Annotated in this window: 55 protein-coding genes and 2 pseudogenes (1 of these 57 only partly in view); 24 read left to right on the top strand and 33 right to left on the bottom strand. The window is 66.3% G+C overall.

Annotated elements, in window-relative coordinates:
- The 5 genes in view from JZ791_RS20540 to JZ791_RS20520 are tightly spaced (at most 54 nt apart) and all read right to left on the bottom strand, a layout consistent with a single transcriptional unit that may run on beyond the window.
- A protein-coding gene (locus JZ791_RS20540) for an acyl-CoA synthetase (RefSeq protein ID WP_216896780.1) crosses the window boundary here: on the bottom strand, positions 1–554 show its 5' end (the start). Its footprint begins 847 nt before the window's first position; the window shows 554 of its 1,401 coding nt (coding positions 1–554); the start codon lies at positions 552–554; its stop codon lies off the left edge, out of view.
- Between the two features lie 38 nt (positions 555–592).
- Positions 593–1,459, bottom strand: coding sequence for a fumarylacetoacetate hydrolase family protein (locus JZ791_RS20535; RefSeq protein ID WP_216896779.1), 867 nt, complete (start codon positions 1,457–1,459; stop codon positions 593–595).
- Positions 1,460–1,513: 54 nt separating this feature from the next.
- On the bottom strand, positions 1,514–2,767 hold the full coding sequence (locus JZ791_RS20530) for a DUF3500 domain-containing protein (RefSeq protein ID WP_216896778.1): 1,254 nt from the start codon (positions 2,765–2,767) through the stop codon (positions 1,514–1,516).
- 1 nt (position 2,768) lies between these two features.
- Positions 2,769–3,602, bottom strand: a complete 834-nt coding sequence (locus JZ791_RS20525; RefSeq protein ID WP_216896777.1) for an alpha/beta fold hydrolase — start codon at positions 3,600–3,602, stop codon at positions 2,769–2,771.
- Positions 3,599–5,191: a bifunctional 3-(3-hydroxy-phenyl)propionate/3-hydroxycinnamic acid hydroxylase gene (locus tag JZ791_RS20520; RefSeq protein WP_216896776.1), complete on the bottom strand. Its 1,593-nt coding sequence runs from the start codon at positions 5,189–5,191 to the stop codon at positions 3,599–3,601. Before JZ791_RS20520 ends, JZ791_RS20525 begins: the two co-directional genes overlap by 4 nt.
- Positions 5,192–5,561: 370 nt before the next feature.
- On the opposite strand from JZ791_RS20520, the gene JZ791_RS20515 reads away from it, so the two are divergent.
- Both JZ791_RS20515 and JZ791_RS20510 read left to right on the top strand, forming a co-directional pair.
- The gene (locus JZ791_RS20515) at positions 5,562–6,263 is read left to right on the top strand and encodes a GntR family transcriptional regulator (protein ID WP_216896775.1); all 702 of its coding nucleotides are present in this window, start codon (positions 5,562–5,564) and stop codon (positions 6,261–6,263) included.
- Positions 6,264–6,537: 274 nt separating this feature from the next.
- Positions 6,538–6,852: a glycoside hydrolase family 3 C-terminal domain-containing protein gene (locus JZ791_RS20510; protein ID WP_216896789.1), complete on the top strand. Its 315-nt coding sequence runs from the start codon at positions 6,538–6,540 to the stop codon at positions 6,850–6,852.
- A 102-nt stretch (positions 6,853–6,954) separates the two neighbouring features.
- On the opposite strand, the gene JZ791_RS20505 is transcribed toward JZ791_RS20510, so the two are convergent.
- Positions 6,955–7,536 carry a TetR/AcrR family transcriptional regulator gene (locus JZ791_RS20505; protein ID WP_216896774.1) on the bottom strand — a complete coding sequence of 194 codons (582 nt, stop codon included), beginning with the start codon at positions 7,534–7,536 and terminating at the stop codon, positions 6,955–6,957.
- A gap of 131 nt (positions 7,537–7,667) precedes the next feature.
- Here JZ791_RS20505 and JZ791_RS20500 point away from each other — a divergent pair, with 131 nt between their 5' ends.
- Positions 7,668–8,360 carry an HXXEE domain-containing protein gene (locus JZ791_RS20500; protein ID WP_216896773.1) on the top strand — a complete coding sequence of 231 codons (693 nt, stop codon included), beginning with the start codon at positions 7,668–7,670 and terminating at the stop codon, positions 8,358–8,360.
- Positions 8,361–8,877: 517 nt separating this feature from the next.
- Here the strand turns inward: JZ791_RS20500 and JZ791_RS20495 are convergent.
- The 16 genes and pseudogenes from JZ791_RS20495 to JZ791_RS20420 all read right to left on the bottom strand — a co-directional run bounded on the left by JZ791_RS20495 (position 8,878) and on the right by JZ791_RS20420 (position 26,206).
- Entirely contained in the window at positions 8,878–9,393 is a 516-nt protein-coding gene (locus JZ791_RS20495; protein ID WP_216896772.1) for a nitroreductase family protein, read from the bottom strand.
- Between the two features lie 160 nt (positions 9,394–9,553).
- Entirely contained in the window at positions 9,554–11,134 is a 1,581-nt protein-coding gene (locus JZ791_RS20490) for an FAD-dependent monooxygenase (RefSeq protein WP_216896771.1), read from the bottom strand.
- A gap of 233 nt (positions 11,135–11,367) precedes the next feature.
- A complete protein-coding gene (locus JZ791_RS20485; RefSeq protein WP_216896770.1) occupies positions 11,368–12,210 on the bottom strand; it encodes a TetR/AcrR family transcriptional regulator in 843 nt (280 codons plus the stop codon).
- Positions 12,211–12,809: 599 nt separating this feature from the next.
- Positions 12,810–15,110, bottom strand: coding sequence for a CaiB/BaiF CoA transferase family protein (locus JZ791_RS20480; protein ID WP_216896769.1), 2,301 nt, complete (start codon positions 15,108–15,110; stop codon positions 12,810–12,812).
- Positions 15,107–15,346 (bottom strand): annotated as a pseudogene (locus tag JZ791_RS47215) (hypothetical protein); the annotation flags it as partial. The pseudogene JZ791_RS47215 and the gene JZ791_RS20480, both read right to left, overlap by 4 nt.
- Positions 15,347–15,557: 211 nt before the next feature.
- The gene (locus JZ791_RS20470) at positions 15,558–16,295 is read right to left on the bottom strand and encodes a dienelactone hydrolase family protein (RefSeq protein ID WP_216896767.1); all 738 of its coding nucleotides are present in this window, start codon (positions 16,293–16,295) and stop codon (positions 15,558–15,560) included.
- Positions 16,292–17,515 carry an acyl-CoA dehydrogenase family protein gene (locus JZ791_RS20465; RefSeq protein WP_216896766.1) on the bottom strand — a complete coding sequence of 408 codons (1,224 nt, stop codon included), beginning with the start codon at positions 17,513–17,515 and terminating at the stop codon, positions 16,292–16,294. The genes JZ791_RS20470 and JZ791_RS20465 overlap by 4 nt, the downstream gene beginning before the upstream one ends.
- A 270-nt stretch (positions 17,516–17,785) precedes the next feature.
- The gene (locus tag JZ791_RS20460) at positions 17,786–18,490 is read right to left on the bottom strand and encodes a GntR family transcriptional regulator (RefSeq protein ID WP_216896765.1); all 705 of its coding nucleotides are present in this window, start codon (positions 18,488–18,490) and stop codon (positions 17,786–17,788) included.
- Between the two features lie 83 nt (positions 18,491–18,573).
- Positions 18,574–19,302, bottom strand: coding sequence for a GntR family transcriptional regulator (locus JZ791_RS20455; protein ID WP_216896764.1), 729 nt, complete (start codon positions 19,300–19,302; stop codon positions 18,574–18,576).
- 170 nt (positions 19,303–19,472) lie between these two features.
- The gene (locus tag JZ791_RS20450; protein WP_216896763.1) at positions 19,473–20,615 is read right to left on the bottom strand and encodes a serine hydrolase domain-containing protein; all 1,143 of its coding nucleotides are present in this window, start codon (positions 20,613–20,615) and stop codon (positions 19,473–19,475) included.
- Positions 20,616–20,653: 38 nt separating this feature from the next.
- Positions 20,654–20,875, bottom strand: a complete 222-nt coding sequence (locus JZ791_RS20445; RefSeq protein WP_308163006.1) for a hypothetical protein — start codon at positions 20,873–20,875, stop codon at positions 20,654–20,656.
- A 71-nt stretch (positions 20,876–20,946) separates the two neighbouring features.
- Positions 20,947–21,393, bottom strand: a complete 447-nt coding sequence (locus tag JZ791_RS20440) for a flavin reductase family protein (protein ID WP_254206016.1) — start codon at positions 21,391–21,393, stop codon at positions 20,947–20,949.
- Between the two features lie 73 nt (positions 21,394–21,466).
- Entirely contained in the window at positions 21,467–22,285 is an 819-nt protein-coding gene (locus tag JZ791_RS20435; protein ID WP_216896760.1) for an alpha/beta fold hydrolase, read from the bottom strand.
- A 27-nt stretch (positions 22,286–22,312) separates the two neighbouring features.
- Complete coding sequence (locus JZ791_RS20430; protein ID WP_216896759.1) at positions 22,313–23,425, bottom strand: LLM class flavin-dependent oxidoreductase; 1,113 nt, start codon at positions 23,423–23,425, stop codon at positions 22,313–22,315.
- 205 nt (positions 23,426–23,630) lie between these two features.
- Positions 23,631–24,347, bottom strand: coding sequence for a GntR family transcriptional regulator (locus JZ791_RS20425; protein ID WP_216896758.1), 717 nt, complete (start codon positions 24,345–24,347; stop codon positions 23,631–23,633).
- 278 nt (positions 24,348–24,625) lie between these two features.
- Positions 24,626–26,206, bottom strand: coding sequence for an MDR family MFS transporter (locus JZ791_RS20420; protein ID WP_254206009.1), 1,581 nt, complete (start codon positions 26,204–26,206; stop codon positions 24,626–24,628).
- Positions 26,207–26,308: 102 nt separating this feature from the next.
- Here JZ791_RS20420 and JZ791_RS20415 point away from each other — a divergent pair, with 102 nt between their 5' ends.
- Complete coding sequence (locus JZ791_RS20415) at positions 26,309–26,911, top strand: TetR/AcrR family transcriptional regulator (protein WP_216896757.1); 603 nt, start codon at positions 26,309–26,311, stop codon at positions 26,909–26,911.
- Between the two features lie 448 nt (positions 26,912–27,359).
- Here JZ791_RS20415 and JZ791_RS20410 read toward each other — a convergent pair whose 3' ends face one another.
- Positions 27,360–28,220, bottom strand: a complete 861-nt coding sequence (locus tag JZ791_RS20410) for a TetR/AcrR family transcriptional regulator (protein ID WP_216896756.1) — start codon at positions 28,218–28,220, stop codon at positions 27,360–27,362.
- Between the two features lie 162 nt (positions 28,221–28,382).
- Here JZ791_RS20410 and JZ791_RS20405 point away from each other — a divergent pair, with 162 nt between their 5' ends.
- The 3 genes from JZ791_RS20405 (at position 28,383) to JZ791_RS20395 (ending at position 31,748) form a co-directional block, all read left to right on the top strand.
- Positions 28,383–29,486, top strand: a complete 1,104-nt coding sequence (locus JZ791_RS20405) for an ABC transporter permease (protein WP_216896755.1) — start codon at positions 28,383–28,385, stop codon at positions 29,484–29,486.
- A gap of 123 nt (positions 29,487–29,609) precedes the next feature.
- Complete coding sequence (locus JZ791_RS20400; protein ID WP_216896754.1) at positions 29,610–31,355, top strand: CocE/NonD family hydrolase; 1,746 nt, start codon at positions 29,610–29,612, stop codon at positions 31,353–31,355.
- 132 nt (positions 31,356–31,487) lie between these two features.
- Positions 31,488–31,748, top strand: coding sequence for a hypothetical protein (locus JZ791_RS20395; RefSeq protein WP_216896753.1), 261 nt, complete (start codon positions 31,488–31,490; stop codon positions 31,746–31,748).
- Positions 31,749–31,961: 213 nt separating this feature from the next.
- On the opposite strand, the gene JZ791_RS20390 is transcribed toward JZ791_RS20395, so the two are convergent.
- Complete coding sequence (locus tag JZ791_RS20390) at positions 31,962–32,891, bottom strand: NADP-dependent oxidoreductase (protein WP_216896752.1); 930 nt, start codon at positions 32,889–32,891, stop codon at positions 31,962–31,964.
- 119 nt (positions 32,892–33,010) lie between these two features.
- Here JZ791_RS20390 and JZ791_RS20385 point away from each other — a divergent pair, with 119 nt between their 5' ends.
- Complete coding sequence (locus JZ791_RS20385) at positions 33,011–33,493, top strand: MarR family winged helix-turn-helix transcriptional regulator (RefSeq protein WP_216896751.1); 483 nt, start codon at positions 33,011–33,013, stop codon at positions 33,491–33,493.
- A 946-nt stretch (positions 33,494–34,439) separates the two neighbouring features.
- On the opposite strand, the gene dmpG is transcribed toward JZ791_RS20385, so the two are convergent.
- The 5 genes from dmpG to JZ791_RS20360 are packed head-to-tail and all read right to left on the bottom strand — an operon-like array spanning position 34,440 to position 39,205.
- Positions 34,440–35,471, bottom strand: a complete 1,032-nt coding sequence (dmpG, locus tag JZ791_RS20380; RefSeq protein WP_216896750.1) for a 4-hydroxy-2-oxovalerate aldolase — start codon at positions 35,469–35,471, stop codon at positions 34,440–34,442.
- Positions 35,468–36,439, bottom strand: a complete 972-nt coding sequence (locus JZ791_RS20375; RefSeq protein WP_216896749.1) for an acetaldehyde dehydrogenase (acetylating) — start codon at positions 36,437–36,439, stop codon at positions 35,468–35,470. Before JZ791_RS20375 ends, dmpG begins: the two co-directional genes overlap by 4 nt.
- A complete protein-coding gene (locus JZ791_RS20370) occupies positions 36,436–37,263 on the bottom strand; it encodes a 2-keto-4-pentenoate hydratase (protein WP_308163005.1) in 828 nt (275 codons plus the stop codon). The genes JZ791_RS20375 and JZ791_RS20370 overlap by 4 nt, the downstream gene beginning before the upstream one ends.
- Positions 37,260–38,210, bottom strand: a complete 951-nt coding sequence (locus JZ791_RS20365; RefSeq protein WP_216896748.1) for a 3-carboxyethylcatechol 2,3-dioxygenase — start codon at positions 38,208–38,210, stop codon at positions 37,260–37,262. Before JZ791_RS20365 ends, JZ791_RS20370 begins: the two co-directional genes overlap by 4 nt.
- 11 nt (positions 38,211–38,221) lie before the next feature.
- Positions 38,222–39,205 (bottom strand): zinc-binding dehydrogenase, encoded by a 984-nt coding sequence (locus tag JZ791_RS20360; protein WP_216896747.1) that lies wholly within the window; start codon positions 39,203–39,205, stop codon positions 38,222–38,224.
- 102 nt (positions 39,206–39,307) lie between these two features.
- Here JZ791_RS20360 and JZ791_RS20355 point away from each other — a divergent pair, with 102 nt between their 5' ends.
- From JZ791_RS20355 to JZ791_RS20320, 8 genes are read left to right on the top strand one after another with little or no spacing between them, the layout of a single operon-like run.
- Positions 39,308–40,696 (top strand): aromatic ring-hydroxylating dioxygenase subunit alpha, encoded by a 1,389-nt coding sequence (locus tag JZ791_RS20355; RefSeq protein ID WP_438804545.1) that lies wholly within the window; start codon positions 39,308–39,310, stop codon positions 40,694–40,696.
- Positions 40,693–41,028, top strand: a complete 336-nt coding sequence (locus JZ791_RS20350) for a non-heme iron oxygenase ferredoxin subunit (protein ID WP_216896746.1) — start codon at positions 40,693–40,695, stop codon at positions 41,026–41,028. Before JZ791_RS20355 ends, JZ791_RS20350 begins: the two co-directional genes overlap by 4 nt.
- 11 nt (positions 41,029–41,039) lie before the next feature.
- The gene (locus JZ791_RS20345; RefSeq protein ID WP_216896785.1) at positions 41,040–42,251 is read left to right on the top strand and encodes an NAD(P)/FAD-dependent oxidoreductase; all 1,212 of its coding nucleotides are present in this window, start codon (positions 41,040–41,042) and stop codon (positions 42,249–42,251) included.
- Between the two features lie 44 nt (positions 42,252–42,295).
- Entirely contained in the window at positions 42,296–42,874 is a 579-nt protein-coding gene (locus JZ791_RS20340; RefSeq protein ID WP_216896745.1) for a 3-phenylpropionate/cinnamic acid dioxygenase subunit beta, read from the top strand.
- A gap of 30 nt (positions 42,875–42,904) precedes the next feature.
- Positions 42,905–43,783, top strand: a complete 879-nt coding sequence (locus tag JZ791_RS20335) for an alpha/beta fold hydrolase (RefSeq protein ID WP_216896744.1) — start codon at positions 42,905–42,907, stop codon at positions 43,781–43,783.
- Positions 43,780–44,613 carry an SDR family NAD(P)-dependent oxidoreductase gene (locus tag JZ791_RS20330; protein WP_216896743.1) on the top strand — a complete coding sequence of 278 codons (834 nt, stop codon included), beginning with the start codon at positions 43,780–43,782 and terminating at the stop codon, positions 44,611–44,613. Before JZ791_RS20335 ends, JZ791_RS20330 begins: the two co-directional genes overlap by 4 nt.
- Positions 44,614–44,628: 15 nt before the next feature.
- Positions 44,629–46,221, top strand: coding sequence for an acyl-CoA synthetase (locus JZ791_RS20325; RefSeq protein WP_216896742.1), 1,593 nt, complete (start codon positions 44,629–44,631; stop codon positions 46,219–46,221).
- Positions 46,214–46,675: a hypothetical protein gene (locus JZ791_RS20320; RefSeq protein ID WP_216896741.1), complete on the top strand. Its 462-nt coding sequence runs from the start codon at positions 46,214–46,216 to the stop codon at positions 46,673–46,675. Before JZ791_RS20325 ends, JZ791_RS20320 begins: the two co-directional genes overlap by 8 nt.
- A 96-nt stretch (positions 46,676–46,771) precedes the next feature.
- Here the strand turns inward: JZ791_RS20320 and JZ791_RS20315 are convergent, their stop codons facing one another.
- Positions 46,772–47,605, bottom strand: a complete 834-nt coding sequence (locus tag JZ791_RS20315) for an IclR family transcriptional regulator (protein ID WP_216896740.1) — start codon at positions 47,603–47,605, stop codon at positions 46,772–46,774.
- 212 nt (positions 47,606–47,817) lie between these two features.
- On the opposite strand from JZ791_RS20315, the gene JZ791_RS20310 reads away from it, so the two are divergent.
- Entirely contained in the window at positions 47,818–48,444 is a 627-nt protein-coding gene (locus tag JZ791_RS20310) for a helix-turn-helix domain-containing protein (RefSeq protein WP_308163004.1), read from the top strand.
- A gap of 96 nt (positions 48,445–48,540) precedes the next feature.
- Here JZ791_RS20310 and JZ791_RS45170 read toward each other — a convergent pair.
- The 3 genes and pseudogenes from JZ791_RS45170 to JZ791_RS20300 form a co-directional block, all read right to left on the bottom strand.
- A pseudogene (locus tag JZ791_RS45170) lies at positions 48,541–48,736 on the bottom strand (IS3 family transposase); the annotation flags it as partial.
- 40 nt (positions 48,737–48,776) lie between these two features.
- On the bottom strand, positions 48,777–48,866 hold the full coding sequence (locus JZ791_RS46830) for an NUDIX hydrolase (protein WP_368858333.1): 90 nt from the start codon (positions 48,864–48,866) through the stop codon (positions 48,777–48,779).
- A 343-nt stretch (positions 48,867–49,209) separates the two neighbouring features.
- Positions 49,210–50,280: a GAF domain-containing protein gene (locus tag JZ791_RS20300; protein ID WP_216896738.1), complete on the bottom strand. Its 1,071-nt coding sequence runs from the start codon at positions 50,278–50,280 to the stop codon at positions 49,210–49,212.
- A 294-nt stretch (positions 50,281–50,574) separates the two neighbouring features.
- Here JZ791_RS20300 and JZ791_RS20295 point away from each other — a divergent pair, with 294 nt between their 5' ends.
- The 7 genes from JZ791_RS20295 to JZ791_RS20265 form a co-directional block, all read left to right on the top strand.
- Positions 50,575–51,204: a hypothetical protein gene (locus JZ791_RS20295; protein WP_216896737.1), complete on the top strand. Its 630-nt coding sequence runs from the start codon at positions 50,575–50,577 to the stop codon at positions 51,202–51,204.
- On the top strand, positions 51,201–51,755 hold the full coding sequence (locus tag JZ791_RS20290) for a hypothetical protein (RefSeq protein ID WP_216896736.1): 555 nt from the start codon (positions 51,201–51,203) through the stop codon (positions 51,753–51,755). Before JZ791_RS20295 ends, JZ791_RS20290 begins: the two co-directional genes overlap by 4 nt.
- An 87-nt stretch (positions 51,756–51,842) precedes the next feature.
- On the top strand, positions 51,843–52,367 hold the full coding sequence (locus JZ791_RS20285; RefSeq protein ID WP_216896735.1) for a hypothetical protein: 525 nt from the start codon (positions 51,843–51,845) through the stop codon (positions 52,365–52,367).
- On the top strand, positions 52,318–53,550 hold the full coding sequence (locus tag JZ791_RS20280; RefSeq protein WP_216896734.1) for a DUF6545 domain-containing protein: 1,233 nt from the start codon (positions 52,318–52,320) through the stop codon (positions 53,548–53,550). The genes JZ791_RS20285 and JZ791_RS20280 overlap by 50 nt, the downstream gene beginning before the upstream one ends.
- A 13-nt stretch (positions 53,551–53,563) precedes the next feature.
- Positions 53,564–54,595, top strand: coding sequence for an FAD-dependent oxidoreductase (locus JZ791_RS20275; protein ID WP_216896733.1), 1,032 nt, complete (start codon positions 53,564–53,566; stop codon positions 54,593–54,595).
- Between the two features lie 294 nt (positions 54,596–54,889).
- Complete coding sequence (locus JZ791_RS20270) at positions 54,890–55,165, top strand: hypothetical protein (RefSeq protein ID WP_216896732.1); 276 nt, start codon at positions 54,890–54,892, stop codon at positions 55,163–55,165.
- Positions 55,166–55,722: 557 nt separating this feature from the next.
- The coding region (locus JZ791_RS20265; protein ID WP_216896731.1) for a cutinase family protein at positions 55,723–56,271 on the top strand (549 nt) is incomplete at its 3' end.

The raw sequence follows: 56,271 nt of genomic DNA, 5'->3' as shown, positions 1-56,271 counted from the left end.
CCGAGGACGAGGCCGTGGACGTGGAACAACGGAAGTCCGTGTACCAGAACATCTTCCGGTGTCCATTGCCAGGCTTCGGCCAGTCCGTCCAGGCCGGCGGCGATGGCGCGGCGCGACAGCACCACGCCCTTGGGCGCCCCGGTGGTTCCCGATGTGTAGATGATCAGGGCCGTCGTGGCGGGATCCGGCTCGGGGTACGTGGTGGCGGAGCGGGCCTGCGCGTCGACGGGCACCGTCGGGAGCCGTACGTCGGGATGCTGTGTGCCGAGCCACAATTCGGCTCCCGAGTCGGTGAGGATGTGGCGCCGTTCCGTGGTTCCGGAATCCGGCGGCACGGGAACGACGGGCACTCCGGCGAGCAGGCAGCCGGTCACCGCGATCACGGTCGTGATGTCGGGCACGGCATCCAGTGCGGCGGACCGGCTGCCGGCGACGCGGTCTGCGACGGCGGTCGCGGCGGCGAGCAGGTCCTCGCGGGTCAGCGTCCGGTCGCCGATCGTCACCGCCGGTCCGGCGGGGGAGGTCTGCTCGTGCAGAGATGTCAGCAGTGCCATCGCGGTCGCTTTCTGATACTCGGGGCTGCGTGCGGCGGTCAACGTCCGGCCGAGCCGACGATCGGGGTGCGCAGCGTCCCGAGGTTGTCGATCGTGACTTCGACGACGTCTCCGTCGTGGAGCAGCCATTCCGGATCACGCGCGTATCCGACGCCGGACGGTGTTCCCGTGCACAGGATGTCCCCGGCCCGGAGGGTGAGCGTCTGCGACAGGTGGGCCAGCGTCGCGCCCGCCTCGTGGATCTGCAGACTGGTGTTGCTGTCCTGGACGACCTGGCCGTTGACCAGGGTCCGCAGCCGCAATCCCGCCCGGAGATCGCCGGCTTCGTCCGCGGTCACCAGCGGTCCGATCGGACCCGACCGATCGGCGTTCTTGCCGACAGTGAACTGCGAGGTCAGCTTCTGCGCGATCCGCGCGGTCAGGTCGTTGAACGTCGAATAGCCGAGAATGGCCTCGCGTGCCTCGTCCGCGGTCACCGCACACAGGTCGCGGCCGACCCAGGCGGCGACCTCACCCTCCCAGTCCAGTCCTCGCTCATTGGCCGGGACGGGAGCACTGACGCCGCCCACGGTCAACGATCGCGTCCAGCGCCCGAAGATGGTGGGGTGCTTGGGCAATTCCTGATTGCGGAACGATCCCTCGTCCACATGGTCCTGATAATTCAGCCCGATGCACAGAACCCGGGCATCCGGCAGTGCCGGAGGAACAACGACCACGCGAGGATCGGTGCCCACTGTGACCTCGCGGCCGTCCGGGTTCGCCGTTGCCGCTCGCGGATCGGCCCAGAAGTCACGAAGTTCTGCGATCAGGGTCGCGGTCCCGGTCGTCGGTGTGTCGACCGTCTCGGTCCGTGCGACCCAGACGTCCTTCCCCGGCCGGGAACCGGCAATACCGATCAGTCGCACGAGGTTTCCTTTCGTCTGTACTGGATGTGGTTGTGTGACGGTCGAATCCGGAAATCAAGCGGGCCCGTCGAGTTCGTCGTTCCGCCCGGTGCACAGGCAGGCCAGCGCATGCCCGTAGTCGTTGCCGTTCGGGGTACGAACGAGGGTGTGGATGTGGAAGCGCTCCGGCTTCTCGTTCGCGAGGAAGATGCCGGCGTGATGGTCGAATTCGACCATGATGACCGGGCTCTGGATCCGATAGTAGAACGTGTCCTCATCCCCAGTGCCGCCGATCCAGCACAACCACGTGTCGTCCAGGTGTTGCCGGATCTCGGCCATGCGTGCAGCGCGGGGCCCGTCGGGCTGATAGTCGAGGTGCTGTTCCACCAGGCGCAGGAGCAGGTCCCGCTGCGGTCCGTCGAATTCCGCGACGGAGACTCCCTCGTGCGGGATCACCCGGTTGTCGCGGAACGCGCCACCGAGATGCAGCTCGTCACCGTAATGGATGCGACCAGCGGGTATGGCGCTGTCCCGTTTGTCGTGATAGAGGATCGCCTTCTCGGCCAGCTCCGGCGACAGCGCCCGGATCATCGCGAGCGAGTCGGCCTCTAGGCCGGTGAACACCGTGGTACCGGCATACGGGCCCTCGTCGATCTCGTTCGGCTCCGCGCCGAAGAAAACCGGCGTGAAAACCTGCTGATCACCGATGAACAACGTGTTCAGGGTGAGGTGGTGGCCGTAGAGGTTCCATCCCCAGGGCTGGTCCGGCGCGGGCGTGCCGAAGATGTTGATGTTGTAACTGCCCTCGCAGAGGATCTTCGGCAGCCCGACCAGGTCGCCGAGGAATTTGTTGATCCGCATGAGATCCACCGTCTTGGCATAACCTCGCGGGCTGGTGCTCGCCCGGATCAGGTTCAGCACCAATTCGTTCGTGGCGCCGTCCAGATCCTCCAGCCGCAGTCCGTAGCGCTGGAGATAGAACTCGGGATTCATCCATGCCCGCCACACCCTGCTGTCGAGCGGATGGGATACCGCGAGCCGTTGCGGCTCGTCCAGGTGCTCGAGCAGTTCGGTGACAGCCCGCCGGGCGGCGTCATTGGGTGCGGACTCGTTCGTTCCGAGGCGGAACAAATCGGTCACCAGGGTGCCGTCGTCGGTGATCCCGGTGAAGCGGGTCTGCTCGAACAGGTCGAGCCACTCGTCGATCATCGGGCCGATGACCGGCATGTTCCGATGAGCGTCGGCGTACTCGACCAGATCGAGCTGATCCAGACCGGCCAGCCGTGGATGATCGAGGGGGTACAGGAACTTGCGGAACTCACCTGTCATATCACTGCCCGCCTGCATTTTTCGGGGTGCCCGCCGTCGTCGAGACGAAGCCTTCGACCAGGCGCACGAATTCGTCCGGGACGGTGTTCTGCAGATCGTGCATTCCGCCGGGGATCAGCCGGAATTCCGCCGACGGTATGGCCGCGCGAATGGTGTCTTCTACGCTGGGCAGGAGGATCTCGTCTCCGTCACCGAGGAGGGCGAGGATCGGGGTCGAATTCCAGTCGATCGCCGCGATCGCGGTGTCGGCGAGCATATCCGGCTCGGTCCACCGGAACATCCGCATCCGGTCGGCCATCTGCCGCGCCACGTATTCCTTGGTGGCCCAGGGCTTGTTCGGATGAATGACCGGTTCGGGGTAGGCCACATCGCCGGACTCGTCCGCCCCGGCGGGCGAGTCACCCGGCGGTGGGGGAGGGTTGCGCAGGTCGGCGGGGGATGCGGGTGCCATCGAGCCTTCGAGGACGATCCCCGACACCCGATCCCGCAACTGGGCGGTCAGGTGCAGCGCGTTCGCGCCTCCCATCGACGTTCCGATCACAAAGAACGGCCCGTCGACCAGTTGCGTGGCGGCCTCGGCCAGAATGCGGCCGATCTCGGCCTGCGGCATCGGGCGGCCGACCTCGGGGGCCGAGCCCCAGCCGGGCGGGTTGATCTCGACCACGCGATACCGCTGTGCCAGCCGATCTTTGGCCGTCGACTTCTCGAGTCCCGCCGAACCCGGCAGGGACACGATGACCGTCGCGGCATCGGCGGGCCCGGCCTCGGCGTAATCCAGGGTGAATTCGCCGGACCGGACGGTGCCGGTCCGGAATGCTGCGCCGGGAAGGTTCACAACGCCACCTCTTCCAAATCGGGTCGGTCTGCGGTCGTTTCGACGAGCGACAACTGCCGCCCGAGCTCGGCGACGAGGTCGGCGGTCGCCGCCGCTCCGTCGGCGATACCGAACAGGTACAGGTCCGGACGGCTCAGGTACGCGGTGGCACCGTGTGCGCCGAGGAAATCCCGGTATGTGCCCTCCACGTCCCGGGTCTGTCCGGGGCCATCACCGAGCACGACGACGTGCGCTCCGATCGCTTCCAGCAGCTGCCGGTGAGGTTCTTTGAGCACTTCGTCGAGCGGGACCGTCGTGACGAGCTGGAATCCGAAACCCACGATGTCGTCTAACAGCGCTTCGCGGCTGTCGATCACGACCACACCCTGCGGACTGAGCGACCCCGCGGGTGCCCGCACCGCACCCGACTCGTCGCGCTGGAGGATGCCGTCGGGCAGGGGTGGGATCGGTGGAACGGTGAAGTTGCCGGACCGCATGAAGGCGTCGCGCTGTGCCGCCGCGTCCGGATTCTCTTCGCTGGTCGCCGCCCATGCCGCGAGGGAACCGTGAATGAACGGCAGGACGTGCTTCATCCGTTCTGTCTCGTACGAATCGAGCAGCGATTCGTCCGCGAGGCCGCGCAGTACGAGATCGAATTTCCAGGAGATGTTGGCGCCGTCCCGCATGGCCGAGCACGATCCCTGCGCCATATGGGGTGTCATGGCATGTGCCGCGTCACCGCCGAGGAAGATCCGGCCCTTGCGGAACGATGCGGCGATCTGAGAACGGAACCGGTACAGCACACGCCGGGTGATCCGCACCTTGTTCCGGGGGATCCCGATCCGGTTTTCGAGCCAGGCGTACCCGTGCTCGTGATCGAGCTGCGTCGAGGGATCGACGTTGCCGACGACCTTGACGTCCGTGCGGCAGCGTCGCGCGCCGTTGGGCCCCCAGTAATAGGGTTGCCGGGGATCCATGTGAATCTCGGTCGCGGGTTCGGCGATCGCGGGATCCAGAATGTCGAAATCGGTCAGGAACCACTGATCGTCATGCTGTCGAATGACGTCGACATCGATTCCCAGCGTATTTCGCACGGTGCTGTTGGCGCCGTCCATGCCGACCACATAGCGTGCCGTCACCTGCTGCTCGGTCGCCTCCGACCCGGTGCCGACCGACGTCCGGGCAGTCACCCGGACCGCGTCGCCCAGGTCGTCGACCGAGGTCACGGTCGTGCCCCAGCGAACCTCCACATTCGCGAACGACGCGATGCGCTCGTCCATCGCGGCCTCGATATTGGGCTGATGCAGGCTCAGATGCGAGGGATGCCCGCACAACGTGAAATCCCACTCGTGTCTGACCGCGAGCTTGTCGTCGGCACCGTACATGTAGCCATACGGCTGAGGCAGTGAATCCTCGAGGGCTTTCGACGCATCCGAGGCGTGCTGCAACAGGCGCGCGATCTCGCCGTCTAGCGTGCTCATCCGGGGAAGCCCATACGGTTCGGGGAACTGCTCGAACACCAGCACCCGATGCCCTGCCCGGCCCAGCAGGGAGGCCAGCATTTCACCACCCGGGCCGTAGCCGACCACCACTACATCAACATCTGTCATCGTCGACACCTCCTAGATATATGAAGATATATCACGCTGTGCTGATGGTCACAATCGCCGTTCCGCCCTACGGAACACCTGAGCTGACCAGCTCATTCTTGTCCACTTGGGGAGGCGGCGGTGAAGCGGACAACCGAGCCGCGCCCGGTTCGGTGGGCGTCCCCAGGGTCGGACGGGTGCCGTGACATTCTGCGGAAACCTGCTGCGGACCAGGGCGCCACCCGTTCGAAATCCGGATCCGGGCCCGCGGCGGCCGGATCCGCAATACCTAGGATGTACCGTTGAGTAGGTTCGGTGCCGGTCCCGAGTGCCGACGTACTGCGAAATATTCGGAACCCAGCCCATTCGCCTTGGAGGAAGCGGCCTGCTCATGTCGACCGAGTTCGTGCCCCTGAATCTTCCGGACTTCGCCGATCCGCGTAAGTTGTCCCAGGCCGACCTCGCATACCGGAATCTGCGCTCGGCCATTGTCGGATGGCAGGTGGAGCCCGGTGCGTGGGTTACGGAGGCCGGATTGCAGGAGCTGTCGAATCTCGGCCGTACCCCGACGCGCGAGGCGGCGAACCGGCTGGTGGCGATCAAGATGTTGCACGGCATTCCGCGGAACGGTTATCAGGTGGCGACCGTGACCGTGGACGACGCGGCGAGGCTCTACGATGTGTGGGAAAGTCTGGCGCCGATGGTGGGCCGTGCGCTGGGCGGGCATGTCCACCCGCGTATCGCCGAGCTGGTTCGGGGCCTGGCCGACGATCCCGGGGAGCACGATAATCCGCTCCTGGTGACCGAATTGGTGTTCGACGAGCTCATCCGTGCAACAGGTAACAGATGGCTGGGAACAATTGCCGCACCATTGTTCGGTCATCTTCAACGACTCTGGATTCTGACATTGAGGCTTGCGGACAAAGACTCCATCGCCTCGGCCTGGGCGACGATGCTGCTCTCGTTCGACAGTGAGGAAGCCGTAGCCGAGTCGGCCTTCGTGGATTTCACTCGGCAGAGCCGGGCACTCACACTGGAATCGGTTGGCCAGTACCTCCGTGAGCACGACGAGCTGAACAGCATCTGGCAGTAGTTTGTGCCATCGCGCCGACCAGTCGCCCGGCAGCTGATGCGCGAAACGGCGACGGACCCCGGGACTGCTTTGCCGCCTGATCCGGTGATGTATCACCCCAAGCGCTGAGGCGGTAGCTGTCGTTCCAGGCGCGGAGGGGCTGTCTTCGTGAGGGGTCACGCCCGGTTGGTCGACACCCCCGCGGAGGCCGACGTCGCGGTACTGCGGCTGCAGGCGCCGTTTCGAAGCTCGCGGCGAGGCGGGGTCGTTCGAGTCGTTCTTCCACGTCGGCTCGCTGGAATTTCCCGCCGAGGAGGTCGAGCGGATCCGCACGATCTGCCAGACTGTGCCGACCGTCGTCGATGTCTACCTCGACAGGTCGGCTATCATCACGAGCTTCGCCGAGGCCGCCGATTCGCTCGTGGTCAACTTCGGCGCGTCGGCGGACGCGTTCGTGCAGATACTGTCCGGCGAGGCCGAACCGATAGGCACATTGCCGTTCGACCTGCCATCCTCGATGGCAGCGGTCGAGGCCAGCCGACCGGATGTCCCGTTCGACACCACGGACCCGCTGTTCAGCTTCGGATACGGCCTGCGATGGCAGAGCTAGGTGAACTCGAAGGGCTGCTTTGTGTTTCCGGCTCGCGGCGGCGGGCGCCAACAGCGGCACTGGCACGGACGGGATTACCACACCAAAAGACAGAATCAACCTCTATGCATCACGCATCATCATACGAGAGGCGGTGTCAAGGTATTTTTTTCCGTCGAAATCCGGATTCAACCCGGACTGCACGATGTAGCCGATGCAAATGCCCAGGCAGACGGTCGCCTCGGCTTCAGCCTTGGTATCAGCGTCCGGAATCCCGTTTTGCGTGTACCAGATCCCGATCTGTCTGCGAAAGACGGCGGTGATGCCCGTAGAGATGTTGTCCGCGAGTTCGCCGAGCTCTGGTTCCAGACCTGCTGCGGCCCATAGCTGAATCAGCAACCTCGATCGAGCCTGCCCGTACACGTCGCCGGCGAGGAACTCGCGAACGAGCTGGGCGGGACGATGGCCGGGCCCTGACTCCTCGAGTTCATCCGCCCTGATCGCGAAGAGCTCGAACAGCGCGGAGCTGACGAGACCGGCCTTGCTCCGGAACTGGCTGTAGATCATCCCCGCCGAGGAACCGGATGCCTCGATGACATCGGAAATCGACATCCCTTCGTATCCCCGCTCGGAGAACAGCTCGATCGTCGCTGCGATGATCCGTTCCCGGCGCGCTTGTCTGGTTTGCGCGGTGATCCTCGGCACGGATCAACCCTAATCGGAACGACCGTTCTTGACAGCACGGAGGCAGGCGGCAAAGATGAGAACGATCATTCTGAATAGGTCTGGGATTGTGCGAACGCCCCGATCCGGCCTAACCCAGCGATTGGATGGTGATGCGTTTCATCCTCAAGGCATGGCTGCCGCTTCTCAACGTGGGTGCACTCGGTGCACTCGCCTACCTGCTCGTGCGCTGGAGCGACCTCACCGCCGCCCACAAGTTGTCGTTCGTCGTCACGATTCTGCTCGTGCTGCATATCAACGAGGAGGAATGGGCTCCGGGCGGATTCGCCTACTTATTCAACGTGCTGCTCCACAAGAGCGCGGCCCCCGACCGGTACCCGATGAGCCCGGTGATCGCTATGGTCGTCGACGTCGTGGTCTGGTCGAGCCTCTTCCTTCCGGCCCTGTTCTTCCCTCACGTGATCTGGCTGGGTTTGGCGCCGATGTTCCTCGCGATCCTGGAAAGCGTCACGCACGGCGTGCTCATCGGGATCGTCTTGCAATGGCGTGGCCGGGGCTGGTCCCCATACAACCCGGGACTCGTCACCGCGGTTCTTCTCGCCGCGACCGGCGCCGTCTACATCGTGGTAGCTGTGTCGGACCATCTCATAGGTGGACTGGACTGGTTTTGGGCGGTGCTCTATTTCATCGGCACGGTGTTCGTGGGACTGGTACTACCTGAACAAGGCTTCAGGTCGGTGACCGCGCGGTGGGCATTCACCCCGGAACAGACCTTGGGCTACTACCGGCGCTACACAACAGTGGAAGAGACGTTCGGCGGACTCCAGCCCGCCGGGGCGCAATGAGTAGCCCACAGAACCGAGTGCGGACGGTTGTGTCGTTGATCAGAGCGGCATAACCGCCGGTCAGTGACTCGGTAGGTCTCGTATCTGCTGGTAGTGAATTCGCATTCGTTTCGACGCTACCGAACGGCAGGTCAGCGGCACCGCGTCGGCCGTAGCGCAGGCCTGACTACCTCGATTGCGCAGGAAGGCGTCGGTGCCTGACGATATGTGCTAGCACTTGGTATGCGTGCCGAAGGATGACGATGACGTCTGATTCGTGGGTAGAGGATCTGCCTGGCACCCCGGACTTGGCCGATGAATTTCCCGTGGACAGTGCCGACGCTAAGTTGCTCGGTGCCGGAGCCGTTCGCTGGGCGAACGGCGTCCAGCCATGTACGTACTCCGAAGATGACACGTGGTGGGTGAGGCCTTTTCCCATGCCACCGCCGCGCCGCGAGTGCGGGCGGTGTCTTGTGTGCTGCGCCGGCATACCGTGAATCCGGTCACCGACGCGGGGGGTGCTGGGGTCCGAGTCGGGTCACCATCGGCCGCGGTGCAGCACCTCGGTGAAGGGGCGGCGGTCGGGTTTGCGGATCGGTTGTAGTTTGCGGCCGGCGGGGTAGCCGACGCCCAAGAGGTAGCAGACGCGGTGGTCGTCGGGCACGCCCAGGATGTCACGGGCTTTGTCCTGGTCGCCTACTGCCGAGTGTCCGGTGCCGATTCCGAGGTCGGTCGCCGCGATGGTCATTGCCATCATCGCCTGGCCCAGGTCGAATTGGTCGATCATCGTCTCGCGCTCGTCGCCGCTTTCCGGAACCACGAGTGCGATGGCCGACGGCGCTGTGGCGATGTGCCCTGCGCCGGGCCACACCGTCGACAATTGTTCGAGTTGAGCGCGGTCGGTGACCACGACGAAGTCCCAGTGCTGGTTGTTAGCCGCCGATGGGGCTCGCCAGGCTGCTTCGACGATGCGCTCGAGATCGTCGTCCGATACCGGGTCGGGTCGATAGTGGCGGACATTGCGGCGTGCGCGTATCGCGTCCCAGGTTTGCATCCGAGTCTCCTTTGAGGATTCGAGGTTCAGTCGCTCGTGTTCGGTTTCTCTGCCGAATTACCAGCGGTGCACGATATTTCGGGCCGATCCAGTCATTCCGGTCCAGTCATTGGGCAGTGCCCTTGCCGCACGCTCATGTGCAGATCCTCGTCGGCTCATGCTATGCGACGCCGACGCTGAACCATCGGCGCAGCGCACGGTCGAGGTCGTTGGGATCGGGGGCCGGATGCGAGGAGGCCCACGCGACGTAGCCATCGGGACGGACCAGGACCGCGGTGAGGTCGGCAGGTGCGCTGGTTGTGGCGTGTACGACGTTGATCGCGCTCGTCGCGTTCGCCACCGTACCGGCAATCGCGCCCTCTTCGGTGAAGTCGAGCAAGAGGGGCCGGCCGTCGTGGGTCAGTTGCGCGATGCGCGAGACCCCGGTGGTGGTCGTGGTGATGGCCAGGTCCTGGACCCATTGTCCTACCGCCGGGTGGTCGCCCGGTTCGGTTGGGTATCGAATGTCGCCGAGCGAGACGAATTCGGCGAGGCGTTGTGCCGCCGGTGGCTGGGTGGCGAGATCGCCGACGACCTGGCACAGCGCGGTGACCTCCGGTCCGGGGCGCATCAGCGCGAATTGGGCCCGGCTGACGGTGATCGCGCACTCCGCGGCGATCCGGCGTTCGGTCTCATAGCTGTCCAGCAAGGCGGGAGCGGCGTCGCCTCGCACGACCGCGGCGAGTTTCCATCCCAGGTTGGCCGCGTCCTGTAGTCCGAGGTTGAGCCCGGGACCCCTCATCGGGGATTGCACGTGTGCCGCGTCACCGACCAGCAGCACACGGCCTTGGCGGTATCGGTCGGCGACCAGGCTGTTGATGCCCGCGTAGCGTCGTAGGTCCACGTCGTCATCGGTATTGACAGGCTGCACGGGCAAATCGACACCGAGAACTCGCCCGATACTCTCGCGCAACTCCGAGATGGTCAATGGGTCGCCGAAACCGGGGTGTTCGTGACCCGAGGTGTAGGTGTCATCCGGTGTCGGCGCGAGTTCCAGTGTGCCGACGATCGAGGCGTGGGGAGTGGTGATCACGAGAAACATCCCCGTCTCCGTACGAACGAACGGGACCCGCTGCAGTTGCGAGCCGGGGATCAGCGATTCCCCGGTCGCCTCCTGGTAGCCCTCCGATGGCGTGAGCCCACGCCCTATGCGGAATACGGCATCTCTGGAGGACATTCCGACATAGTCGATGCCCATTAGTTTGCGGGTGACGCCGCGACCGCCGTCGGCGCCCACCAGATATCCGGTCTCCAGCGTGTACCCCCCGTTCGGGCCACCGATCTCGACGGTGACGCCGTCATGTCCCGGGGTGAGCCCGACGAGGCGGTGACCCCACCGCACCTCGATCCCGCGCTCGTTTGCCCGCTCGGCGAGGGCGCTGTTGAGCACCGGTTGCTGCAGGGGCATCAAGTAGTTCTGTGTGGAGTGTGCCGCGCTCACGTCGAAGGCCAATGCCGCGAACGTCGCCATGGGCAGGGGCCGAGGTCCACCGGGCGATCCGCCAAGCTGTTCATAGAGCCCGCGGTGGTCCAGGAGCCGCACCGCCGGGCCGGCCACCCCTTCGGCGCGCGGTTCCGGGTTCGGCCCCGGCAGGGCATCCAGCACGATGATCCGCTGGACCCCCTGGAGGGAAAGCTCACAGGCCAACATCAATCCGGTCGGACCGCCACCGGCGATCACCACGTCCACTTCGCTCACCATCGCTGCTCCTTCGCTGGGATCATCGTCATCAAATTCCTGCCATGTCGCCGGGGCGGACGCTTCGCTGGACGCCACTGAGCTCGCCCTTGGCCTCGTCCTTCGATCATCTTGCGGCGCACCATCGTGTGTGGTTCGGGTGCGGTGTTCGATCGGGCGCCTTTCTTCTCGTGTCGTCGGATGGCACCGCTGCGCGGCGACCGGGAATGTGTTGTGCGACAGCGGCTGACCACTAGCTAGGTGACCGGTGGGGTGGTGGCGACCGCGCGCAGGAAGGTGTCGGTGTAGACGTCGCAGACGGTGCCGACATCCGGCTGATCGGCCGCGGCGGCCTCGGTGACGCTTCCGCGCATCAGCATGTGAAACCCGATGGGCGCCAGCAGTTGCTGAATCAGCAGCGGCACGGGGATGTCCCGGATTCGCCCCGCCTGAATTTGACCGGTCAGCCAATCGCCGACGACCGTCAAGACCCGCGGGGCGGTATAGCTCAACAATGGTTGGGCTGCAACACTGTTCGGCCGGGCGAGAGAATCGGCGAACATTGCCGGAGCGACGCGCGGGTGTCGGCTGAACGATTCGGCCATCAGAGTGTAAAGTCCGTGCACGGTCACCGCGAGGTCACCGCGGGTCTCCGCGAGGAATTCTTCGATGTCCAGCAACGGGCTGTGCCGGTCGTACACCGCGCGCAGCAAACCGTCACGGGAGCCGAAGGCCGTGTAGAGGCTGGGCACCGAACAGTCGGCGCGCGCGGCGATGGCATCCAATGTCGCTGCACCCAAACCATTTTCAGCGATCAGAACCGCCGCGGCATCCAGCGCCCGGGTCCGCACCGGCGCAGCGCCACCGGTGTCGACGCCGCGGGCGCGCACCGCCTCGTCCAAGGCGGCCCGTGAACCCCCGAGTCGACGCAGCAGGGTGCTGCGGGAGATGCCCGCGCGGGCGGCGATCGCGGCGACCGGCACATCGGCGACGTCTTTGCCGAGTTCGGCGGCGGCCCGCAACGCCGCCTGCACCAGCGAGTCGTCGACCACCGGTATTCCAGCGGGAGTCCCTGCGCGTGCAGTGGCCTCCGTGGTCATGGAACCAAGCCTCGACACTGTGACTGAGCCTTTCTGCATAGCTCCACTCCCGCCTGCGGTACTTCAGTTTAAGTCTAATAAAGTACTGTATCAAACGGCGTGCCGGTTCAAGTGCAGGCGGTCAGCGCCGAACTGTGCATCCGCCAACCCCGCGAACGATCCTTGTATGAAATGCATTCAGGGCGCTGGCCGACCATCAGAAATACGGCGACGATGCCCGTACGCGGATGCTGGCGGCTTCCACAACAGCTATCCCCGCACATAGCCCACCGCTCGAGACCCCTTCTTTCAGATCTTCCTCGGCACCGGAGTGAGTTCAAGCCGGTGCCGTGTCAAGAAGCCTTTGGTAGGTAATCGGAGGACACGATCGCACTCGATCTCGCGTCCGGCTCGGCCGAAGCCCATGCCGAGCGGTCCCGGCCTCCCTTCCATCCGATCCCTTCCGCAGCACACGTTTTCGAAGAGCCGGGTGCGAGATCAGGCGGCGACTATGACACCGGGGTCCGGCCCTCGGCCACGGCCTTCTCGACCACGGCGGAGATTTCGGTTGGTTCGGGCATGAAGCTACCTCTCGTAACAAATGAAATTGTTGATCCGCGTCACCGGAACATGCCCACGAACGTGGTGTACTGCGGGAGCCCGTCCCGGGCGACGTCCCGGGCGATGAGATCCGCACTGTCGAAACCGAATTCGTCGAGCACGGCGCGAGTGTCGGAACCGGGTGGACCGACCGGCCGAGTCGGGCGGGGCGGGGTGACGGACAGGCGCTGCGACGGGCCTGCCATGCGTGCCCGGCCGAAGCCGCGGTGTTCGCGCTCGATCGACAGGCCGCGGGCTCGTACGACCTCGTCGTCCATGAGATCCGGCTGATCGGTGAGCACATGGGCGCCGACGCCGGCCGCGTTGAGCAGGTCTACCCAGTCCTGCGCCGGGCGGGTACGGAAGTGCTCGGCCAGTTCGGTTTCCGTGTTTCCGGCGAGTTCCGCGATCGAGTCCAAGCCATCGGGCGCGCACAGGTAGAACCATCTGTCGGCGCCCTGATACAACCGGTCGAAAGGCCCCCAGCCCTTGGCCGTCTGGCCGCTGGGTTCGTCCCAGGTCCGCCCCGCGTGAGCCACCATGTAGGGGATTTGCAGGAAGGTGGCGCTGTGGCACAGGGACGACTGCACGTTCTGTCCGGCGCCGCCGCGGATGCGGTGGTAGAGGGCGAGCATCGTGGCGTAGGCGGCGAGGTTGCCGGAGCCGTAGTCGTTGTAGGGGTACGGGGCCATGACGGGTTCCTCGTCGCCGAGCCGCAGTTGCATTCCGGTCGGGCCCTGCCCGAGTTGTTCGCGGCCGCGCCAGCCGCCGCGGTAGCCCTCGTATCCGAACGCGCTGATGGAGGTGTAGATCAGCTCTGGATTGCGTTCGCGCAGTGTGGCTTCGCCGAGACCGATGCGGTCGGCGACGCCGCGGGTGAAGTTCTGGGTGAATACGTCGATGCCGTCGCTGAGCCGGTTGAACACGGCCATGCCGTCGGGCGTTTTGAGGTCGAGCATGATCGAACGTTTGCCGCTGTTGGTGTACAGGTGCATAGCGAGTTGCCGGTCGATGAAGCTGTGGATCTTGATCACATCGGCGCCGTATTCGGCGAGGATCCGGCTGATCGTGGGCCCGGCGAGGACCTGGGCCACGTCCAGTACCCGGATGCCGGCCAGTGGCGGTACCGGATCCACTGCGGCCGGCGCTGCGGCAGGAGCGGAGATCGGGGTGTCGAGCTCGGTGAGAATTTCCGTGCGGTCGGCGTCGAGCGGCCGCCGCGGGAAGCCCACCGTCGGTGGCGTTCCCGACATGCGGATCGGGAACCCGGCCTGGGCGGTATGCCCGTACTCGGGATCGTCCAACTCTATGACGGCGCCGGAGTCGCGGGCGTGCTCATCGATGGTGAGCCATTCCTCGCTGGTCTGGCACAGCGCGGCCGACGCGCCGCTCTCCTCGTTGATCGCGATTTCCCAGTCCCGGGCCGAGCGGGTGGCGAACAGTTCGCTGTAGCGCTGGAAGGCTCGCTGCTGCAATGCGGGATCGGTGAACATACGACCGGCGTCGGCCATGCCGTCCTCGATGTACTCCGGCGGTAGGAACGTCTCGGCGAACCACCGCAGGTGAGTGTCCTGGAACAGGCACAATTCCAGCCATCGACCGTCGCCGCACCGGTAGCGTGCGAGTTGCGGTGGCGCGCCGACCATCGGCGGAGCGGCCGCGCGCGGCCCGTCCGACTGCATCACGCTGGAGCCGATGAGCTCGAAGCACGCATCGAACAGCGGGACCTCGATGCGCTGTCCAGCGCCGGTCCGCTCGCGGGCGATGAGACCGGCCACTATCGAGTGCGCGGCGATGAACGCGGCATAGGACGAGGCCAGCGGTATCGCGCTGTAGATCGGCTCGCCGCTGCGGTCGCCGATCAGATTCGCGGGCGTGCAGCCGGGATAGAGGTACAGTCCGGCCGCGGCGCTGACCACGCCTTCCCAGGCGGGCAGGTCGTGGCGGGGGTCGTCGGCGCCGAAACCCGGCAGCGAGCAGTAGAGCAGCCGGGGGGTCGCGGCCAGGGCCGAGTGCGCACCGAGGCCCAGGCGGTCCATGACGCCAGGCCGGAAGTTCTCGACGACGATGTCGGCGCGCTCCACCAGCCGGCGCGCGATGTCCCGGTCACCGTCCTCGCGCAGGTCCAGCGCGATACTGCGCTTGCCGCGCTGCAACATCGCGTTCGCCGGGTGCCGCCACCGCGGCCCGGTCGGCGGATCCACCCGCACGACGTCGGCGCCGGCATCGGCCAGCAGGACCGACAGCAGTGGCCCGGCGAGATACTGGCCGAAGTCCACCACGCGCAGCCCGGCGAGGGCGCCTGTTCGCTGTTCTGTCATATCACTGTCCTTTCAGGAAAAGTCGGCACGGCCGGGAGCGTCCGGGCCCGGCGATTCACGGCTCCAGTGGAGAGCGTGTCGTCCAGGGCGTGGCCGAGTCGGTCGCGTTTGGGGGGTAGGTAACGGATCTTGCGCACGAGCCCGATGCCACTGCCCTCGTGCCTGCGCAGGTACACCACGACGCCGCAGCACGCGGCCGCGATCGCTTTCAACGCGGTTTCCAATCGGGCGCCACAGTCGGGGCGTCGGCACCATCGACGGGTTCAGGGACAACGAGAGGAAAGCGCTGACTGTCGTGCCGTGCGGGCGGCCGTCCGCGATTCGCGGTCACGACCGAGGCGGGCGTGCACACCGTCGCCATGGCCTCACAGAAAGCGGTTCGCAGGTCCACCGTAGCCTCCTCAAATTCTGTGAAATATTCGAACCCGACGGTGGAATTTCGATGGATCAGTGCAGCGTGGCGGCGAGAAAACGCAAGGTGCGGTCCGTGGCGTCCTCGGCAGCTGCCGCGACATACCGCGGTGGCATGCCGGGAACGGGCGACTCGATGACGTCGAAAGCGTGCCCGGCCTCCGGATACCGGATCAGTTCCGCGGTGACCGGGGCGTCGGGAAGCTGCGCCTGCCATTCGTCGAGTTCGCCCTCGGTCAACAGTGGATCTTGGTCGCCGTAGAGGCCGAGCCAGGGGGTCCGCAGCGATTTCATCCGATCGGTCAGGGCGGGGATTCGATCGTTGCCGTGGAAGCTCTTGCGCTGAATTCCGTTGCCGTAGAAGGTGATAGCGGCACCGAGTGGCCGTTCCGCTGCGGACAGGTAGGCCGCACGGCCGCCGTAGGAGAATCCGAGAATACCGGTCTTGCCGACGGCGATCCCCGCCGCCCCGAGGAAGCCGAGTGTGCTGTCCACATCGGCCAGGACGTCCTCGTCGCCGGGCAACCACGCGGCGAAGGCGGTGAGATCGCCGGCGAATCGCTGCATCGGGTTGACGTGCTCCACCCCATGACGGTGGAGCAGCATCGGCGCCACCGCCAGGTATCCGTGGTCGGCCAGGCGGGTCAGCCAGCTCGCGATCTGCGGTGAGTAGCCGGGGGCCTGGTGGAGCACGATCATCGCCACTGTCACGGGCCGATCCGGCCGGGCGACCTGCAAGGGCACCGCGTCGTGCTGGATGGATTCGATGCTCATTTCGGCGCCTGTGCGGCGAGAACCATTCCGGCCCACTGCATTTCCGGCGGCGGGTCGAGGAGCTCGTATCCGACTTGGGTCAGGTGGCCGCGGTCGACCAGTTGATGCTGGGTACCCGCGAGCGTGTCGCGCACGGTCCGCTGCAGCGAACCGGCGCGCAGCGCGGCGCCGCCGCCTCGGGTATAGGCCCAGACGGCGATCTTCCGAGCGGTCTCGTGGATATTGACGTTCGCGCCGAACAGCAGGCTGATCTGGCGGCGGGTCGGGCGCTCGCCGACTGCCAGGTTCGCGTCGATGCCGGCCAGGGTCTCGGTGATGAGTGCCCGAGCGGCGCGCGCGGCCAGTTCGTGCTCGGCGTATTCACTGCGAAACACGCGATCTTCCGCGAGGGCGGCGCCACCGGCACGGCTGGAGGGCCGCGCCGCGTGCACAGCGATTTCGCCGAGCAGGCGGCGGGTGATGCCGGAGGCGAAGCCGAGATGCATCAGCTGGATCAGCAGGAAGGCTCCGCCGCTGCTCGCCGGGCCGTGCACGACCGGCTCACCGAACATCGCGATGACACGCTCGGTAGGTACGAATTGGTCGGTGACGGTGAAGTCGACGCTGCCGGTGCCCCGTAAGCCGAGGGTGTCCCAGTTGCCGTGGTGCGTCACCGCGGACGCGGGCACGAGGAAACTCAGCGGTGGCCCCGGGACCGGCTTGTCGCCGTCGTAGACCATGCCGCCGCAGAACACCCAGTCCGCGTGCAGTCCGGCGCTGGAATAGGAGTAGGAACCGGAGAATCGGAAACCGCCCTCGACGGGCACGGCCCGGCCGGTGGGCGCCCCGGACGCCGCGAACACCGGCAGCCCGTTCGCCACCAGCGATTTCGCGACCGTCGGCTGCAGGTAAGCCAGCAGCGGGCCGGCGGCGGCGACGATGGTCGAAATCCAGCCGATGGAACCATCGATGCGACAGATCCGCTCCAAGACGGGGAAGACATCACTCGGAAACATGTCCATGCCGCCCAATTCGGCGCTGACCAGACCCCAGCCGATGCCGGTGCCACGCAACAGTTCCAGCGCCCTGTCCGTCAATTTGCCCGCCTGCTCGCAGGCTTCGGCCTCGGCCGCGAGCTCGTCGGCCACCTCCTCGACGGCGACGAGCAACCGCTCACGGTTGAGGGCCGACCGGTCCGCGCTGGACGATGTCGTGGAGCGGGGTTCTTGGGAAACCGTCATGAAAACCTCGATGGAATGTACTGCGAGTGCAGGTGGGCGGCGGAGACAGTGGGCCGCGACGACTTCTCGAGACTATGATATTTCAGTGACGCGGTCAATAGATTTCACAAGGGCTAGCTGGTGCAGCGTGCAGCCCGCGCAGCGCCGAAGGATCGACGGAGCGTCCGGGCTGTGACCGTGACTTCGACGGGAGCGGTTGGGGCCACCCTCGACCGCGCAGCCGGATCGCGGGCCGGTCGCGAAGTGCGCCGAGCCGGTGTGCGTGAGGTGTCAGGGACGTATCGGGGTGATCTCGCTGGCGGCGACCGAGGGCCAGCGGCTGAATATCCGTAGTGCGTGGCCATGTACCTCGGCAAGTGACTTCCGCACGGTAGCGGCGGCCGCGTCGCCGTCGCGTCGCTCGACCATCGATACCCATTCCCGGTCGACGCCGAGATCCGGTATCGGGCTGGTGGATTGCGCGGTGAGCGCCCAGATACGGGCCATATCGGTCTGCATACGGCCGACGATCGAAATGAGGTAGTCGTTCTGGGTGGCGTTCGCGAGGACACCGAAGGCCGTCTCCGCAGCCTGCACCGCGCGTGGCCGTGAGTCGTCGTCACGCGTGTGCCGCAGTTCCGCCAGTTCCTCGAACGTGTCGATGAGTTGCCGGTGCTGTTCGGCCGTCGCGTCCCGGACGCCGAGGCGGGCGATCTCCGGCCCGACGATCCGCCACAGCGTGAACAGATCATCGACGGACTTCAAGGTCAGCGGTGTGACCTGGTAGCCCTTGCGCGGCAACGTGCGTACGAGCCCCTCCTGGTCGAGCCGGGTCAGCGCGTCCCGGATCGGCGAGATCCCGAAGCCGGTGGTCTCGGCCAGTGCGCGTTCGGTGAGCCGCGCACCCGGTTCGAGCCGGCACGACACGATGTCGGACCGCAACCGTTGATAGGCCGCGTCACCGAGCGAGCGGGGCTCAGCTGAGGGAACTGACACGGAATGCTCACCTTTCCACACTGATGTCCCATCAGTGATATGCCACTGGAGCTAAAGCGTACAGTGCTTGGCCTCCGGGGCCGCTACGGTGTTACTGAGCCAACATCGCCGGTTGTCCGTTCCGGCAGGAAAGAGACGTTGTTCTCGCAGGTCAGCTTCTTGGCGCGGGCGTGGGAGACATCGATGTGCTTCCGTGCCATGGTGGCGATCAGATTTCCGTCGCGCTGCTCGAGAGCCCGATGCCAGATCGAGCGCGGCGCCCGGATCTCGGAGGCGGTCGCGTCGGCGAGCAGCAACGACCAGATGCGCGATATCTCCCCGACGAGGCGGCGGTAGGCCTGCAGCAGCCGATCGTTGGTGGTCGCGACGGCGAGCAGGCCGAACAGGACCTCCGCGTTCCTGGTGAACATCTCGGCGCGCCCGGCCGCGGGCTGGATCTGCAGGATGCGGTCGGTTTCGTGGATCAGCGGGCGGATCTGGTCCAGTTGCCGGCTCGAGGCGTCCCGGATGGCGAGCCGGGCGATCTCCGGACCGAGCAGACCCCAAGTGAAAAACAGGTCGTCGACCGATTTGGCGGTCAGCGGGGCGATCTGATAGCCGCGATGCGGAAGGCGCCGGACCAGCCCTTCGTCGGCGAGGATCGTCAGTGCGTCCCGAATGGGCGGCAGACCGATCCCGAGTTGCACCGCGGCACGCCGTTCGGTGAGCATCTGGCCAGGAACCAGCTCGCAGGTGCGGATCTGTTCTCGTAAGGTGCGGTACGCGATCGCGGACAACGACGATTCCGGCGCGGGCTGGTGCAATCGCGTCATGGTGCAGCCTCTCTGCTGACCGTCGGTCCGTGGCGGTGACCTCGACCCGGCACTGGGCGCTGACTGGCTGTGATAGTAGAGCAGGCCGGGTCATATGTCACTGAGTCGCACCGTGGTGCTCAGTCGGCTCCCGGTCCGGGTCGTCGAGTTGTCGCCCGGATCGGCCCGAGTCAGCCGAGCGCGGCCGTCGCTGCCGCCTCGATCTCTCGCTGCACGCCCGGGTCGGGGACGTAGAAGAACAGCGACCACCCGCCGGAAGGGCTGACCCAGACGCGGCGGGTGCCCACGCCGTCCCAGCCGTACGTGCCCGCGGGAAGGGATTCGCCCGCCGCGACCGGATCCTCGATCACCGCGACCGACAGGCCGAAGCCGATGCCGGGAGCGGGTTCCCGGGCGTTGAGGCCGGGGCACAGTGCGCCGATCCGGTTGGTGGTCATGGTCTCGACGGACTTCTCGGCGAGCAGGCGTCGCCCGTTGTGGACTCCGCCCGCGCGCAGCATTTCGGTGAAGACGAGGTAGTCCGCGCCGGTGCCCCAGAGTCCGGCGCAGGTGCTGAGGAACGTGCGGCCCTGCACGACCACGCTGTCCGACAGCGCCGGTGGCGACAGCGGCATCGCGCCGTCCTGACCGCCCCGGCCGAAACCGAGCGACGCCACCCCGAGCGGCTCGAACAGCCGGGTGCGCAGGAAGGCGTCGAGCTGCTGACCGCAGGCGAGTTCGATGATCCTGGACAGGACGTCGAAGGAGGCGGCGTTGCCGTAGGCCCAGCCGCGGCCGGGCTGGAAGTCACGGACCAGGCCACCCAGCGTGGGTACATATTCGGCGAGGGTCTGTCCCGGCGCTGGAACCACGTACTCGGGGTTCCAGACGAAGATGCTCTGCAGGCCGCCGGTGTGGGTGAGCAGGTCGAACAGGGTCAGTTCTCGTTCGGCGGGGACGATGTCGAATTCGGGGGCGGGGTCCGGCGGCGGGCCGAACGGGACGCCCATCGGGGACGGTGAGCCGGGCCTGAGGACCCGCACGCGGCCCGGGGTCCCGAATTCGGGGATGTAGGTGCTGACGGGGTCGTCCACCGATATTCGGCCTTCTTCGGCCAGCATCAGCAGCGCCGCAGTGCCGATGAGTTTCGAGAGCGATGCGAGCCACAGGATCGTGTCCGGTTGTAACTGGTAGCCGGTTGCGGTGTCGAGTACGCCGTGGGCGCTGTTGTGGACGAGTTCGCCGTGGGCGCGTGCGGCGATCACGGCGCCGGGGATCCGGCCGCCAGCGACCGCCCGATTCGCGAGCGCGGAGATTTCGCTCAGTTCCGGCACGGTGCTACCTCCTCTTCGAGGCTGGGAAGTGTTGTGTGTCAATGATTTTCGACTCGAACGTGGGCGCTTACCCGGCCCGCCTCGTCGAGCCAACCCTTGCTTTCGGCGTAGTCGACCATGCCTGCCAGCTGTGTCCGCCATATCTCGTCGCCGCCGCGACCGGCCAGTTCCGTGAGCCCGGCCGGGTCGAGCCACACGCGCGAAGGCGTGACGACAACAACCGAGAGGCTGGTGAAGTCGTCCTGGTCGCGCAGTTCCACAGTGGGCGGGACCTGGCCGGTATTTATCTGGAGGTACACCTGTCTCCTGTTCGCCACCGGGTTGCCGGTATTCAGCCGAGCGCGGCGTGGGTGCCGAACTCCCGAGAGTGATATGTCAGCGGAGGGGCGCCGGCAGCGTCCGCTGTCAGCACATCGCCCAGGACGACGACATGGTCGCCGCCGTCCACGAGCCGGGCGACCCCGCAGGCGAGAAAGCCTGCGGCGCCGGGGATTCGGGGCACTGTCTCCTCGAGGTCGAACCCGATCCCGGTGAACTTCGCGGTTCCGCCCTTGCGCGCGAAGTTCAGCGCCAGCTCCGACTGGGAACTGCCGAGCACGTTGAGCCCGAACCGGCCGGTCTCCCGGACGATGGCGAGCAGATCCGAACCGCGATCGAGGGAGACCAGCACCATGGGCGGATCCATCGACAGCGAGGCGAAGGCGCTCACCGTCGTCCCGTGCGGCAGCCCGTCGGCCATCGCCGTCACGACGGACACCGGTGTGCACACCGCGGCCATCACCTCGCGGAATCGGTGCGTGAGCGGAGTGCTTGCCGTTGTCACGAATCGCGCCTTTCGACGGTGGGGCATGTCAGGGGTTGATGACGGTGTCCTGCTCGGGCACCAGGAATTGCCAGCCGCGGGCGAGCCAGTCGCCGACGACCTCGGCGTAGGACTCCGGACGATCGCACTGGATGTCGTGGGCGGCGTCGTGTACGAGGATGTACGAGCAGTTGGGCAGGAGCTGTCGCCAGGTGCGGCCGTTGTGCGGCGGGATGACCCCGTCCCGGTCGCCGAAGATCACCAGGGTGCGGGTGCTCAGTTCGGGCAGCCGGTCGGCGAGTTCCTGGTCGTACTCGGGTCGTGAGGCCAGCAGGCGGTGGATCATCGGCCCGGTGTGGCGAGTGAAGTCGGGGTCGGGCATCTGAAACGGGGGCGTCCGTTCGGGGTGCGCCCGGAACAGCGGGAGGATCTCGCTGGGTGGGTTGCTGGGAGACGCGCCGCCCTCGCGGAATGCGGCGGGTGCCTCCAGGACCAGGGAGATGAGGGTTTCGGAGTGGGCCAGAGCCAGGTGGGTGGCCGCCACGCCGCCGAAGGAGATACCGATCAGGTGGTAGCGCTCGAGCCCGATGTTCGCGATGGCCTGTGCGATGGCCTCGGCGAGTTCGGGCATGGTCTGGTGGATGTCGTTGGCCTGGGGCCCGAATCCGGGGATTTCCAGCAGCACGATCCGGTACCGGGTGGCCAGCAGATCCATGGCCGGGGTGTGTTGGAGTCCACCGGCGCCGTGTAGGACGACGACGGGGTCTCCGGTACCGCTTTGCTGGTAACGGACGGTGAAGCCGTCGATCTCGACGGTGTGCTCGGTGAATCCGGCGCCGACGGTCTCCGGCGGGGCGGTGTGGGTCACGGTGTTCTCCGTTCGGATGGTGCGGGGTCAGGCGACGGTGTCGGTGCCGGAATGCAGTGCGGGAAGGATGGTTTCGCCGCTGAGCTTGATCGAGCGCAGCACGTTCTCATGGCTCATCGCGTTGATCAGCCCGGTGTAGACGAATTCCATCCGGCCGATGCCGAGCCGTTGCTCCGCGTACCGGATGCGGTCGAGCACGGTTTGCGGGCTGCCGACGATGGGTTGCGGAATCATCAAGGGCGCCTTGGACATATCCGGCACGACGCCCTTGGGCACCCCGGCCATGGCCGCACCGGCGAGCCCGATGACCGCCGTCAGCTCCGGGTTCCCGAAAACGCCGGTTCCTAGGGGCCAGTTGAGGGCGGTGGTGTCGTTGGCGGCTTGGTCGTCGGATTCGGCGACGTAGCAGAACTGGCGGTAGAGGATGTTGTCGGCGGTGGGTTCCCACCCGGCTTCGGCTGCCGCTTCGCGGTAGGCGGCCACGTTGGCCGTGGCCGCATCGATGGACATGAAGCTGATTCCGAGGTCGCATTTCATGCGTCCGGCGAAGCGGGCGGAGGATGTGCTGTTGCCCGACAGCGTGATTCGTGGATGCGGGCGTTGCAGCGGCGAGGGGAACAGGGAGATGTTGCGGAACCGGTAGTAGCGGCCTTCCCAGCCGAACGGCTCGGGTTCGGTGAAACACCGGAGGATCAGTTCCACCGCTTCCTCGAATTTCTGCCGCGACTCCCACGGATTGGTGCCGTAGGTGAGGTACTCGTTCGCTGTACCGCGCAGCAGCGCGAAGCGCAGCCGCCCGCCGAGCAGGTTGTCCAGGGTCGCGTATTGCTCGGCGATGTTGATCGGGTTGTGCAGCAGTAGATCCGTGCCCAGGATCGCGATCTGCGCCTGGGGGAGCCGTTCGCCCAGGGCCGCGGCGAAAAGGTGTGGCGCGGGGGTCATCTGCGCGGGGGAGTAGTGGTGTTCGGCGAGGTTGAGTGAATCGAATCCGGCCTCGTAGCCGGCTTGGAACTGTTCGAAACCCCGCTCGATCGAGAGCCTGCCTCTGTCGCTTTCGAACAGGCGCGCCGGGAGCGGCCAGCTCTGCGTGGCGGCTGCCGAGGCGTAGTAGTTGACGGGAGTAAAGATCTCGACCTTCATCGGCCGGCCTTTCTGGAACGACGACGGTGTCTTGCATCTCGCTCGCACGCGGGAGCGGGGATCAGTGGCTGGAGTGAGTTCAGGTCAAATGCCTGGCCGCAGATGCGGTATCGCACGGTCATAACTGATATTTCAGAAGATAGCTCTTGGTACATCCGGCGTCAACAGGCAAGGGTGACGTGCTTCGGGATGCCAGGCCGAGCGCTCAGCCCTCCACGGAGCCGGACTGGTCCACGGTGCGCACCGGCCGGACCTCACTGGACAGGACGGACGGCCAGCGGCTCAGAATCCGCAGGATGCGCTCGTGGGTCTGCTCGATGAACGCGTGCGCGAAGTCGGCGGCGGTGCCGCCGTCCCGGTTTCGCAGGATCTCGCCCCACCGGTCCTCTGCGGCAAAGCTCAGGGAATCTTCCAGGTCGTGTGCGTACACCAGCTGCCAGGTGCGTGACATGTGCCCGGAGATCTTGTGGTACAGCACGATCAAGAAGTCGTTGGTGGTGGCATCCGCGAGAACGTCGAAGGTCGCGTTGGCGATCTCGACCCGCCGCAGGGACTCCTCCGCGGTGGTGGGAGCCCGCCGGGTGGGGTCGGAGATCGACGCGAATAATGTCTTGATTCGCACCAGTTGCTCCGGCGTGGCCTGCTGCACCCCGAGGCGCGCGATCTCCGGGCCGACCATCCGCCACAGCGTGAACAGGTCGTCCACCGACTTCAGGCTCAGCGGAGCGACCCGGTACCCCCTGCGCACCGTGGAGATCACCAACCCGTCATGTGCCAACCGGGCCAGTGCCTCCCGGATCGGGGAGATGCCGAACCCGGTGTCGGCGGCCAGTCCCCGCTCGGTCAGACGCTGCCCCGGAGCCAACCGGCAGTCGATGATCTCCGCACGCAGGCGGTGGTAGACCGTCTCGCTCAGAGACATTCCCGCACTGGATCCGTCGGCCACCTGTCACCACCCCGGTCGTCTCGTCACTGCCGGTTACGGTACCGCGCCGCCGGTCGACGAGGGCGGGCCGGAGTCGGTCGCATCGTGAGCGGCTGAGGTCATTCAGCGATTCGTCGAACTGCCGCCACGGTGGCCGTGACCGTGGCGGCAGCCGCCTTCCAGCGAGGAATGACGGGACGGCTCAGCAGGGGAGATCTTCCGGCCGAAAAAAGCTGAATTATATTTTGGTGCAATATGATTCGTTCGGCGAATCGTTATTTTGCGGGTTCGACCTCGGCGGGGGTGGCCGGTGCGGCTTGTGTTCCGGCGGGCTTGGTGCCGCGCATCGGGACGTGGCGGATGAACAGGGCGGCGACGAGGCTGAGTGCGGCGATCGCGGCGCCCCAGATGAACAGGGTGGTGATGCCGCCGGTGACGGCTTGCTGGAACAGGTGCCGGGCGGCTTCGGGCATGGCGCGCAGTGCCTTCGGGGTGACCGATGAAATGGATCTGGTGGTGCCGGTCGAGGAGTGCGGGAGTGAGCTGGTCAGGTGGTGGGTGTAGAGCGCGCCGAGTACCGATACGCCCAGTGAGCTGCCCATGTTGCGCAGGAACGTGGACACTCCGGTGCCGGAGCCCATGTCGCGCGGGTCGAGGCTGTTCTGGGCGATCAGGGTGCTGGTCTGCATGATTCCGCCCATCCCGGCGCCGAGGACCACCATGTACAGGGCGGTCATCGTTTGTGAGGTGCCGACGTCGACGGTGGCGAACAACAGCATGCCGGCGACGAGCAGAACGGAGCCGAGGATCGGGAAGATCCGGTAGCGGCCGGTCTTGCCGATGATCCCGCCGACGGCGAGGCTCACCACCATGACCGCGATCATCATCGGCAGCAGCAGCAGTCCGCTGTTGGTCGCGGATGCGCCTTGAACGAACTGCTGGTACTGCGGCAGGTACCCGATGGCGCCGAACAGCGCGAAGCCGGAGATGAACGCGATGATGCCGGCGAGGGTGAAGTTGCGGCTGGTGAAGACCCGCAGCGGCATGATCGGTTCGGGTCGGCGGCGTTCGACCATGATGAACGCGACCAGGGTGACGAGTGTCAGCGCGGCGAGGCCGAGGATCTGTGGTGAGGTCCAGGCGTACTGGGTGCCGCCCCAGGTGGTGATGAGCACCAGTGCGGTGATCCATACGGCCAGCAGGCCGGTGCCGAGCCAGTCGATGCGTGCGCGGCCCGTGCCCCGGGGCAGTTTCGCGAGGGTGATCCAGCAGACCACCAGGGCGATCGCGCCGAGCGGCAGGTTCACGTAGAACGCCCACCGCCAGGTGAGGTGGTCGGTGATGAATCCGCCGATCAGCGGTCCGCCGATCATGGCGACCGGCATGACCGCCATCATGACGCCCTGGTATTTGCTGCGGTCGCGGGGCGGGATCATCTCGCCGATGATCGCCAGGGCGCCGACGACCAGTCCACCGGAGCCAAGTCCCTGGATCGCGCGGAAGCCGACGAGTTCGGTCATGTTCTGTGACATGCCGCAGAGTGCGGAACCGGCCAGGAACACCGCCACGGAAACGACGAAGGTGATCCGTCGCCCGTAGAGGTCGCCGAGTTTGCCCCAGATCGGTGTGGCGATGGTCATCGCCAGGATGTAGCAGGTGGTGACCCAGGACAGATGTTCGAGGCCGCCGAGCTGACCCACGATGGTCGGCAGCGCGGGCGCCACGATCATGTTGTCGAGCTGGGCGAGCAGCATGGCGATCACCAGACCGCTCATCGTGACGAGGATTTGGCGGTGGCTGAATCCCAGCCCTGCCGTCGCGGGCGCCGGTGCCGCAGGCGCTGCGGTGTGTTCCATCGGAGGACCTTCTTCAACTAACTAGTCGGATGGTTAGGTATCTTCACCATAGAGATTTGACTAACCGGACGTCAAGTTATCTAATGTTGGAGGAGGTAGAGCATGGCGCGGCAACACACGGCCGGTGTCGATCACCGGCGTACCGATACTCGCGAGCGGATCCTGGCGGTCGCGCTGCGAATGTTCTCGACCAGGGGCTACACCGCCACGTCCCTGCAGGAGCTCGCCGACGAACTCGGGGTGACCAAGGCGGCGCTGTACTTCCATTTCAAGAACAAGGAAGACATCCTCGCCGGCATCATGCTCGGCAACCTCGGCAGCCTGAACGCGATGATCGATGAGGCCGCGCAGTATGCCTCGACGCCGACCGGCCGCGAAGAATTCCTGCGCAGGGTCGCCGACCATCTTGCGGCTCAGGGGCCGCACCTGTTCAGGCTGATGCGCGAGAACTTCAGCGGGATCGGCAATCTCGGGTTGGAGGACGAGATCCGGCGAACTCAGCGTCGGCTGCTCGACACGCTCGCGGGCCCGAACCCCACACTGCTGGACAAGGCCCGCGCCCGCACGGCGTTCGCCGGGCTCCAGGCCACCGCGCTGACCGCCGAGTGGGAGGAGGCCGACGAAGACGAGTTGCGTGCGGCCGCGCTCACCGTGGCCTTGGAGGTCCTGCGCGGTGGGAGTGAGACGCGGAATCACCCCGCGTAGTCGACCGAAGTTCGTGTGCGGTAAAGCAGGCGTCTGTGGTCGTGGGGGTCGGCGCGGTCGTCTTCGGGACTTTCGGTAACTCCGCCGCTGTGGATCGCGCTCTCATTCGCCACTTGTTCGGCGTCAAGGGCACTCTGTTCGGGGCTAGCCTGTCCGACCGCACCTCGATTCGCAACGCCTCGTCGCGACCCTCGAGGGCGACCCGGCGGAGGTCGGCGAGGTTTCGACACTACGGCTGTCTTCCGACTGTCCGTCGTCGTGCAGATTGCCACACCAGTCGGGCATGCACACGTTTCGACCGCTGGTGCTGCGCCGGCGGATCGGATCCGCCGACGCAAGTTGCTCATTCAGTTCCGGGCCGAGCCGAACGATCCCAGCGCAGCGCGGGGAGAAAAATTCGGCATCGGCCCGAAGATGGTGCGGGATATGCGCTTCTACTTATTCGTGTTCAAGTCTGTTTCTGGGGATTTGGTTCGACGGCGACGGCGCGCAGGAACGTTTCGGCGAAGAGGTCGCAGGCTTGATCGAGGTCGGGCAGGTCGATGGGGATGGTGTCGTGGTGTTCGGCTGCGGCGGCCGAGACCTGTCGGAACATCAGGTGGAAGGACAGTGGTCCAGCGAATTGGTGGAGCAGCAGCGGTATGGGGAGATCACGGATCCGCCCGGCGTCGATTTCCTCGGTGAGCCAGCGGCCGATGCTACCGAAGAGGCGGGGTGCGTTGTGTCGCACGACGGATCGGATGGCCGGACTGCCGGGACGGGCCAGTGATTCGGCGATCAGGGCGGGAGTGACGCGGGGTTCTCGGCTGAACGCGTGGGCGAGTTGGCGGTAGACGTGTCGTACGGTCGTGGGGAAGTCGGCGTGCTCGGCCCGGTCGGCGGCGAGGACTACTTCGATGTCGAAGATCGGGCTGTACCGCTCGAACACCGCGGCCAGTAGTTCATCTCGGGTGCCGTAGATCGTGAAGAGGCTGTCGACGGAGCAGTTGGCGCGGGACGCGATCGCGTCCAGGGTGGCGAGTCCGATGCCGGTCTCACTGATCAACTCCGCGGCAGCGGCCAAGGCGCGCTCCTTGACCGGTCTGCCGCCGGGATCGATGCCTGCTGACCGCGCGGCCTCATCGAGTGCGCGCCGAGATCCGCCGAGGCGGCGAAGCAGCGTACTGCGGGAAATGCCGGCCTCGGCGGCGATCGCTACGACCGGCACGTCGGCGATCTGTCGGCCGGCCTGGTCGGCGGCCCGCACGGCGGCCTGCACCAGTTCGGCCGGGACCTCGACCTCGGGGCCGGGGCTTGTGGAAGAGCTCATGAAGCCATTCCACTCCCCATCGAATCAGGCGTCGACCGGTCGGTCGTTACCGAGCGACGCATGGAACTTCATTCAAGTTCACATGGCATAATGTATCATTCTTGTCGTCCTCGGCTGTTGTGTTCCGGCTTGTTCCTCTCCGACCTGGAAGGATGATCCGTATTGAGTTCCTCCTCTCATGCAGAACCGCGCCGATCGCCGACCTCGCCGCCACCCACCAAGTGGGTGGCGGTGGCGGGGCTCGGTGTCGTCGGCGCGGTTGTGGTTGCGGTATTGGTATTGGCGTTTCTGTGGCCGACGAAGACTTCGGAGACGAGGAATCTGCCGGTCGGCATCGCCGGCCCGGCGCAATCGGTGGCGACATTGGAGAAGGCGCTCGGGACGGCGTCTCCGAACGTCTTCGATTTCGTCGCCGCCACCGACCGTGCCGATGCGGTTGACCAGATCCGTAGCCGCGACACCTACGGCGCGATCGTGCTGGGCAACACCCCGACCTCGGTCGAGGTGTTGACCGCACCGGCCGGGAGTGCGGCGGCGACTCAGCTGTTGACCACGATCGCTACCCAGTTGCAGGCCCGGTTGACCCAGCAGGTGGCTGCCGCAGGTGGCGACAGCTCGACAGTCAAGGTCCCGGTCACCGCGGTCGTTCCGTTCGCCGAGAGCGACCCGAGCGGGGTTGGACTGGCCGCGACCTCCTTCCCGCTGATGATGGGCGGGATGATCGGCGGCATCCTGACTTCGCTGGCGGTCGTCGGAGTCACCCGCCGATTGGTCACACTGCTCGGCTTCGGTGTCGCGACCGGTCTGATCCTGACCTTGGTCCTGCAGACCTGGTTCGACTACCTGCAAGGAGACTTCTGGCTGAACGTGGCCGGAATGGGACTGTCCGTCGTGGCGACCTCGGCCTTCATCGTCGGCTGTGCATCCCTGGTGGGCCGTGCCGGGGTCGCCATCGGCGCGGTGTTCACGATGCTGATCGGCAACCCGATCTCAGCGTCAGCCACGCCGTGGCAGTTCCTGGCCCACCCCTGGGGGGCGATCGGCCAGTACCTCGTCCCGGGCGCGGGCAACAACCTGATCCGTACGCTCAGCTACTTCCCCGACGCCGACGCCACCCAGCAGTGGCTCACGCTGGTCGGCTGGGTCGCGCTCGGCGTGATCATGGCGCTGATCGGTCACTACCGCAGCCGACCCGAAACGCACGTCACCGACTCGATTTCCGAGACCGTCAACCCCGACGGCCGCTCCGCTGTCGCCGCGTCCTGACCCGGCGGTTCACATCGGCCGCTGATCAGCGGCCGAGAGACGAGCCTGTCCGTGCCCCGAGTATCCGGTGCCGGGCGAGCGTGCTCGAAAGAATCAACACGCATGAAATTCGAGGTAAGTCCAGTGACTGACACTGATCAAGTGTTCGTTCCCGCAACCACGTACGACCTGGCCAAGGCGGAGGGCCGCTTCGCCCGTTTCGATCCGGGGCAGCGCACCTTGCCGGCCGGCTGGCGATACAACGAGGATTACGGCCCGCTCGCTGTCGACATCACGTTCGACAAGGATGTCGCGGTCGAGTTACGCGACGGCACGACGATCTACGTCGATGTGTTCCGTCCGGCGGGCGCGACCGATATCCCGGTGATCGTGGCCTGGAGCCCGTACGGCAAGGATCGCGGCACGTCCCAAGCCATGACGCAGCTGCGTAAGCAACTCGGTATCGACACCCAGCAGCTGTCCGGCTTGATGAAATTCGAGGCTCCCGACCCCGGGTTCTGGTGTGCCCGCGGATATGCCGTATGCAATCCGGACGCTCGCGGTGCCACCAACTCCGAAGGGGACATCCAGTTCTTCGGGACGCAGGAAGGTCGCGACGCCGCTGATCTGGTGGAGTGGCTCGCCGCGCAGGCGTGGTGCAACGGCCGGGTGGGGATGAACGGCAACTCCTACCTCGCGGTCTCGCAGTGGTTCACCGCGGCCGAGCAGCCTGCGCACCTGGCCGCGATCGCACCGTGGGAAGGTTTCTCCGACATATATCGCGACATCCTGTGCCGCGGCGGCATTCCCGACACCACGGTCTCCGAGAATCTGAAGAGTCTCAACTTCATCGGCCGCAATCGGATGGAGGACGCCTCCGCCGAAATCGAGCGGTACCCGCTGATGAACGATCTGTGGCGGTCGAAGATCCCGGCCTTGGATCGGATCACCGTCCCGGCCTACGTCGTCGCGAGCTACTCCAACACCTTCCATACCGAAGGCACCTTTCGTGCCTGGGAGCACATCGCCTCCGAACACAAGTGGCTGCGCATCCACGACCGGATGGAATGGCCGGACCTGTACCGGCCCGAGAACCAACTCGATCTGAAGGCGTTTTTCGATCACTTCCTCAAGGGCATCGACAACGACTGGCCGGCCACCCCTCGCGTGCGTTACAGCCTGCTCGACCTCGTCGAGGACAACCTCACCGGCCTGCCCGCGACCTCGTTCCCGCCTCCCGGCGTCCGGGACACCTGGTATCACCTGGATGCCGATTCGCGGGCGGTAGCGCCCGCGCCGACGGAGGCACCCGGTGTGGTGAGGTACGACGGCACAGACGAGAACGGCCGTGCCGAGTTCACCCTCACCGTCACCGAGCAGACACAGCTGGCGGGTCACCCGGTGGCACGGCTCTGGGTCGAGGCCGAGAATGCCGACGATATGGACCTCTTCCTCCTGCTGCAGAAACTCGACGGCGACGGCCAACCGCTGACCTGCCTGAACGTGGACTCCACCAACCCCGCCCTGCAGGAGGTGACCCGTCACGGCGCGAGCATCCTGCGCTACCGCGGCGCGACGGGCCTGCAACGGGTATCGCTGCGACATCTCGATCAGAACTCCGATGGCGCCGTTCCCCGGCACACCTTCGACCGGGTGGAGAAGCTCACCGCAGGACAGATCGTGCCCGTCGAGATCGTCCTGCAACCCATTGGACTGATCCTGCGTCCCGGAGAATCTTTGCGACTGGTCGTCAGCGGCACCAATCTCGTCGGCGGGCCGCAACCCGGGATGGCCGCAACGGAACTCGACAACCATGGCACTCATGTCATCCACACGGGCGGACAATACGACTCTGCTCTGCGACTGCCCGTCCTCGCCGGCGGACGATAACGGAGTCCTGGGTCGGTAGACGGGTCCGACTCCGCTCGTCGTTCCTGTACTGACGAGGACCGCTCTGCCCACCTTCGAGGCCATTCGTCTTGCCCGTGATAATGAGTCGCGGGTAAGACGGAGCCCTCGAACGTGCTGGTCATGATCGCGGGCGCCGACTACCCGCAGTTCAGCCGCAACCTCGACACCGAGACGGTTCCCGAGCTCGGGACTCTCGCCGAGGCGGTGGCCGCCAACCACACAGTCCACCCCGGCCCCGCTCATCCTTCGCGCCTGATCCTGTGCGAGATTCCTATCGGTATTACTCCCGAAACGGAAAGAGTGGAAATCCAGGAGATTCACAGTAAATCGGCACGCATACAATTGTCGAATTTCCGGAGCGACATCGAATGACATGGCGAGGGGCTCGTTTCGGATACCGCAACGCGTAGGCATTCGTGATGCAGGGCCGCTCGGCGTCCTTATCGGGGCCCGCGGCCAGGGCTGGTGATCACCAGACGAGCCTTGGACATGGCCCGCAACCTGACCGGCCCAGCGATTGTTCCTACGACCCGAGACAGGCGTTTTCTATGTCCTGGAACCACACACTCGGTGCGGCCCGCGCGGTCAAGGGACGATGACCGCCTTGCCGCTGTGGGCGCCCCGGTCGGCCTCGGCATGGACGGCGGGGAGGTCGGTGAGGGGCCTGCGGTCGGTGACGTTGATCCGGAGGGTGCCGGATTTCACTCGGTCCAGCAGTTCGGTCAATTGGCCGGGATCGGCGTGGACCCCCATTCTCGCAACCCGCACGCCGCGGCCCGGTTCGGTGGCCGGTGGAGTCGTGGCGGATACGAATACCCCGTTGTCGCAGGTCAGGGCAGCCAGGGCATCAGTGTCTTCGGGGGAGGTCGGCGCGAGATTGACCACTACGTCGAACGGGCCCTTCGCCGCCTCGGTGACCGGTGTGGCCGTGTAGTCGATGACGTGGTCGGCGCCGTAGGCGCGGACGCGGTCGGCGCTGCGTGGGCTCGCGGTGGCGCTGACCTCGGCGCCGGCCGCGTGCGCGAGTTGTACCGCGTATCCGCCGACCGCCCCGCCGCCGCCGTTGATCAGGATGTGCTGGCCTGCCGCGAGTTCGCCGTGCTCGAACAAGGCCTGCCAGGCGGTGAGCCCGACGCCGGGGAGTGCCGCCGCGTCGACCGGATCCACGCCGTCGGGGAGTGCGGCGAGGATGTCGGCCTGGGCGAGCACGTACTCCGCGGCGGCGCCGTCCTCGTTCAGTGGGAGGAACGCGGCCACCGCGGTACCAGCGGCCCAGTCCGTCACGTCCGGCCCGACGGCGGCAACGGTCCCACTGACGTCCAGGCCCGGCACGTGCGGGAGTGCCAACGGGAGCATCTCGCTCAGGTGGCCCGCGCGTATCAGGGCGTCGGCCGGGTTGAACGAGGTCGCGGTGACCTTGATCAGCACCTGCCCGGCCCCGGGCTCGGGCGTGGGGATCTCGTCCAGGGACAGCGCCGTGCTGTCGCCGTACTCGTGAAAGCGCACTGCCTTCATGATCTCTCCGTTCTCTGGCGGACATGCGGCGCGTAGTCCACGACCCGCACATGTTTCGAATTGCAAACAGTTACCGACGCTAGCATGTTTCTCATTCGAAACAAGATGGAGTTGAGCCGATGGCACTCGACGCGAGGCGTATGCAGGCGTTCTTCGCCCTGAAGGACGCGGGCGACCTGCTGCAGATGCTCATGAACGATCAGCTGCAGCGCGACGGTGGGCTGAGCTACCTGCAATTCTCCCTGCTCGCGCGCTTGGCGCAGGCCCCGGACGGCCGGATGCGGATGACGGATCTGGCCGATACCGCCGTACACAGCCGCAGCGGTCTGAGCTATCAGGCCGGCAAGCTGGAAGCCGCCGGCCTGATACGCCGCGAACGCGGTGACGACGACGAGCGCTCGGTCACGGCGGTCATCACCGAGGACGGGCGTGAGCTGCTGGAGAAGGTGCTACCCGGACATATCGCCGTCGTCGAGCAGGGCATGTTCGAGGCGCTCGACGATCGCCAGGCCGACGCGCTGGCGGACGCCCTCGAAGCGGTCTGCGAGCGGCTGCGGGACTTGGTGCCGTCCGCCACGGAACGCAGGCGTAAGCGCGCCTGAGGTTCATCGGTCGTCTGCCCGTAGCCTCAGGTGCCATTCGCCCTCGACAGCGCGGCGTCACTTCGCGACCGAGCAGGTATTGCTGGGATTCGACGCCCGGCACCACCTACACCTGCGCACGTGTCGGCCCGAGCGACGTGCGGCGGTGCCGGTTACGCGCTGGTCAAGCCTCGAAGTATCAACTCCCAGCACTGAACTTGTCGCGGTGGCCGCTTGCCGACACAGGTTGCCGACCTGTCCGCGCCGGGTGCGGGTTGCGACGAGCCGACGAGAAACCTGTTGATGCCCATGAGGTCTCGTGTTTTGGCGTAGCTCTGCGGGCTCAGGCTCTCCCGGACGAGGTCCAACGCCAACTCGCGGGTGGCCCGAGCTCAGCTCCTCCAACCGAAGCCCGTACGAGTGCAGATAAAACTCCGGATCAGGTCGAGCTGGTCTAGTCCTGCCAGCCAGGGATGATCGCGGGGATACAGATACTGTCGGTATACCGTTGGGCAACAGCGCATCCGGCGGCCAGCTGCCGCGCCACGTAATCCGCAATCGTCAACCGTGCGGTCACATACCGTGCGTTCGCTCCTCCCCATGGACGTTCCGGTCACGAAGAACGATCCGTCGATGAGCTGCACTGCGGCCGCAGCGAGAATCTGCCCGATCTCGGGGTCGGCACTCCCCGGGGGATTGATCTCGACAATCCGGTACCGCTGCGCCAGGCGATCTTTGGGCGGTCGACATCTCGAGCCTGGCCGAGCCGGGCAGAGGAGATGATCACAGCCGCAGCGGCGGTCGGCTCGCCCGCGGCACACCTCGAGGTGAAGTCGCCCGATCGGACATGCCATCGGCGGCATCGAACACACAGGGGTCGGCTCGGCTCAGGTAGGCGGTCGCACCGTGCGCGGTGAGGAAATCCCGGTAGGCGTCGTTCACGTCTCTCGCCCGTAAAGCCGAACGATCAGCGCGCTGCGGTGGCGTTAGCGTGTCCGGCGATGTCGAGTGCGATGTCGGTGATCATGTCTTCTTGTCCGCCGACGAGTCTGCGGTTGCCGACTTCGAGCAGGATGGTTCGGACATCGATTCCGTATGTGCGGGAGGCGGTTTCGGCGTGGCGTAGGAAGCTGGAGTAGACGCCGGCGTAGCCGAGGGTGAGGGTTTCGCGGTCGACGCGGACGGGCCGGTCCTGTAGTGGGCGGACGAGGTCGTCGGCGGCGTCCTGTATCGCGAACAGGTCGCAGCCGTGCTTCCACTGCTGCAGATCGGCGACGGCGATGAATGCCTCGAGCGGGCAGTTGCCCGCGCCGGCGCCGTGGCCTGCGAGGGATGCGTCGACGCGGGTGACGCCCTCCTCGACGGCGACGACGCTGTTGGCGACCGACAGCGACAGGTTCTCGTGCGCGTGGATGCCGACCTGCGTGCTCGGTTCGAGGATGTCGCGGTAGGCCCGGACTCGGTCGCGGACGTCGTTCATGGTGAGCCTGCCACCGGAGTCGGTGACGTAGACGCAGTGTGCGCCATAGCTTTCCATGAGTTTCGCCTGTGCGGCGAGCTCCTTCGCGGGGGCCATGTGGCTCATCATGAGGAAGCCGGAGACGTCCATGCCGAGGTCGCGGGCCTTGGCGATGTGCTGGGCGGCGACGTCGGCTTCGGTGCAGTGGGTGGCGATGCGGATGGAGCGCACTCCGAGGCGGTAGGCGTGTTCGAGTTCGGCGATGGTGCCGATGCCGGGGAGCAGCAGTGTGGTGAGTGTGGCGTGGGTGAGGTTGTCGGCGGCGGCTTCGATCCACTCCCAGTCGGTGTGGGAGCCGGGTCCGTAGTTGAGGGAGCCGCCGGCGAGGCCGTCGCCGTGGGCGACCTCGATGGCGTCGACTCCGGCCGCGTCGAGGGCGGCGGTGATCCGTCCGACATCGGAGGGGGAGATTCGGTGGCGGATGGCGTGCATGCCGTCGCGCAGGGTGACGTCCTGGATGTAGAGCTGCGGTGTGGTCACTGGTGGGCCTCCACGGGTGCGGCGCCGCGCAGGCGGCGGGCGATGGACTCGGCGGTGCGCAGCGCCGCGGAGGTCATGATGTCGAGATTTCCGGCGTAGGCGGGCAGGTAGTGGGCGGCGCCCTCGACCTCCAGGAAGATCGATACCTTGGTGACGACCGGTCCGCCGCCGCTCGGATGCAGGGTGTGTACTGGTTCGTCGGGCTGGATGGGGGTGAACTGGACGTCCTGCTTGAGCCGGTAGCCCGGCACGTATTCGGCGACTTCGGCGGCCATCTCGGCGACGGAGGCCCGGATGGCGTCGTGGTCGGCATCGCCGATGAGGGCCAGCACGGTGTCGCGCATCAGCAGGGGCGGTTCGGCCGGGTTCAGGATGATGACGGCCTTGCCGCGCGCGGCGCCGCCTACCTGCTCGATGGCGTGCGAGGTGGTTTCGGTGAATTCGTCGATGTTGGCCCGGGTGCCCGGGCCGGCGGATTTCGAGGCGATGGAGGCGACGATCTCGGCGTAGGCGACCGGCGTGACACGGGAGATGGCGTGCACCATCGGGATGGTGGCCTGGCCGCCGCAGGTGACCATGTTGACGTTGTCGATGTCGTCGTCGAGATGTTGTTCCAGGTTGACCGGAGGCACGACGAACGGGCCGATCGCGGCCGGGGTGAGATCGACGAGCTTCTTCCCGAACGGGGCCAGCGCGGCGGCGTTCGCCTTGTGCGCGCCGGCCGAGGTGGCGTCGAAGACGATATCGATATCGGCGAATCCGTCGAGTGCGATCAGGCCCGCCACACCGTCGGCGGTGGTGGGCACGTGCAGTCGCGCGGCGCGCGCGAGGCCGTCGGAGGCGGGGTCGATGCCGACTATCGCGGCGACCTCGAGGATGTCGGAGTTGCGCAAGACCTTGATCATCAGATCGGTGCCGATGTTGCCGGATCCGATGATCGCGACCTTGATCGTGCCTGTGTGGCTCATGAGTTGTCCTTGGCTGCGTTGTCCTTGGCGAAGGTGGCGGTGACGGTGCCGAGGGTGGACAGTTCGGCGCGGATTTCGGTCCCGGGCGGGGTGGGCACCATCGGGCCGAGCGCGCCGGAGAGGATCACCTGTCCGGCGCGCAGCGGTTGCCCGTAGTCGCGGGCCGTGCGGGCCAGCCAGGCCAGGGCGACGAGGGGGTCGCCGAGGCAGGCAGCGCCGTCGCCGCTCGAGGCGAGCTCACCGTCCGCGAACAGTCGCATCCGCACGTCGCGGGGCTCGAATTCGTCCAGCGTGAGCCAGTTCTCGCCGAGTACGTAGAGGCCGGAGGATCCGTTGTCGGCGACGGTGTCGGTGATGGTGATGTTCCAGTCGGCGATGCGGGAGTCGACGATCTCGAGGGCGGCGGTGGCTCGCGCTACGGCCGCGCGGATCTGCGCCGGGTCCAGATCGCCGTCGCTCAGGTCGGCGCCGAGTTCGAAGGCGATCTCCGCTTCGGCCTTCGGCTGCAGCAACCTGCCGCTGGGCACCTCGGGAAGGCCGGTGACGTCCATATCGGCGAACAGGACACCGAAGTCGGGCTGGTCCACGCCGAGTTGCCGCTGCACGGCGGGCGAGGTCAGGCCGATCTTGCGTCCGGTGATCCGTCCGCCGGCCGCGACGCGCAGATCGGTGAGCAGTCGCTGGACCGCGTAGGCGGCGTCGATATCGGTGACGTCGAGCAGGTCCCTGATCGGTGCGCACGGGATCCGGCTGTCGGCCGCGGCGGTGAGGCGCTGGACCGCGGCGGCGATCAACGATGTCTTCTCGGAGCTGTCGATGCTCACCGGTCGCTTCCTTCCGGGTGGGCTGTGGTGACGGCGAACCCGGCGATCCACTCGGGAACGGGTTCGTAGAAACGCGAGGTGACCCGGTAGGGGCCGGTGGCGGCGAGGGAGGCGTAGGCGGCGATCCAGGTGCGGACCTCGTGCGCCGATCCGCCCCCTTCGGCGCCCATCCATTCGACCGTCCAGTCGTCGATCTCGCTGAGGGAGCCGGACGCGAAGGTGTCGAGCACGAGGTTGTCCCAGCCGGGGTTGATGGGGATCATCGTGCTCGATCCGGCGGCGTAGTCGCGGCCGGCCTGGACCACGCGCTGCTCGCCCTTGGCACGTTGTTCGGGTGTTGGGGGATGGCCTTCGATGAGTGCGTCGGCGACTCGGGGTGGTGCGCCGTCGAGGACCGGTACCGGCGGATCGTGCGACAGCCCGCCGGAGGCCAGGAACAGCACCCTGCGGTCCAGCGCGGCGGCGGCCTCGCCGACGGCGGCGCCCAGGGCCCGGATGCGGGCGAGCGGGCCGAGCGGGGTGGCGACCCCGTTGACGAACACGGGGACCACCGGGACACGGTCGATGCCGTCGAACAGCACCTCGAGCGGCTGGACGAAACCGTGGTCCACGGTCATCCTGGCCGACACGGTGAGATCGATGCCGCGGTCCAGGACGCCCTGGGCGAGACTCTTCGCGGCGTCGGCGTCGACCGAAAGTGGTCCGGAGAGGGAACCGAAGTCGCCGACGGCGTTGGCCGCGGTGGCCAGGCAGAACGGGGGCATCTCCTTGTAGAAGAAGCCGTTGTAGTGGTCGGGGGCGTAGAGCACGACGAGTTCGGGATCGAAGTCCCGGACGAAGGCACGGGCCCCGTCGACCGCGGCGCCGATGCGCGCGAGCACCTCGGGTCCGGGATCTTTCTTGCCGATCAGGGGCGAATGCGAGAGACCGACGAGCGCGGCGGGCATGTCTCTGCTCCTCACTGCTGCGGGGTGGGCGGATGGATGACGAGCTTTCCGGTGAGGGTGCCGTCGATCATGAGTTGCAGGCCTTTGTGGATCTCGGTCAGCGGCAGGGTGCGGTCGATGATCGGGCGCAGGCCGGTGGCGTCCATCATCTTCAACATGGCGACCAGTTCGCTGCGCGTGCCGCCGGTCGAGCCGAGGATGCGCTGCTGCAGGTAGAAGATCCGGTTCAGATCCGCCGGGGGATTCGCGCCGCTGGTCGCGCCCGCGATGACGATCGCGCCACCCGGGCGCAGGCATTTCATCGAATGCGCCCACGTGGCTTCGCCGACCGTTTCGATGACGACGTCCACCCGCTCGGGTAAGCGTTCGCCGGTACCTACAGCGGCCCGCGCACCCCACGACAGGGCCTCGGCGCGTTTGTCCGCGCTGCGACTGGTCGCGTAGACGACCGCCCCGGCCGCCGCGGCGAGTTTGATCGCGGCGGACGCGACGCCGCCGCCCGCGCCCTGGACCAGGACACGATCGCCGGCGGTAATCCTGGCCTGGGTGAACAGCATTCGATAGGCCGTGGTCCACGCGACCGGCAGACAGGCCGCCTCGTCGAAGGACAGCCATGCGGGCTTCGGCACCAGATTGCGGCTGGGGACGGTGAGATATTCGGCGAACGCGCCGTTGTGCTGCTCCGAGAGCAGGGCACGGTCGGGATCCAGGGTCTCATCGCCCATGCCGGCGTCGGCGTCGGCGATCACCGGGTAGACGATGACCTCGTTGCCGTGCTCGTCGTATCCGGCGGCATCGCAGCCCAGGATGATCGGCAGCCGCTCGGGCGGATGCCCGACACCACGCAGCGTCCACACGTCGTGCATATTCAAGGACGAGGCGACCACGCGGACGACGGACCAGCCGGGTTTCGGTTCGGGTTCGGGAGCGTCTGCGAGAACGAGACCGGACAGTGGGTCGGCGGCGCTCTGGGAGACGGCGATTGCGGCCAGCATGACTGCCACCCTGCCGCCTGCGGGGGCGCGGATCCCACTGCGTGTTCCGCGCTACGGAACGAGCACTGGAACGCCGTCGGCGGGGCCGGTTGTCTGGACGTCATGACCTCCACCATCCGACCCGCCGACGAATCCGGCGTCTGCGGCGGAGCCTGCGAACCGATACGGGGGACCGCGACCGGCGCGCCGCGTGGTTCCCTGCGACGACCGGCCGCGATGAGCGGGAACCTCGATGTCTCCGGGCTCGTCGATTCGGACGGCGGCCTGCTCGATCGCGCCATCTTCACCGACGAGAGCCTGTATCAGCAGGAACTGCGGCGCGTCTTCGCACCCAGTTGGCTGTTTCTCGCCCACGCCGACCAGTTCCACAAGCCCGGCGACTTCTTCACCACCTATATGGGCGAGGACCCGGTCATCGTCACCCTCGACAAGAACCGCAGGATCCGGGCGTTCCTCAATTCGTGTCGGCACCGCGGGGCGCGGGTGTGCCGCGCGGATTTCGGCGCGACCCGCAACTTCACCTGCACCTATCACGGATGGGCGTACGACCTCGAGGGAAAGCTGATCAGCATCCCCAACAAGGAGGGCTATCCGGACTCCTTCGACGCGAAGCAGTGGGGCCTGATCGAGGTACCGCACGTCGAGAGCTACCACGGCTTGATCTTCGGCACCTGGCATCCGGAGCCGGTGTCGCTGCGCGAATCGCTCGGCGATATGGCCTGGTACATGGACGCGATGCTGGACCACGACGAGCAGGGCACCGTGGTCGTCGGCGGTGTGCACAAATGGGTGCTGTCCGGCAACTGGAAGCTCGCCGCGGAGCAGTTCGCCACCGACTGGTACCACGTCAACATGAGCCACGCCTCGGCACTGATGCTGCTCTCGCCGAGCGCCAAGCCCAAGGACGAGATCATCCACCGGACCGGTCGCCAGTACGTCGACCCGAACGGTCACGGCGCCGGGTTCCCCGTGCACCCGAAGAACCGGTTCGACGCGCGCACGGTGCACGAGTGGATGGACTACGGGGCGTTGCGCGAGCGTCTCGGCGATGCCCGCGTCGAGGGCCCGATGACCACCGGCCACGCGACCGTGTTCCCGAACTTCTCCTACCTGCCGATCAACGGCTCCGTGCGGGTCTGGCACCCGAAGGGCCCGGACACGATGGAGGTGTGGGCGTGGACGATCGTCGACAAGTCGATGCCCGAAGAGGTGCGCGAGGCGCAGCGGCTGTACAACCTGCGCACATTCGGTCCCAGTGGCATCTTCGAGCAGGACGACGGTGAGAACTGGAGTGAGGTTCAGGCCATCTCGCACGGCTTCATCACCAACGGCGTCCCGCTGAATTACCAGATGGGGCTGGGCTCCGAACGCGAGGACGGCAGGCACCCCGGCAGGACCAGCGAACTCTACAGCGACGCGGCCGGGCGGTCGTTCTACGCGCGCTGGCGCGAGCTGATGAACACCCCCGCCTGGCACGAGGAGAGCAGATGAGCACGGGCATCCGCGTCGCCGCGGTCGACGACATCCCCGAGGGCGAAGGAATCGCGATCGACAAGGGGCTCACCGGCACCGCCGACGATGTCGCGCTGCTGCGCGACGAGGACGGCACCATCTGGGCGTTGGACGACACCTGCACCCACGCCGACGCCTCGCTCGCCGAGGGCTGGGTGGAGAACGGGCACGTGGAGTGCCCGCTGCACTCGAGCAAATTCTGCCTGAAAACCGGTGCGGTGGACGGGCTTCCGGCCACCAGGGACACCCGTCCGCACCGGGTCGAGGTCCGCGACGGCGAGGTCTATCTGTACCCGAACGAGACTCCCTGATGAGCACGGCGATCCACCGCGTCGTGGTGGTGGGCGGCGGCATCGCGGGCGTCAGCACGGTCGGCTCCCTGCGCGCGGAAGGCTACGAAGGCGAGCTGACCCTGGTCGACGCCGGTGAGCTGCCCTACGACCGGCCTCCGCTGTCGAAGGAATATCTTTCCGGTACAAAGGATTTCAAGCAGATCGCGCTGCAACCCGCCGAGTGGTACGGCGACAACGCGATCCGGCTGCGTAACCTCACGACGGTCGCGGCCCTGCGGCCGGGCGAAGGCGGCGTCGAACTCGCCGACGGCACGGTACTGCCCGCGGACCGGGTGGTCCTCGCGACCGGTGGCCGCGCCGCGCGCCCGCCCATTCCCGGCGGCGACAGCGGCCGGGTCCACGTACTTCGCACCAGCGAGGACGCCGACCGCCTGCGCGAGCGGCTGCTCCCAGGGGCTGCCGTCCTGGTCGTCGGGGCCGGGCTGATCGGAGCCGAAGTAGCCTCCACCGCACTCGATCTCGGCTGCGCGGTCACCCTCGTCGACCCCGTGCCGGTGCCGCTCGCCGCCGCGATCGGCCCCGATATCGCATCCTGGTTGCACGGCCTGCACCGCGCCCGCGGCGTGGACACCGTGTGCGGCGCTGTCGAGTCCTTCGCCGATACCGCGACCGGGATCACCGTGAAGCTCGGGGACGGATCGTCGCCGCGCGAGTTCGACGTGGCGGTGCTCGGCGTCGGGATGGCGCCCGAGACGGGGCTGGCGAGTGCGGCGGGCCTCGAAGTGGACCGCGGGATCGTCGTCGACCCGGGCCAGGTGACCTCCAATCCGGCCGTTCTGGCGGTGGGAGATCCCACCCGGGTGAAACGGGACGGAATTCTCGCACCCAGGGCCGAGCACTGGGAGGCCGCACAGCACGACGGGCAGCGCGCCGCCGCGACCATCCTCGGTCGCGCGGCGGCCGGGCGGACGGCCCCGTGGTTCTGGACCGACCGCCACCACCGCCATATCGAAGCCGTGGGCCGGATGGCCGCCGCGGACAGGGTGGTGCTGCGCGGCGAACTCGGCTCGGCCGCGTTCTCCGCGTTCGGGATCCTCGACGGCCTGGTTGTCGGAGCCGTCGCCGTCGACGACTCGCATGCCGTGCGCGCCGCGCGCCGGATGATCGACCGCGGCCTGACGGTCGACCCGCGGAAACTGGCAGACCCGGCGACAGATCTTCGAAAGTTGTTGCGCGGCTGAGTGATCAGCGCCAACCCACCTCGTTCGCGGAAGGGACCGAACCCGTGACCATCAGCACCGAATCAGCACCGTCCGCGCAACGCGCCGGACAGCGTGCCGACCGAGACCTGCACTTCGAGGTCGAGCAGTTCTACTACGAGGAAGCCGGATTCCTCGACGACGGCCGATTCACCGACTGGCTGGACCTGCTCGCCGACGACCTGGACTACTGGATGCCGACGCGATCGAACCGGCTGCGCCGCCAGCAGGGGCTGTCCATCGCGGCGCGCGGCGAGGCGGCGTTCTACGACGAGACGAAGGAAAGTCTCGCCTGGCGCATCCGGCGATTCGACTCGGGCATGGCCTGGGCGGAGGACCCGCCCTCGCGCACCCGCCACCTGGTCACCAATGTCGCCGCCCGTCACGTCGATCCGGCCGAGCACCCCGGATTCACCACGGACGACCTGCTCGTGCGCTCGGCATTCCTGGTGTACCGCAACAGACTCGAACGCGAGGAGAACATCTTCGCCGGCGAGCGCACCGATGTGCTGCGCCGCACCGCGACGACCTTCCAAGTGGCGCGCCGCACGATTCTGCTCGACCAGAACGTCCTGCTGTCGAAGAACATCTCGACCTTCTTCTGAGCTTCTGTCCTCCACCTTTTTCGATACCCGATGGGAATTCCAGTGGCCACCTCCGATATCGACCTCCGGCACCACAGGGTGCGCACCTCACTCGGCGAGATCGCCGTCGCCGACACCGGCGGCGCGGGGCCGGTCCTGGTGATGCTGCACGGCGGCGGACCGGGCGCGTCCGGGGTGAGCAACTATCACCAGAATCTCGCGGCGCTGTCGAAGCACTTCCGCATCCTGCTGCCCGACCAGCCCGGTTTCGGTGACAGCTACCGCCCGGGCGCGGCCGATCTCGACGAACGTTCCATCACCCAGATCACCGTCGACGCGCTGTTCCAAGCCCTCGACGAACTCGGTGTCGAGACGTTCCACCTGCTCGGGAACAGTCTCGGCGGGGCGGCGGCCATCGCGATGGCGCAGACCCGGCGCGATGCCGTCACCGGCCTGGTGCTGATGGCGCCGGGCGGTGGCTGGCTGCCCACCGGGCCGACGCCGACCGAGGGGCAGAAGGAGATGTTCCGCTACTTCAACGGCGGCGGCCCGAGCGAGAAGAAGATGGCGGCGTTCATCAGGACGATGGTCTTCGACCACAAGCAGTTCGGCGAGGACGTCGTGCGCGCCCGTTACGAAGCCTCCCTCGAGCAGAGCCATATCGAGTTCTACCACCACTACAACGCCGCCTTCGCCAGGCGCAACGGCATGGACCCGCTGTGGAAGGACCTGCCCAGGATCAAGGCTCCGACGCTGCTGCTGTGGGGGCGCGACGACCGCACCATCACCCTCGAGGGCGCGCAGCTCATGCTCAAGCAGATCCCGGACGTGCAGATGCACGTCTTCGGCCGATGCGGTCACTGGGTGCAACTCGAGCGGCAGAGCCAGTTCGAGCGCCTGGTCACCGACTTCCTGGGAGAGCTCGCATGAGCGGCTGGCTGCAGGGGTACGTCGCCCTGATCACCGGCGGGGGAACCGGGATCGGGCGGGCGGTGGCCGAACGCTATCTCGCCGAGGGAGCCTCGGTGACGATCGTAGGCCGTGACGTCGGTCAGCTCGAACAGGTCGTCGCGGGTTGCCCGGACCCGTCGCGCATGCACGCGGTCGCCGCGGACGTGCGCGACAGCGAGCAGTTGCACCACGCCGTCGCCGAAACCGTCTCCCGCTTCGGCAAACTCGACACCCTCGTCGCGAACGCCGGTGTGTGGGACTATCAACGGCCGCTGACCCGCCTGAACGCGAAGGAACTCGGCGAGACCTTCGACGAGGTGTTCTCGATCAACGTCAAGGGGTACTTCCTGGCCGCGGAGGCCGCGTGGCGCGAACTCGTCGAAACCCGGGGCAGCATCGTGATGACGCTGTCCAACGCCTCGTTCTACGTCAACGGCGGCGGGCCGGTCTACACCGCGAGCAAACACGCCTGCCTCGGCCTGATGCGCGAACTCGCCTACGAACTCGCACCCAAGGTACGCGTGAACGGTGTCGCGTGCGGCGGGATGAACACCGACCTGCGCGGCCCGGAATCGCTGTCCATGCAGGAACGTTCGATCTCCGCCTCCTTCGCCAAGCGCCGCGCCGACGCACCGCCACCGCCGCTGCCCCTGCACGATTCCAGCACCGACCCCAAGGATTTCACCGGCCCCTACGTCCTGCTGGCCTCGCGCGAGCAGAGCGGTCCGATGACCGGTGAAGCGATCTCCATCGACGGCGGTATCGGTGTGCGCGGATTCGCGAACGCCGCCGGCGGCGACCATCTCTGAGGGAGAAAACCGATCATGACTCTCGGGCACCCCGCGAATTCGGGGACCGCTGTCGACATCAACCCGGCATCGGCCGTGATGCGCAATGCGCGCGATATCGGTGAGACCCTGGCGATTCGCTATCCGGGTCTCGATCTCACCTACCGCCGGCTCGACGATCGAGTCGCTCGGTTGGCGAGCGCCCTGGTCGCCGGCGGCGTGGCGGCCGGGGACCGGGTGGCCTATGTCGGGCTCAACAGCCCGGCTCTGCTGATCACCCTGCTGGCGAGCCTGCGGATCGGCGCTATCTTCGTGCCGGTGAACTTCCGCCTCGCCACACCGGAGCTGCGGACCGTGCTCGAACGCAGTGGCGCGATCGCGGTGGTCGCCGAGGAGGGGCATCGCGAGGCCATCGAGTCGATCCGCGAATCCACTACGCTCGCGCTGTCGCTGCTCGTGGACGACGATCCCGCCGTGCCCGCGGCCGAGGCGACGCCGGGCTGGCGACGGTGGTCCGAAAGCATCGCCGCAGCAACACCGTTCGCGCAGACGAAGCCCGCGGGATTCGACGAGCCCGCAGTGCTGCTGTTCACCTCCGGCACCACCGGCGTGCCCAAGGGCGTCATTCTCACCTACGGGAATCTCTGGTGGAACTCGGTCAATGTCGACTCCCGGGTCGACACCCGTCGCGGGGACGTCACCCACGCGTGCGCGCCGCTTTTTCACATCGGCGCTCTGAACAGCTTCGTGCTCAGGACCCTGGTGCGCGGCGGTACGGTCGTCGTGCGACGGTCCTTCGACCCCTCGCGATTCCTCGATGATCTACGGGAATACCAGGTGAATTCGTTCTTCGCCGTTCCCGCCATGCTGGCCGCGCTCGCTCGGGTGCCCGGTGTATTCGATGCCGAACTGGCGCAACTGCGTTCGATCGTCGTCGCCGGGGCTCCGGTGCCGCCCTCGATCATTCGCCAGTACGCCGAGCACGGTATCCGGTTACAGCAGGCGTGGGGGCTCACCGAAACCTCGCCGTTCGCCACGCACCTGCCCGCCGAGCGCACCCTCGACAAGGTCGGTTCGGCCGGAATCGCCATGCCCTACACCGAAGTTCGAGTCGTCGACGTGGCCTCGAACAAGCCCGTCGGGGCGGGGACGGCGGGTGAGATCGTGGTTCGGGGCCCGAATGTCACGCCGGGATATTGGCAGAACCCCGAGGCCACCGCGGCGGCCTTCGACGCGGAGGGCTGGTTCCATTCGGGCGATATCGGCTATCTCGACCAGGACGGTTTCCTGTTCATCGTCGATCGCCTCAAGGACATGGTGATCAGCGGCGGCGAGAACGTCTATCCGGCCGAGGTCGAGCGGGTGCTGGCGAATATGCCGGGTGTCACCGATATCGCCGTCGTCGGCGCCCCCGACCCGAAATGGGGCGAATGCGTCGTTGCGGTGGCATCGGTCGACGACGGCGTCACCGTGACACTCGATGACGTCCGTGATTTCGCCGCGGGTGAACTGGCCCGCTACAAGCTGCCCCAGCGGCTGCGGATCGTGGAACAGGTGCCGCGCAACCCCTCCGGCAAGCTCGAGAAGCTGGTGATCCGCAAACTCCTGGAGGCCGAAACCGATGGATGAGCCACTGCGGCAACCCCATTTCGACGCGCCGTGGTCCAGCGAGATCATCTCCTGGTCGCGTACCCGAGGGCGGCTGCTGCTCGGACACGGTGAAAGCAGAGCCGCGACGGTGGAATTGCAGCGTTGCGCTGTCGGGCGGCTGCGGCACAGTTATCCGGTCGGCGCCCGCGACACGGAGGTTCGGCTGGCCGAATTGTCCGGCAGCGGTGCGCTCACCGATGTCCTGCGTTCGGTCGCCGCCGCGATCAGGGAGGCCGAGCCGCTGTGCCGCAAAGTGGTGTACGCGGTCGAATCCGATGGCGGTCGGCCGGCGACCGTCGCGGCCGTGGAGGCGGCTGGATTTCGCTACGTCGTCGACGTGGACGTGGCGGATGCCGAGCTGAGTCTGTTTGTCTGCGAACCGGATTGGGTGACCGGGGCGGATATCGACCTCGACAGCGTGCCGGGATGCTGACTCGGTCGGACGGTGAGGTCCTCGCTGAGCCCGGCGGATTACCGAGTCCGACATGGATGTCGGGTACGCACCCTGGCTGATCCGCCGTCGTGACGGTCAGCGGGTGAGGGCGTGTTCATGCGACCGCGCGGAGGCCGGCGACGGCCGGAAATGATCGGCCGGGACGGCCCGGGGGAGAGTTCGCGCGGCGGCGCCCGCGATCCGGCGCAGTGCCGCGGAGTGCCGCCGGGTGTCCAGGCGGCTGGTGGCACCCGAAACCGACAGTGCCGCAACGGCGATTCCGTTCGGTCCGAGGATGGGGGCTGCGACGCAACACAGCCCGTCGCGCGCCTCACCGTCCTCGAACGCGATCCCCTCGCGCCGGACTGTCTCCAGTTCGGCGGCCAAACGGCCGGGATCGACGATGGTCTGTTCGGTAAAGCGTTGCAGCGGAACCGACATCGCTTGCTGCACACTGTCGGGCCGGTAAGCCAGCAGCGCCTTGCCCACCGCGGTGCAATGTGCGGGCAGGCGTCCTCCGATCCGAGCGGGCGAGGGCATCTGACGATGGCCGTAGAGCTTCGCGAGGTACACGACATCGGTGCCGTGCAGGGCGGCCAGGTGCACGGTCTCCCGCGTCGCGCCGTACAGCTCGGCGACGAACGGGATGAGGTGGTCGCGCAGGCGTTCCTGGCCCGGCGCGTACCCGCTACCGCCGAGATCGTGCAGTCGGCTACCGAGCCGGTAGTCGGTGCCGGTGCGTTCGACCACCCCGTTGCGTTCGAGCATGGCCAGAACCCGGTGGGCGGTGGATTTGCTCAGCTCTGCCCGGCGTGCCAGTTCGCTGACCCCGACACCGGTCGCGGAGTCCCGGCCGAACGACGCGAGCAGGCTTACGGCCTTGTCCACGGCCGCGCGCCCGTCACGGTTCCGGTCGACGATCGTCGTCATGTCGTCACCTCGAAATGCTCATCGTCCACCAGCGCGACTGGATAAGGTGTCAATCTTGATGGACGAACAGGAATGTATATGTGACATCATGGCGACACGTCGGAGTGTTCGTCAAGAATGACGTTCGACTATTATAAGTGACGGAAGGGATGCGCTCCGTACCTTCGGTGAGGCGACTCGCGTCGACCGGGAGTCGCGTCGAGAATGACACTGTGCACATCAGAAGTGACGGTCGTCCGGGCGAGAACGAACTCGTCGCGCGCAACGTGCGGCGTTATCGGCAGGAGCGGGCGATGTCGCTGGGCGAGTTGGCGCGCAGGTCCGGCCTGTCGAAGCAGACGTTGTCGAAGATCGAGCAGGGCGTCGGAAATCCGACGGTGGAGACCCTCGCGCTGCTCGGCGCGGCGCTGGATGTCTCGGCTCGCCGTCTGCTCACCGAATGGGGTACGCCGGTCTATGTGCAACGCGCCGCCGAAGGGGAGTGGCACGAGGTACGCGATCGGACCGAGCGCATGCTGGACGAGGTCTACGGCTCCGGCTACGTCCGCACCCTGATCCTGCGACTGGAGCGCACCGGGCCGCAATCCCAGACGATCGAACCGCACACCGCGGGCACCCTGCATCACCTCTACGTGGTGACCGGGAAACTCCGCGCCGGCCCGGTCAACGACCTCGTGGAACTGGCCGCGGGGGATTTCGTGCGGTTCCCGGGCGACGTCGCGCACCAATACCTCTGCCTGAGCGAACGAGCGGTTGCCCACATGGTGACCACCGTCCCGCAGGTCCGGCAGTTCGGTCCCACCGTGACCGGCAAACCCGACCCGGGAAACCGCGCGTGACCCGGCCCGCGGTTGGTCGGCGCCCCTGTGGTCGCCGGGAGCTCCTGGGATTCAGCGCTCAGTGGAGCGATTGCTCTGGGACAAGATCGCGCCAGCAACTCCGCCGACGCATTCGCGGGTGTGTTCATCGACGATCGATGCGATCTTGACCGGGCGGCCGTCAGTCGTGCGTCGAACTGGACGTCTTCGGGGCGTCAGCGACCGGCAGGTTCGGTGTCGTGGACGTGCCGAGGCGCTGGATCTTCTTGTGGTTCACGTGCCAGCCCTCACCGTGGGTTTCGCCGTCGGTAGGCGACGATGCGGTTGCTGTAGATGCTGAGCAATCCGGTGATCTACGCGGTGATACCGGTCTCTTCGCGGCACTCACGGATGGCGCACTTGTCGGCCGTTTCGCCGAAGTCCATCCCTCCGCCGCCGGGAATTGCGAAACGAGGGATCTCTGGAGGGCTTCACACTGGCAGACGGCGTGCGGTGAGGCAGGGCGACGAAGCGGCGCAGCGCGATGCCGGTTGGTATTGGTGGCGCACCGTTCGAGTTCGGCGGAAACCTGCGGGGCCGCTACGAGAGCCGGAGGGGTTGGTTCGGAACCCTCGTGCGACCTGATCTACAGGAGGGTTCCGAACCTGCGATCAGCAGGTTGGGGCGCCGATTGGTAAGTATCCGGTCAGGAGACCTGGGGTACAGGGAGAAATCCCAATTCAGTCGGGCAGCGCCGGACGTTCGCGTCTGGCGAGGATCTGGAAGACCGCAGGAGACGAAGCTCTCTCATGTGTCCGCTCCCCGTGGCTCCTTCTCGGATTCACGGGTTACGACGGGAAGCCGGACGACGTCGACCAGTGCCTGCGGTCGATCGTCATGGGTGAGGAGGGTCCAGGTGGTCTGTAGCGGGATCCAGCTGTCGGAATCGTTGAAGCGGATCCTGGCTGTGATGGTGACGGTGAGGGCTCCGGCCCGGAGGCGAGCGCAGGTGTCTGTGATCAGTGGGGAATCCTCGGGGTGGATGTGGGGAGTCTGGTTGCGCCAGTTGGCGAAAGGTCCGCCGCCGATCCATTCGTGGATTAGGCCGGTCGTCAGGTCGACGATGGCGAGTGCGTGGCCGGGAGCGATCGGGGCTCGTCGAAGTGCGGCTGATATGGAGTCTGCGGCTGGTGGGGTTGCGGTGCGGGAGATGTCGCAGACGAGCGCGCGGATCGTGCTGGTCGCGGGGACTGCTTTGGCGACGATATGAAGGTGCTGTCGGCCGCCGTGTGGGAATTGTGTTGTGGCTGTGCCGGTCCAGTGGTCGACCGAGTGGGAAGGATCAAGTAGCGACAGGAGCCCGGCGCGGTCGTCCCAGCGGTCGAATTGAGCGAGTAGGGTGGGAAACGTCATGGGGGACTGGAATTCGGTATCTGGAATGGCAAGTAGAGTTCGCATTGCAGGGGAAATTGTCGCGAGCAGGGTCGCCGCGTCCCATTGGATTGCACCGACAGTCGGTGCTATAGGGGCGATGTCGGACGCTGGTCCGGCCCACACACTGACGCCGTAGACATGCTCGGCTGGGCCGAAGATCGGGGTCGCGGCAATGCGTACCACGGATCCCGAGGGCAGTTGCAGTTGGTCGTGTTCGGGACGTTGATTAGCGGCGCAGCGCTGGACCAGCGGCGCGAGGCGCCGGGCCTCGGCGGCGGTCGTGGCGATGCTGGCACGAGTCAGATTGGCGAAGCGTCGTAGATAGCGACCGTCGAGGATGACTGTCGGCGTGGATTCAATGTCGAGTGTCTCGGCGACCACCCATCCGCCGGAGGGGCGCCGGACTGCGCGTTCACTGGCGCAGGGCGTTACGCGTCGTGGCATCGACGCAGGTGATGGCGGCCTCGGGGTCGGGGCGTTAGGTACGGTCACGGCCATTCGCCTCCTTATCTGCCCCGTGCAACGGAGCGGTTACTTGAACATGACGAACCTGTCCGCTCGCGACCTGTGGCGACGATTGGTTTCCCGCCTCGTTGGTAGTGGTGTCATAACAAACTAATAGGTTTCTAGTCGATTTTCAACAGATTTTTGCGTGGCTAGGAGCGATGTTTCCGATTGACCGAAAGGTAAGTCGATTATTAGTCGATTACCTATGGAATCGGAGGTAGGATGATGTCCATGGGTCCTCAACGAGAGTTCTTCGCGCGGCTGGTGAAGGACACGCGAGTCCGGCGTGGCTGGGCGATCGAGGATGTCCAGAAGCGAGGTGGACCGGGCCGGGATCTGGTCATGGACGCCGAGCACGCGCGCCTGCCGGACGAGCTCAAGCCGTCGACGTGGCAGAAGTTCGACGCGGGCTTTGGCTGGCCGGAGGGGTCAGCTGTGGCGGCCTACTACGAAGGGCGGCGGCCTCGCGTCGATGACGCGCCTGTGCGCGAGCTGCAGTCCGGTGCTGGTCGCGTGCCGATGGATATCGCGCGTGTGGTCGAGTTGTGGCGGGCGCACGAGGGGTTGCATGCCTCTACTCCGGCCACGATGAGCGAGGCGGTGAAGACTCTCGATGCGGCAGTATCGGCGATCATCCGGCCCGTGATCATCGATGTCCTCGAACGCAACCGGGGCGGCAACAACCCTCTGATGGACTTCGGCTTCGCCGCGATCCTGGCTACCCCGGTGCCGGATGACGACCCGGACGCGCTCGAGCGCAAATATGCCCGATACCTCATGGGGTACACCGACGGACTCACCGAGGACCTGCGGTGCCAGTTCGAACAGCGCTACCAATTGCGCACGCGGGGAGAGCCATGACCGCCGCCAACCGGGGGCAGGGCACTGGAAATCGCAGCTCATCGTCGTTGACAGGTAAAGTTTCAAGTAGCGCCTGTACCCGCGAGATCTCCACCGCACCTGGAACCAACTGGCATTGTCCGGATGAGAAGGAGGCGAGGATGACAGACCCGGAATCGCTGAGTTCGCGGCTCGATCGGTTGATCGACACCTTCCATCCCCTGGACGAGCCGCCGCAATCCAGCGACGAGATAGCGCAATCGGTCACTGCGGCTCTGGGTCGGTCTATGTCCGCTGCGGAGATCGAGCAGATCCGCGGCGGCGCCTTCGACGACGTCGAACCCGCTGACCCAGACCTGCTCGCCGCGATCGCCCGGCACTTCAACGTCCCCGGCCTGTACCTGCTGCCGGGGAACGACGAACAGGTGAGAAGTATCGACGAGATCCTGCACCTGGTTGCCAAGGCCCGTGACGTCGGTGTCGGCCTTGCTCTGCGCGGCGATGGCACCGACCTCGACGAGTTGGCCGGGATTTTGGAGAAGGTGATGCAGAGATCCAGCCCTCGGCGCTGACGAGACGGCGTCGGCCCGACCTACAGCTCGTACCGCTCGGCGAATCACTGTGATGCGACTACGCATCGTGTGCGAGGAGGTTCGATCGTGCAGGACCCACCACTACTGATAGCTCCGGCAGCGAAAGTGCCGTGCCGATACATGCTGCTGCGTCGTCGGCTCGCGCAACTGCTGCGTCAGCTCGGCGTCGAAGCCACCGATGGTCCCGACGCGGTCATCGGTGCGCTAGCTCGGCGACTGGGGTGCGAGATCGAGATCGACCGCAACCACCTGTTCGCGGTGCCCGGATATTTCGGAGCTACCGCCATCACGCCCCGAGGCTATCTGATCCTGGTGCAGGTCAACACGAGCCCAGAGCATCAAGCGCACATCGTCATGCACGAGAGTGCCCACATCATGCTGGGCACCACCAACGAGGCCGCGGAGAGCCTTTTCCGTGGCACTCACCGGACTGGCAGCTACGACAACCCGCTGGAGCGCGACGCCGAGTTCGTCGCCCGCACGATCAGCACTTGGATGGGCGCGGCCCGCGATGCACGCCTGACCGCGCAAACCGACGAACGTGCCGCACGGCTGGCGCGCTCGCTCGAAGACCGGATCGCCTGGTCATGAGCAGCGTCATGATGCACTATCCGCAAAGCCTCGCTGGACGCTCCCGGTATCTCACGGGGAGGGGCCGATGAACGGCCTCAGCTTGCCCGAATGGTGGCTGCGCGCAGTAGTTTTCGCGCTTATCGCAGTGTGGCGAGTACACCAGACCGCTCGACGGCCGTCGCTCGCTTCGGCATTGATCAGCGTCATCTTCGTGGGGACCGCCGCCAATCTGGTTCTGGAAGCCTTGGCGCACACGGAAAATCAGCGCGCCGACGGACACCCCTTCATTGCCTCCGCGATACAGGTCCTCACCTTGCTGATCGCGTGGTGCGCAACCTGCGCTTACTACGCACACGCCGATGGGACTTCCCCAGCGTGGCGGATCACGACGATCGTGGTCGGCCTGGCCGCCGTCGCCGCTGTCGCGACCATTGCTGCTGGTATCGCGGTCCCCGCCGGAGAACCCCTCTATAACTTCGGTGGCAACAGCCCGTTGAGTACCGAGGCCACTCGGTACTACTTGGTGGTGCAGTGCTATTTCCCCTTCGCTCTGGCAGCCAGCGGATACCTGGCTGCGCGCGTCGCCCGCCGGTCCCATGGTCCGCTGCGTGTGGCGATGACCATGGCCGCGGCCGGCCAGTGGCTGTTGGCCATGTCCGCGCCGCTGCTGGTGCTGCGGATCTGGGGTGATCACAGCGGATGGAGCCTGTCGGATCTGATCGTGCGGCTGTGGGTATGGACTTATTTCGTCGGTGCACTCGTCTGGGTGGCCTCCTTCGGCGCTGTGGCTGTGGCACATCGCAGCAGCCAACTCGCCTCGCTGCGGCGAGCGTGGCGTGACACCCGCACCCTGCGGAACCTGCTGCAGGATCTCGAGGACATATCCCCACACAAACTTGCATATCCGCGCACCGGCCGGACGCCGCTGTTGATGCGCCCTCATGCTGCGCTGCTGCGGACCAGGATCGAATGCCGCGACCGGCTCGTCACCGTCAGCCCCTACCTCGCGACTGGCCTCCCCGATGGCACTCGGCAACAGCCTGTGGCCGTCGCCGAAGCGCTCGCACGGCTGCACCATCACAACACGATCCCTGACACTCCGACCCGCGGGCCATCGGTGGCTATCCTGACTGCTGAGACACCCGATCGCGATCTGCTGGCCGAACTTGCCGACTGTTACGAACGAATCACGCACCGCTAGAAGGGAATCCATCATGGTCACCATCCTCGGCGGCGGTATCGCCGGAACTGTCCTCGCCGGAGCGCTCGCTGGCAACCAGGTTCCCGTGACCGTGTACGAGCGGCAGCCCGAGCCCGGGAACGGCGCATTTATGGTGCTCGATGGCCATGCACATGAATCCTTGGCCCAGCTGGGCGTACCGCTCGAGGCGCTCCATGAGCGCTCGCACACCGTGCCCGGCTTCCGATTCCATTTTCTGCCCGAGGAGCGCCGCGCCACACGCAGCCAAGGCCACCGGCTCTACCAGCGTGCCGACCTGATGGCCGTGCTCACCGAATTCGCCTCTGCGGCAAACGCGCCGATCCACTATGACAAGGACATCATCGACTTGGACCCGAGCACTGGCGCGCTTCATGCCAGCACCGGAGCCATCCCGAGCGACGGACTTGTCATTGCCGCCGACGGGATCGATTCAATCGCCCGCCGCCGCCTCGAACCAGAGCGCCCCGCAGAATACGCCGGGCAGGTCGTCATCTACGGCACGATCCCGCACGCCGTCCAGCTCGATACCGAACCCGACGTCATGCATTTCCACGGCCAGCTCGGCGAAGGCCCCATGCCCACCAGCACATTCGGGCACATGTGGAATGACAAAGCGGTGTTCTGGTTCACCCGCCTCACCCGAGAACCACTGCCACAGCAGGACATCGGTTCCCATCCAGCTGCACACTGGGCCGATGCCATTCGAGCCGCGGACCCCATGATCAGTGGTCTGATCGATACCATCCTCGCCGCCACCGACGCTGTGCACGTCTCCAACGCCCGCAATGTCCCCTTCGACAATGCTCGAGCAGTCCAATTGCCCATCGTCCTGTGCGGAGACGCGGACCATGCCATCACACCCGCCGCAGCGCGCGGCGCCCGTGAAGCCATCGAGGATGCCCTGGCGCTGTACCGGGCGATCACCGCAGACGAATCACCGTTCGACGCAATGACCGAACGCCGAATCCGAATTACTGAAGAACGAACCCAGCAGACGCGAGTCATCAGTCGAGCAACAGCGTGACTGAGCGGCAAAGTTATGGGAAATCAGGGTAACTGACATAACTGCTTGCATGACGGTGTGATGTGAGTTACCTTGGAAACTGTAACCCCAAGTAATTGGGATTCCCGGCAACCGCTCAGCGGAACCGGATGAAGGCCGAGCGCAACAGAATCTGTTCATGTAAATGGGTTCTGCTTTCCTCGAACGGCTGCGGTTATGCGGTCGCGAAAGTCGACTCGGCGTAGCGAGTGCCTCCTGAGACAATGCCTGAAATCCACATGTCTCGACGGTTGCACTTATTCGAGGAGGGCTGCAATGAATGCACTCTCTCAGCGCCCGATGCGCGATATAGCCCGCATCGATGAGCAGCCAGAATCAGACGATGATCGATCACGCGGTCGCGAGCAGGCCTATGTGCTGCGTGATGACACCCTGAGCGAGCAGGCCGAGCGGCTTTACGATCGCGAGATCGACGGGATGATCCGGCGGCGCAGATCCGTTCGTGGTCGCCGGCGTCCTGATCGCCGGACTGTCCGTGAATGGCGCGACATCGGAGTGCGTATGCATCGCCCCCGCGAAAGCGATGTTTAGCGCTTCTGTTGAAATCGGTCGGCCAGGCCGACCCTGCGTTGGGTAATTAATCGGCTACAGATGCACATCTTCCGGTGTTGGTCTGGAGCTGTCCTATCTTGTTCTCTACCGATACGCATAAGGCGGCCCGCATGGTGGCTTGTCTATTCCCGCGTGCGGATGGCTGAATTCGGCGCTGCGGGGAGGGATGTCGGTGTATGGGGATTGGAGGTGTAGCGGATGGTCGAGAAATGCAGTCGATGCGTGTGCAATGCCGCTGATCGGATTCTGAATATTCATCAGATCAGTGCGCGGACCGGGGATTCCCTGGATCGGATTCGTCATTTGCGTGTTGTCGGGCACGAATTGTATTCGCAGGCGTGGAAGAGCGGTGATTCGCCGAACGCTCCGCTGCGGTTGGAGCAGTCGAAGGTAGATGCCTGGGTGGCCGCCCGGCGTCAGGCGAGCGCTCGGGAGGCTTCGTGAACCGCATTGTGCTGGAACAGAATTCACTGACCGAGTGCAGTGGTAGGTATGGCTGGCCCAGGGGCCGTGTGAAAGTCGTTGCGATTTTGGTCGTGGGGTTCGTGCTCGTCGTGGCAGCAGTGATGCCCGCGGTCGCGGGCGCGCAGACCGATCAGGGGTCGAGTCAATGTCCGGTCGTGGCCGGAGTATTCGTGCGTGGAACGTGGGAGGACAGCGGGCAGAAGAACGAGAGGGTCCCCGTAGGTCTGCTGGCGCCGGTCGCGACGCAACTGGCTCAGCGTTTCGGTGACCGGTTCGCGTTTCGGTTCCCGGCGTATCCGGCCGCGGCCTTCAACGGTGTCACGTACGGTGACAGCAAGGTCGCGGGTGTTGCCGCCACTCGCCGGGTGTTACGGGATTTCGGAACTCGTTGTCCGGCAACGAAATTTGTGATTGCCGGTTACAGTCAGGGTGGGGATGTCGCCGGTGATGTGGCGGCGTCGATCGGCTGTTCCGGTAATCCGGTTCCAGCGGATCGGGTGCTGGCGGTGGGCATTGTGGCTGATCCGCATCGCAGTAGCGGGGCAGGCAGGCTGGTCGGCCCTGCGGTGCCCGGGTCGGGGATTGGTGGTGCGCGGGCGGGCGGGTTCTGCCAGTTGTCG

The sequence above is a fragment of the Nocardia alni genome, from assembly GCF_019038435.1.
GTDB classification, from domain to species: Bacteria; Actinomycetota; Actinomycetes; order Mycobacteriales; family Mycobacteriaceae; genus Nocardia; species Nocardia alni.
The sequence above is the reverse complement of the archived record's forward strand: the minus strand, read 5'-3'. Positions and strand labels throughout refer to the sequence as shown.

What these genes read in the sequence shown, in the direction of transcription:
- JZ791_RS20375 (WP_216896749.1), bottom strand. Translation starts at nt 36,439, where the DNA reads ATGAGCCACACAGGCACGATCAAGGTCGCGATCATCGGATCCGGCAAC.
- JZ791_RS20430 (WP_216896759.1), bottom strand. Translation starts at nt 23,425, where the DNA reads ATGAAGGTCGAGATCTTTACTCCCGTCAACTACTACGCCTCGGCAGCC.
- JZ791_RS20530 (WP_216896778.1), bottom strand. Translation starts at nt 2,767, where the DNA reads ATGACAGGTGAGTTCCGCAAGTTCCTGTACCCCCTCGATCATCCACGG.
- JZ791_RS20315 (WP_216896740.1), bottom strand. Translation starts at nt 47,605, where the DNA reads ATGACGACGATCGTCGACCGGAACCGTGACGGGCGCGCGGCCGTGGAC.
- JZ791_RS20495 (WP_216896772.1), bottom strand. Translation starts at nt 9,393, where the DNA reads ATGCAAACCTGGGACGCGATACGCGCACGCCGCAATGTCCGCCACTAT.
- JZ791_RS20420 (WP_254206009.1), bottom strand. Translation starts at nt 26,206, where the DNA reads ATGGAACACACCGCAGCGCCTGCGGCACCGGCGCCCGCGACGGCAGGG.
- JZ791_RS20440 (WP_254206016.1), bottom strand. Translation starts at nt 21,393, where the DNA reads ATGGCCGCGGTGTGCACACCGGTGTCCGTCGTGACGGCGATGGCCGAC.
- JZ791_RS20500 (WP_216896773.1), top strand. Translation starts at nt 7,668, where the DNA reads ATGCGTTTCATCCTCAAGGCATGGCTGCCGCTTCTCAACGTGGGTGCA.
- JZ791_RS20350 (WP_216896746.1), top strand. Translation starts at nt 40,693, where the DNA reads ATGAGCACGGGCATCCGCGTCGCCGCGGTCGACGACATCCCCGAGGGC.
- JZ791_RS20270 (WP_216896732.1), top strand. Translation starts at nt 54,890, where the DNA reads ATGAATGCACTCTCTCAGCGCCCGATGCGCGATATAGCCCGCATCGAT.
- JZ791_RS20490 (WP_216896771.1), bottom strand. Translation starts at nt 11,134, where the DNA reads ATGGTGAGCGAAGTGGACGTGGTGATCGCCGGTGGCGGTCCGACCGGA.
- JZ791_RS20520 (WP_216896776.1), bottom strand. Translation starts at nt 5,191, where the DNA reads ATGACAGATGTTGATGTAGTGGTGGTCGGCTACGGCCCGGGTGGTGAA.
- JZ791_RS20455 (WP_216896764.1), bottom strand. Translation starts at nt 19,302, where the DNA reads ATGACGCGATTGCACCAGCCCGCGCCGGAATCGTCGTTGTCCGCGATC.
- JZ791_RS20425 (WP_216896758.1), bottom strand. Translation starts at nt 24,347, where the DNA reads ATGTCTCTGAGCGAGACGGTCTACCACCGCCTGCGTGCGGAGATCATC.
- JZ791_RS20470 (WP_216896767.1), bottom strand. Translation starts at nt 16,295, where the DNA reads ATGAGCATCGAATCCATCCAGCACGACGCGGTGCCCTTGCAGGTCGCC.
- JZ791_RS20390 (WP_216896752.1), bottom strand. Translation starts at nt 32,891, where the DNA reads ATGAAGGCAGTGCGCTTTCACGAGTACGGCGACAGCACGGCGCTGTCC.
- JZ791_RS20290 (WP_216896736.1), top strand. Translation starts at nt 51,201, where the DNA reads ATGACCGCCGCCAACCGGGGGCAGGGCACTGGAAATCGCAGCTCATCG.
- JZ791_RS20300 (WP_216896738.1), bottom strand. Translation starts at nt 50,280, where the DNA reads ATGCCACGACGCGTAACGCCCTGCGCCAGTGAACGCGCAGTCCGGCGC.
- JZ791_RS20365 (WP_216896748.1), bottom strand. Translation starts at nt 38,210, where the DNA reads ATGCCCGCCGCGCTCGTCGGTCTCTCGCATTCGCCCCTGATCGGCAAG.
- JZ791_RS20320 (WP_216896741.1), top strand. Translation starts at nt 46,214, where the DNA reads ATGGATGAGCCACTGCGGCAACCCCATTTCGACGCGCCGTGGTCCAGC.
- JZ791_RS20480 (WP_216896769.1), bottom strand. Translation starts at nt 15,110, where the DNA reads ATGACAGAACAGCGAACAGGCGCCCTCGCCGGGCTGCGCGTGGTGGAC.
- JZ791_RS20355 (WP_438804545.1), top strand. Translation starts at nt 39,308, where the DNA reads ATGACCTCCACCATCCGACCCGCCGACGAATCCGGCGTCTGCGGCGGA.
- JZ791_RS20275 (WP_216896733.1), top strand. Translation starts at nt 53,564, where the DNA reads ATGGTCACCATCCTCGGCGGCGGTATCGCCGGAACTGTCCTCGCCGGA.
- JZ791_RS20515 (WP_216896775.1), top strand. Translation starts at nt 5,562, where the DNA reads ATGTCGACCGAGTTCGTGCCCCTGAATCTTCCGGACTTCGCCGATCCG.
- JZ791_RS20415 (WP_216896757.1), top strand. Translation starts at nt 26,309, where the DNA reads ATGGCGCGGCAACACACGGCCGGTGTCGATCACCGGCGTACCGATACT.
- JZ791_RS20335 (WP_216896744.1), top strand. Translation starts at nt 42,905, where the DNA reads ATGGGAATTCCAGTGGCCACCTCCGATATCGACCTCCGGCACCACAGG.
- JZ791_RS20325 (WP_216896742.1), top strand. Translation starts at nt 44,629, where the DNA reads ATGACTCTCGGGCACCCCGCGAATTCGGGGACCGCTGTCGACATCAAC.
- JZ791_RS20295 (WP_216896737.1), top strand. Translation starts at nt 50,575, where the DNA reads ATGGGTCCTCAACGAGAGTTCTTCGCGCGGCTGGTGAAGGACACGCGA.
- JZ791_RS20360 (WP_216896747.1), bottom strand. Translation starts at nt 39,205, where the DNA reads ATGCTGGCCGCAATCGCCGTCTCCCAGAGCGCCGCCGACCCACTGTCC.
- JZ791_RS20330 (WP_216896743.1), top strand. Translation starts at nt 43,780, where the DNA reads ATGAGCGGCTGGCTGCAGGGGTACGTCGCCCTGATCACCGGCGGGGGA.
- JZ791_RS20485 (WP_216896770.1), bottom strand. Translation starts at nt 12,210, where the DNA reads ATGACCACGGAGGCCACTGCACGCGCAGGGACTCCCGCTGGAATACCG.
- JZ791_RS20385 (WP_216896751.1), top strand. Translation starts at nt 33,011, where the DNA reads ATGGCACTCGACGCGAGGCGTATGCAGGCGTTCTTCGCCCTGAAGGAC.
- JZ791_RS20410 (WP_216896756.1), bottom strand. Translation starts at nt 28,220, where the DNA reads ATGAGCTCTTCCACAAGCCCCGGCCCCGAGGTCGAGGTCCCGGCCGAA.
- JZ791_RS20465 (WP_216896766.1), bottom strand. Translation starts at nt 17,515, where the DNA reads ATGACGGTTTCCCAAGAACCCCGCTCCACGACATCGTCCAGCGCGGAC.